Source organism: Mycobacterium kyogaense (assembly GCF_003254575.1).
Taxonomy (GTDB): Bacteria; Actinomycetota; Actinomycetes; order Mycobacteriales; family Mycobacteriaceae; genus Mycobacterium; species Mycobacterium kyogaense.
Map to the genome: position 1 here is coordinate 1 of NZ_QJUA01000037.1, position 56,035 is coordinate 56,035.

Consider the following 56,035-nt stretch of genomic DNA (forward strand, 5'->3'; position numbering starts at 1 on the left):
CCGTCGCTACGACACGCGCGCCAGTCCCGGCATCCGAGACCAGCACTGACCGAGGAAGCGGCGGCCGCAACGACGGTTGAGGCCGCCGCTTCACCCTGCCCACTTGACAAACCACTCCCCATATCAGTGTTCCGGGTCGTGATCAGCGGCATGTCACAGCCGTGGCTTCTCACTGGCAAGCGGAAAATTGGTGCGCAGACCCCTGCGCCCAGACCGGTAACTTCGGCGGGGAGACCGGTGGGCCTGCGGGAGAGGCAGGCCCCACCGGTCTATCCCTGAACGATCGAATCCCCTTGCACCCTAACGCTCACCGGCTCGAGCGGCTTCTTGGCCGGACCGTCGACGACGGCGCCGTCGAGGCTGAACTTGCTGCCGTGGCATGGGCAGTCGATGGTGCCGTCGGCGATCTTGTTGACCAGGCATCCCGAATGTGTGCACACCGCCGAGAAGGCTTTGAAGTCGCCTGCGGTCGGCTGCGTGACCACCGTCTTGCCGACGATCACGCCGGAGCCCACCGGGACGTCGGCGGTCTTCGTCAGCGCCTCGCCGGTGCCTGCCGACCCGGACGACGCCGCCGATTCGGACGATGACGATGCGCCGGACTCCGTGGAGGACCCGGACGAACACGCCGCCAGCGCGACCGCGGCCACCCCCACTCCGGCGCCCGTGAGGACCGCTTTGCGCGTCACTTCAGCATTGATGTCCATTGCCAACCCTTTCGTTGCACGACTGTCAGCCCGGCAGCACCGGCAGTGCCCCCGCTGTCATGAGCGGACGAACTTCGCCCCAGGTGGGATCGCCTTCGGCGCCCGAACCGGACAGCTGCAGCACGCCGCGCTGGTCGGCGACGTAGACCACCGACGGGTTGGCGGCCACTGTGGTGACGGGCATCAGCAGGTTGCGGCTGGGGCCGTCGGAGTTCACCCCGTCGAGGTTGACGTAGGACACGGGGTGTTGCGGGTCGGTGCGGCTGACCACGATGTCGTCGCCGGTGCGCCAGCCGAGTGACACCACGGTGTCGCCGAGGCCGTAGCCGAGCCGGCGCGGATAGGTCAGCGCGTATCCGCCGCCGGGGGTCTGCTCGACGCTGGCGAGGATCACGTGCCGGTCGATCACCATCGCCGCGCGGGTGCCGTCCCGGGAGAGCTGCAATTCGGTGATGACGCCGGGGAATCGGCCGGACACCAGCGTGGCGTCGACGGGGATGCGGGCGGGTTGACCGGAGGCGTCCTGGAAGACGCGGACGACGTTGATGCCGTCGACGACGACCCAGACCGCGTCGTCGAGGGCCCAGCTGGGGCGGGTCAGGTTGCGCCCGTCCATCGCCTGACTTGCGTTGCCGCCCAACGGCCCGACCCACAGCGACGACGCCATGTCCGGTGCGCCGGGGCGCAGCGTGACGATCGAGGCGACTTCCTGCCCGCCGCGGGACAGCGACGCCGCGGTCTGACCGGGCAGAGACCCGAAGGAGCCGGGCACCCGCGGGGCCCGCTGGCCGTCGAGCGACACCAGCGAACCGCCGATGAGAGCGTGCAGGCCGGCCGCCGCACCGTCGGCGGCGCCGGGGTCGGTGGCCGCGACGTCGCCGGTGTCCCACCCTTCGGCGAATCGGTCGTCGAGCGCTGCGCCGTCGGCGTTGATCACGTACGGCCCGTTGACCCCGGCCCGCGACAGCGTCCAGATGATTTGCGCCGCAAGCAGTTGCCTGCTGTGCGGGTCGGTGGTGGAGAGGCTGTCGAGATCGATGCGTGCACCGCCGTAGCCGCGTCCGACGCCTGTCTTGCCGCCGTCGGCGCGGGTCACCGGTCCACGCAGCCGCAGTGGCGCGCCGAGCAGATTGCGGACCGTCTTGTCCATCTCCGGCCGCGGTCCCGCGATCAGCTTGCTCACCAATTCCGTTGCCAGCTGGTCGGAATCGGAGACCGCGACGTAGCGCGGGTCGGGTACCACGGTCTTGCCGGTCGGATCGGCGAAGTACAGGGTGCTGCGCTTGTAGGTCGCCTGGAATTGCTGCCAGTCCAGGAAAACGCCGTTGGGGAGCCGGTCGATGCGCCAGCCGCCGGGGGTCTTGACCAGTTCGATCGGGCCGGGGTCGGGCAGGGCACCTTCACCGGTCTCGAACACGCCCATGTCGGACAGCGAACCCAGGATGTCGGCACGCATGTTGACCGAAACCCGCTCCGGCGTTCGGGTTTCGACGAACACGACGTTGTCGATCAGGAGCGCGCTACCGGCGTCGTCCCATCCGCTGGACGCCGATTCGGTGAGGAACTGCCGCGCCGCGAGGTGCCGGCTGGCGGGATCGGCGGTGGCCTTGAGGAATTCGCGCAGCAGCACGTCGGGGTCCATGCCGGGCGTGGGCTTGGGCAGGCTCGGCGGGGCGGGTCGGTCGACGGTGCCGATCGCCTGGGGTGACGACGAACTCGGCACCCCCGCACAGCCGGCGAGCACCAAAATGAGTACGGACAGGAGCGCCGCGAGCCCGCGCGTCACACGCTCTCCCCTGCGGGTTCGCGTCGGCGGGTCGGCACTCCCGCCGGTTCCCCGATCGGCTTGACGGGCAACGGACTGCTGGTGACTTTGTGCCCGCGCACCAGCGGCAGCGTGAGCCGGAAGCACGCACCCTTGCCGGGCTCTCCCCACGCCTCCAGCCGCCCCTGGTGCAGGCGCGCGTCCTCGATGCTGATCGCCAGACCGAGGCCGGTGCCGCCGGATCGGCGCACCCGCGACGGGTCGGCCCGCCAGAACCGGCTGAACACCAGCTTCTCCTCGCCGGGTCGCAGACCGACGCCGTAGTCGCGAACCGTGACCGCGACTGTGTCGGCGTCGGCGGCCATCCGGATGCGTACGGGCTTGCGTTCGGCGTGGTCGATGGCGTTGGCGATCAGGTTGCGCAGGATGCGCTCGACGCGGCGCGGATCGACTTCGGCGATGATCTCGTCGCCGGGCAGGTCGACCATCATGTCGACGGACGCCTCCTCGGACAGATGCCCGACGTTGTCGAGCGCGCTGCGAACGATCGAGCGCAGGTCGACCGCTTCGACGGCGAGTTCGGCGACACCGGCGTCGTGGCGGGAGATCTCGAGCAGATCGTTGAGCAGCGATTCGAACCGGTCCAGCTCGTTGACCATCAGCTCGGTGGAGCGGCGCAGCGCGGGGTCCAGCTCTTCAGCGTGGTCGTGGATGAGGTCGGCGGCCATCCGCACGGTCGTCAGCGGGGTGCGCAGCTCGTGGCTGACGTCAGAGGTGAAGCGTCGCTGCAGGTTTCCGAACTCTTCGAGCTGGGTGATTTGCCGCTGCAGACTCTCGGCCATGTCGTTGAACGACACGGCCAGTCGTGCCATGTCGTCTTCGCCGCGCACCGGCATGCGTTCACTCAGGTGGCCTTCGGCGAACCGCTCGGCGATCCGCGACGCCGAGCGCACCGGCAGCACGATCTGGCGGGCCACCAGCAGCGCGATCGCGGCGAGCAGGCCCAGCAGGACCACACCGCCGGTGGCCATGGTGCCGCGCACCAGGGCGATGGTGGATTGCTCGTTTCTCAGCGGAAAGATCAGGTAGAGCTCGAGATTGGTGACCGCAGAGGTCGACGACGACGTCGGACTGCCGATCACCAGGGCCGGGCCGGAGAAGCCGTCGGTGCGCACAGTGGAGTACTGATAGCTGACCTGGCCGGCTTTGACGAAGTCGCGCAACGAGTTCGGGATCTGGTCGATGGGCCCGGCGGCCGTCGCTGCGCGTGGGCCGTCGCCCGGGACGATCAGCACGGCGTCGAAGGCGCCGGCCAATCCTGCTCCGGCGTCGGCCTTGCGGTCGATCAGAGTGTTGCGGGCCAGCTGCAGGCTGCTGTCGAGCGACCGGGTTTCCTCGCCGCCGACGATGCCGCTGACGGTGGTGCGCGCGCGCTCGATCTCCTCGGTCGCCGCACCGACCTTGACTTCGAGGATGCGGTCGGTGATCTGGCTGGTGAGCACGAACCCGAGGACCATTATGACGGTCAGCGACAGCCCCAGCGTCAGCGTGACGACACGCAACTGCAGGGAGCGGCGCCACGCCGAGCTGACAGCCCGGCCCAGCACGCCCAGCCCGCGGATCAGCGGGGCTGACCGCCGGTGGATGCGCCGCCTCGAACCGAAGATCATGGGCGGCGCATCACGGCCGGGGTATCACGTCGCCTCAACCAGGCGGACCGTCCGATCACGGAGGTCCGGCCTTGTATCCCACTCCTCGAACGGTCAGCACCACCTGCGGGTTCTCCGGGTCCTTCTCGACCTTGGCCCGCAGCCGCTGCACATGCACGTTCACCAAACGGGTGTCGGCGGGGTGGCGATAACCCCACACCTGTTCGAGCAGCACATCACGAGTAAACACCTGGCGAGGTTTGCGTGCCAGCGCCACCAACAGGTCGAACTCCAGCGGGGTCAGGGAGATCTGCTCGCCCTGCCGGGTGACCTTGTGCGCAGGCACGTCGATGTCGACGTCGGCGATCGAGAGCATCTCCGCCGGCTCGTCCTCGTTGCGCCGCAGCCGGGCGCGCACGCGGGCCACCAGCTCCTTGGGCTTGAACGGCTTCATCACGTAGTCGTCGGCGCCGGATTCGAGCCCGAGCACCACGTCGACGGTGTCGGTCTTGGCGGTCAGCATCACGATCGGCACGCCGGAGTCGGCGCGCAGCACCCGGCAGACGTCGATGCCGTTCATGCCGGGCAGCATCAGGTCGAGCAGCACCAGATCGGGCCGGAGCTCCCGGACGGCGGTGAGCGCCTGGGTGCCGTCCCCGATGACGGCGGTGTCGAAACCCTCGCCGCGCAGCACGATGGTGAGCATCTCAGCCAGCGAAGGGTCGTCGTCGACGACCAGGATCCTTTGCCTCATGGTGTCCATGGTGTCACCACAACGCGATAAACCCCGGTTACCACACGGGCGTTTCGCGCCTCAACCGGGCCGAAGGTCAGGCGCAGGCGGCGATGACGTCTCGCTGCTGGCTGATCGACTGCAGAACCTCGTAGCCGATCTGGCGTGCGCTGGCCATCACGGGGTTGCGTTCCAGTCCCGTCGCGGCCGGGTCGCCCTGCACGACGCGTCCCAGCGACGGACTTCCGGACAGTGCCGCCAGGGCCGCGGCGGCCTCGTCGTCGGCGTGGGGGCCTGCGGCGAGCGCGAGAACCAGCTGCTTGCGGGAAAACTCGGCGCCGTCAGCATCTTTGACGACGGGGTTGGTCCACCAGTGCTCGAACGGGATGCGTGAGCCGCGGTCGATGTGTTCGCCGTCGCGGGTGCGGATCGGCGCGGGCGGATACATTCCGAGCTTCGGCACGAACTCGCCGCAGCGCTGCGATCCGGTGCGGATCTTCATCAGCGTCAGGCACGCCGCGGACGACGCGGTCTTGGGGTTGACCACACCGGCGGTGTCGACCCACGTCATCAGCGGCCGCACACCCCACTCGTCGATCAGGGCGCGTGACGAGGCGGTGCCGTGGACCAGGCGGCCGATGTGGCGGGCCACTTCGCGGCCTTCGAGCATGCGTCCCTGGTCGAAGCGTTCTCCCGCGGTCTTGAGCTCGGTCACGAGTTCGTCGATCCGCGCCATCATGTCGGCCTGAATTCGAGTGCGAACGACCATTGATCCCCCTTGACGTGTGCCGCTGTGCGGCTCCCCGATCGGAGCGTACGTCGGACGCGGGGTTTCGTCTCGCTAACCGGGTTCGCCGAGCAACCCCTCGGCGAGCGCCGCGGCGTCGACGTCGGGTGGCACCACGGCCCAGGGGCCACCCCAGGAGGCCGCGGCGAGTTCGGCGTAGACGGCGCTCGTGCGTCGCTGTAGCCCGTCGTCGCGTTCGTAGGCGTCGCGGGTGCGGTCGGCGTCAGCGGCTTCCCGGCTGGCCGCGCGGGCGGCGGCCAGTTCGGTCGGCACGTCGAGCAGGACCTGCACGTGCGGCGTCGGCAGCTGCAGCCGGCCGTACTCCAGGTCGTGCACCCAGGCGACCATGTCACCGTCGGCTCCCTGGTGCAGCCGCGCTGCGCTGTAGGCGGCGTTGGAGGCGACGTAACGGTCGAGGATCACCACGGAGTGTGTGGAGGTGAGCTCGTCGATCCGCGCGCGTGCGCCGGCCCGGTCCATCGCGAACAGCACGGCCATCGCGTAGACGGAGTCGGCGAGGTCGCCGTGGCGGCCGTGCAGCGCTTCGGCGGCCAGGTCGGCGGGCACCGACTCTCCGTAGCGGGGGAACGCCAGGTTCGTCACCGAGTGGCCGTTAGCTTCGAACGCTGCCCGCAACCCGTTGGTCAGGGTCCGTTTCCCCGCGCCGTCGACACCTTCTATGACGATGAGCACGGGGTGAGCGTAATCCAGTGCGGCACCGGGACCCGAGGTGATAGGTATGCACGATGCGGGGTCAGAGCAATGTCGCAACGGTAGCTGGATGCGCCGTGGCAGCGGGGGTCGGCGCGGCAGCGCTGCTGGGGTTGGGCTGCGGTGTGGCAGCCGCCGACGACGGCGGGACCACTGCCACGACCAGCCACAGCCAGGTGCGGGCGGCCAGGGCGGAGAAGGCCGACAGGACCGACTCCCCGCGGCTGCGCACCCGGCTGGCCGAGCGCACGCGCGAGCGCGCCTCGGGCACCGACGCGGGCACCGACACGAGAACGGAGCGGAAACGTCTCTTCGCGCCGTTGACGCGGGTCGCCGTCGAGCCGACGGACAGCGACGAGCCGACGGCCCCCGCCCTGACCGCGCCGCTGCTGCCGTTGAGCAGCGCCACCCGGCGTGAGCGCATCCGCGACATCACCGATGGGCCGCAGACCGTCGTCACCGGTCCCCCGTCGCTGCAGGATCGGTTCATCCTGCGGACGCTGCAGAAGCTGCGCGCCGAGGATTCCCCCATCTTCGTCGGGGACGGCGGCAGTGTGACCTACACCAGTCCGCCCAAGTGGGTGAGCGGTGGCGTCGCGGTCACCGAAAGTACCTACAGCGGCATGAAAGTCGTGACGATCACCCCGAAGCGCAAGCCCACGGACGAGTACGTGCTGGCGCTGCACGGCGGCGGGTTCGTCGCCGAGGCGAACATCATCAACTGGGCCGACTACACGGCGATGGCCCGTCAGACGGGCGCGACGGTGGTGGTGCCGATCTATCCGCTGGCCCCGCCGATAGGCAACGCCACTGTCGAGGGTCTGGTGCCGCCGATGGCGGACTACGTGTCGCTGATGATCGCCGAGCACGGCGCCGAGAACGTGTCTCTGTATGGCGATTCCGCGGGCGGCACGTACGCGATGCTGGTGGCCCAGGAGCTGGTGCGCCGCTGCCGGGCCGACGCGGCCTGCGATCCCGACGAGGATCAGCCGTCCCGGATGGTGCTGATCTCCCCGGTGCTGCATCTGACGCTGTCCGGGCCGATCGTCGATGACATCAACGATCCGATCATCCCGCCCCGGACGGCACCGGCACCCGGCGGCGGTCTGAATCCTGATGACCCGCACTTCAATCCGATCATGGTCGACGATCTGACCGGGTTGCCGCCGACGGCGATCTACGTCGGAACCGTGGAACGGCCCTACCCCGGTGACTTGATGTTCCGCGACAAGCTGCTGGCGCAGGACCCTGATGCGAACTTCACGGTGGTGATCGGCGACGGTCAGATGCACGATTGGGCGCTCGGCGGAATCTTCGTCAATTCCCAGTCCCGCAAGTGGCGTTCGACGATCTACCAGCAGCTGGGCCTGATCTGACGACAGCGACGACGGTGGCGTTCACGCAGCGGACACTTCGGCGTCGCCTTGCGCTGCTAGGCCTTGATGTCATGCGCTGTCTTGCCGTGGTGATCGCGGGGTTGATGCTGGCCGGCTTCGTCGGGTCCGCGCCGAGCGCTTCGGCGGCGGCCGACTTCGATCTGCAAGCGCACCGCGGCGGCCGCGGGGAAACCACCGAGGAGTCGCTGCGCGCATTCGCCAAGGCGCTCGAACTCGGCGTGAGCACGCTGGAGCTCGACATCGTGCTGTCCCGCGACGGTCAGCCGATGGTCTGGCACGACCCCATGATCCAGGCCGACAAATGCTCCGACACCGCCCCGGCTTTTCCGGGCGATCCGCAGTTCCCCTACGTCGGGAAGGCGGTGTGGCAGCTGACGGCCGCCCAGCTCCACACGCTGGACTGCGGGAAATTGCTGCCCGCTTTCCCGCAGGCCGAGGTGGTCAGGGGCAACAGAATCGCGACACTGCCCGAGGTGTTCGCGCTCGCCGACCGCTACCGGGCCGGTGTCCGCTACAACATCGAGACCAAGATCGAGGCGGACAAGCCGGAGATGTCGGCCCCGCCGGGCCAGTTCGTCGACGTCATCCTCGCGGCGGTGCGCGCTGCGGGTAAGCAGGATCTGGTCGAGATCCAGAGCTTCGACTGGCGCACCCTGCCGCTGGTTCGCGCCGCCGCGCCGTCGATTCCACGGATCGCGCTGTGGGATGAGACGACGTTCGTGCCTGGTTCGCCATGGCTGGACGGCATCGACCCGGCGGCCGTCAGCGACCCGATCGTCGCGGCGACGATGGTGGGCGCCGATGTGTTGTCCCCGGGTTACTCGGTGCCCTACGGCCAGGTCCCCGGCGATCCGGGTTTCGCTCTGGTCGCCGACGCCGAATTCGTTTCGCGCGCACATGGACTCGGGCTGAAGGTCATCCCGTGGACGATCAACGACCCCGACGCGATGCGCGCCCAGATCGCCGCGGGTGCGGACGGGATCATCACCGATTACCCGACGCGGCTGCGATCTGTGATGGCGGAACTGGGCATGCCGCTGCCGCCGGCCTACCGTCCGACATGACCGGCGCCGGCGACATCCCCGACACCGGCGTCCCGGCAGCGTTGGCCGCCGAGATGTCCATTGCCGAGCAGTACGAGTGGCACCAGCGATATCTGCGGCGACATCCGGTGTCGCGCCGGAACTTCCTGCGTGGATCGGCCGCACTGGCGGCTGTCGGCGCCGCCGGGATGTCACCGTTCGGCCGACGCGCCTACGCCCAGGACGCGCCCCTGGCAGTCGCGAACCGGCGCGTCGGTTACGGTTCCGACGCCTCGACTCAGCTGCGGCTGGCCGCGCAGCTGTCGCGCAGCCCTGCCGGTACGAAAGTGTTCGTCGACCACGGCCCGACGCCCTCTCTGGGGGCGACGCTGGAGGCCGAGGTCCGCAATCTGGTGACGCAGATCCCCGACAGCAGCGGCGGCGTGCTGGCCGCCGAGCAGTTCTACGTGCACGCCCCCGTCGACGGGCTCGCCGCTCACAGTCGACACTTCTACCGGTGGCGCACCGAGGACGGCTTCGTCACCGACATCCGTTCCACCAGCACCGCCATGCCGAACGCACGGAATGCATTGTCGCCGTTCCGGTTCACGATGATGGGCGATCAGGGCACCGACACCACACCGCTTCTCCCACCCGGCCTGGCTCGGGGCGACTATGACGACAGCTACTACAAACCCGACAACGATCCGACCGTGTCTCACACCGAGAACGTCCTGAATCAGATCGGTGCGGCGCGGCCGCAGTTCCACGTCCTCGCCGGTGACATCGCCTACGCGGATCCCTCGGGGATGGGTGAGCCGCCGACGTTCGTACCGTCGGGCGGCACGCTTCCGTCGGGTTTCGACAAATTCAATCCCTACGTGTGGGACGTGTATCTGAACTCGATCGAACGCAGCGCGTCGACCACGCGGTGGATGTTCGCCACCGGCAACCACGACATGGAGGCCGCCTACCCGGTGCACGGTTACGGCGGCCACCTGGCGCGCCTGGATTTTCCCGGCAACGGCCCCGCGGCCTGCCCCTCGGTCTATTCGTTCGTCTACGGCAACGTGGCGGTCCTGTCGCTGGACGCCAACGACGTCTCCTACGAGATCACCGCCAACACCGGCTATTCCGGTGGGTCTCAAACCGACTGGGTCGCTTCGACGTTGGCCGATCATCGGGCCAATCCGAACATCGACTTCATCGTGTGTTTCTTCCACCACTGCGCGTATTCGACGGTGCAGGCGCACGCCAGTGACGGCGGTGTGCGCGATGCGTGGGCAGAGTTGTTCGACCGCTACCGCGTGGATCTGGTGCTGCAGGCCCACAATCACGCCTTCGAACGGTCCGATCCCATCCGGGGCGGTGCACCGACGAAGGTGGCCGGCGACCACGCCATTGTCTATCCCGACACCGACGGCACGGTGTACTACACGGTCGGAGCGGCGGGGCGCCCGCGCTACACGTTCCAGCCCGGCGAGCAGGAGAGCTACCGCGGCCACGAGGTCCCCGACACCGTCGTCCCCAACAGTTACGTGTGGACCTCCGGCGGTGTCCAGCAGCGGGAAGCCGGGCGTGGTCACGGGTCAGATTCTTGAACTATGCGTTCATCCGTGTGGATGTGCGGCCCGGAGTGTTCGTCAGCGAGATGGATGTCGTGGCGGTGGACGAATACGGCCGGGAATTCGACACTGTGACGTTCCGACGCCCGGTGCCGCAGTCCCGCTGACACCTAGCCGAGGTCGAAGGACTGCAGCACCACGGTGTCGCGCGGCGGGTCGAGGAAGACGCGTGTGCTCGTGCGTCCCGGCGAGAATGCCGTGTTCAGCTCCGCGCCGGTGCGGAACGGTCCGGGCGGAACCTCCGGCTCCAGCACCTTCTGCACCGCGGGGCGATGTGTGGTCGGCTCCGAAACATGCTGACGCAGTATGTTATTCATCGTCGGAGGGGTGACACGCACGACAGCGTCGGTCCAGACCGCGGTACCGCCGTTGCCCCAGCGGATCCACGATGCCGAGACCGGAGTGCCGAGCGCGGGAAACGCGCGCGCGAGTTCGCCGACGTCGTGACGCACGTCGGGCACCGGCCGAGAGGGCGTGGTGTCGGGCGCTTCCTGCGGCGCGCTCTGGCATCCGGCCGACAGCAGGAGCACCGCAACAGAAAGGGCGCGCACAACGACACTGAATGTCGTTGTGCGCGCCCGATCCGTCATGTCAGTAGCGGTAGTGCTCCGGCTTGTACGGGCCGTCGACGTCGACGCCGATGTACTCGGCCTGCTCCTTGGTGAGCTTGGTCAGCGAGCCGCCGAGTGCCTCGACGTGGATCTTGGCGACCTTCTCGTCGAGGTGCTTGGCGAGGCGGTAGACCTCGTTGTCGTACTCGTCGTTCTTGGTCCACAGCTCGATCTGCGCGATGACCTGGTTCGAGAAGCTGTTGCTCATCACGAACGACGGGTGGCCGGTCGCGTTGCCAAGGTTCAGCAAGCGTCCCTCGCTCAGCACGATGATCGAGTGACCGTCGGGGAAGATGAACTCGTCGACCTGCGGCTTGATGTTGATGCGACGGATGTCCTTATCGCGCTCCAGGCGCGCCATCTCGATCTCGTCGTCGAAGTGGCCGATGTTGCCGAGGATGGCCTGGTGCTTCATCGAGCGCATGTGCTCCAGGGTGATGATGCCCTGGTTGCCGGTGGCGGTGATGACGATGTCGGCCCAGCCGATGGCCTCTTCGACGGTCTTGACCTCGAAGCCGTCCATCAGCGCCTGCAGCGCGTTGATCGGGTCGATCTCGGTGACCGCCACGCGGGCACCCTGCGCCTTGAGCGCCTCGGCGCAGCCCTTGCCGACGTCGCCGTAGCCACACACCAGCGCGGCCTTGCCGCCGATGAGGACGTCGGTGCCGCGGTTGATGCCGTCGATCAGCGAGTGCCGGGTGCCGTACTTGTTGTCGAACTTGCTCTTGGTGACCGAGTCGTTGACGTTGATGGCCGGGAACGCCAGCTCACCGGCAGCGGCGAACTGGTACAGGCGCAGCACGCCGGTGGTGGTCTCCTCGGTGACGCCCTGAACCGACTCGGCGACCTTGGTCCACTTGGTGTTGTCGGCCTCGAGCGACCGGCGCAGCAGGTTCAGGAACACCTTGTACTCGTCGGAGTGCTCGTCGTCCTCGGGCGGCACGACGCCGGCCTTCTCGAACTGCGCGCCGCGCAGCACCAGCATGGTGGCGTCACCGCCGTCGTCGAGGATCATGTTGGCGGGATCGCCCGGCCACGTCAGCATCTGCTCGGCGGCCCACCAGTACTCCTCGAGCGTCTCGCCCTTCCACGCGAACACGGGGACGCCCTTGGGTTCCTCGACGGTGCCGTGCGGTCCGACGACGACGGCCGCGGCGGCGTGGTCCTGGGTGGAGAAGATGTTGCACGAGGCCCAGCGCACCTCGGCGCCGAGGGAGACCAGCGTCTCGATCAGCACGGCAGTCTGGACGGTCATGTGCAGCGAGCCGGACACCCGGGCGCCCTTGAGCGGGGCCACGTCGGCGTATTCGCGGCGCAGCGCCATCAGGCCGGGCATCTCGTGCTCGGCGAGACGGATCTCCTTGCGGCCGAATTCGGCCAGCGAGAGGTCGGCGACCTTGTAGTCGATGCCGTTGCGGACATCTGCGGTCAGTTCTGGTGCAGTCATGTAGAGCCCCTTTTTGATTCGTCTTCTGCCTCGAGAGCGCACAGTGGTGCGCCGGCGACACACTCGGCCTGCGGGCTCGCGGGACAGGCGCTCAATCCGAGCAAGCGGATGCACACTGCCAGCCGAGAGGTATCCACAACACCCTAGCTGTCGGCGCCGGGCGTCTTCAATTCGCCCTTTGTGACGTCCTTTGTGACGTTGTGTTTGGTCTCGATTCGCGGGAGGGTACACCGCTGCGCCGGTCGGTGTTCGCGGGAAGGGGGTGGCCAGTGGACGAACGCACGGTCGCGGTGGGTCGGCGGTCTCTGGTCGCGCTTGCTGCGCTGAACTTCTTCCTGGCCGACGCGCGGGATGGACTCGGCCCGTTTCTGGACGCGTTCCTCGCCACGCGGGGGTGGTCGCCGTTCGCGTTGGGCGCGATAGCGACGGTCGGCGGCTTGATCGGGTTGGCGGTGACACCGCTGTTTGGGGCGCTGGTCGACGGGACCCGATACAAGCGGTCGCTGGTCGCCGTGCCGGTGGTGGTGGTGACCGCGGTGGGTCTGGCCACGCTGGTGGCACCGACGCCGGCGATCGTCTGGATCGGGCAGGTGGGCACCGCCGTGGTGGGCGCGGTGATCGGACCGGCCCTGATGGGGCTGACCCTCGGCCTGATCGGGCCGCGGCTGTTCGGCCGGCAGGTCGCCCGCAACGAGTTCTGGAACCACGCAGGCAACGTGGTCTCACTGGCTGCGGTGTTCATCGCGGTGTCGCTCTATGGCGAACACGCGATCATCACGTTGATGATCGTCACCGCGATCGGCGCGGTGGTGGCCGCGATGGCCATCGATCCGACCCGCATCGATCACGACGCGGCGCGCGGGCTCGACGAAGCCGGGGACAGCGCGAAGCCGTCGGGATTGCGGGTGCTGGTCAAGACGCCGGGTCTGCTGGTGCTCGCCCTGGTGCTGTTGATGTTCCACTTCGGCAATGCGCCGATGAGCAGGCTGGTGGCGCAGCAGTTCGCGATCGAGCTCGGCACGCCCTTTCGCACGACCGCGATCATCACCGGGGTGTCGCAGCTGGCGATGATCGCCGTCGCAGTGCTCGCGCCGCTGATGATCCGGCGGTTCGGGCTGGCGACCGTGCTGCTGGTGGCACTGTGCGCGCTGCCGGTGCGCGGTCTGATTGCCGGCACCAATTCGGGCTTCTGGACCATCTTTCCGGTGCAGGCGCTCGACGGGGTGGGGGCGGGTCTCATCGGCATCGCGACGCCGATCGCGGTCGAGCGGCTGCTGGCCGGGTCGGGTCGGTTCAACGTCGGCTTCGCCGCGGTGATGACGATGCAGGGCGTCGGCGCGTCGTTGAGCAACGTCGTGGCGGGGTCGGTGGTCAGTGGCTACGGCTACCAGGCGTCGCACCTGCTCAGCGCCGCCATCGCGGTCGTCGCGGTCGCGATCTTCCTGCGGTTCCGCCGCTCCATCGCGCCCGAGCGCTCGGACACGACGGACGCCGCGTCCGCTACCGCGGCTCGATGACGCCGTAGCGCTCGGCGAACGGCGTCATCAACCGGGCCAGGTCGCGTGCCACGTCGTGGTCGGCTTCGGGGGGCATCGAGATGTAGCTCATCGCGAGCCGGACGATCGCGCGGGCCAGCACGCCCGCGTCCTCCTCGCTGCAGCGCACCCAGCTGGTCATGAACAGTTCGGTCAGCCGCGTCGAACAGTGGGTGATGATCGGCGCGCTGTCGGTCGTGATGATCTGCAGCAGATCGGGTTTCGAGGTTCCGGTCAGCAGCGAGATCACCAGCGGATCGGCGGCCGACTCGATGAAGAAGTCGCGAAATCCCTGCAGGAACGCGGCGTACACGTCACCGACGTTGGCGCCGATCGCGTTCTGGATCTGGCCGACGAGCCGGTCGGAGAGCCGCAGCGCATAGCCCTGGGCGAGCCCCTGGCGGGAGCCGAACTCGTTGTAGATCGTCTGGCGGCTGATCCCGGCGGCTTTCGCGACGTCGGACAGGGTGATCGAGGACCAGTCGCGGGTGAGCAGCAGGTCACGCATGCCATCGAGGATGGAGTCGCGCAGCAGTACGCGCGACGCCTCGGCGTAGCTGATGCGCTTGTCGTGGGGACCACTCACACGCGCGACAATATCGCTCGCCCCGGTCCCGCGAGCGCGCGTGTCTGCACGCCCGTGGCCGGTGTGTCGCGCGCCGGAGCGCACGCTCACCGGCCACGAGGGTGCGTTCACGGCCGCGACACCTCCACCATGTCGAAGTCCGACTTGGCCGCGCCGCAGTCCGGGCAGCTCCAGTCGTCGGGGATGTCGTCCCATCGGGTGCCCGGGGCGATGCCGTCCTCGGGCCAGCCCTTGGCCTCGTCGTACTCGAAGCCGCACTGCACACACACGTAGAGCTTGTAGTCCGTCATTGCGTCACTCCCATCGGTTCGAAATCGATCTTCTCGCGCACCGCGCAGTCAGGGCAGGCCCAGTCCTCGGGGATGTCGTCCCACGCGGTACCGGCCGGAAAGCCCTCTCGTGGAGCACCTTTGGTTTCGTCGTAGACGTAGTCGCAGCCGGGGCACCTGAAGGAAGCCATCAGGCGCTCTCCTTCACCCCGTACCGGGCACGCATCCGCGGATGGATGTTGGCGCGGCTGATGTCACCGTCGTAGTGCTCGATCACGCGATGATCCATCACTTTGCGCCACAGCGGCGGGAAGTAGGTGAGCGCGATCATCGACGCATACCCGCTCGGCAGGTTCGGCGCGTCGGCCATGCTGCGCAGCGTCTGGTAGCGCCGCGTCGGATTGGCGTGATGGTCGCTGTGACGCTGCAGGTGGTAGAGGAAGAGGTTGGTCACGATGTGGTCGGAGTTCCAGCTGTGCACCGGCGCGCAGCGCTCGTAGCGGCCGTTCGAGTTCTTCTGCCGCAGCAGCCCGTAATGCTCGAGGTAGTTGACGGTCTCGAGCAGCGTGAAGCCGAACACCGCCGAGATCACGATGAACGGGATCAGCCCGACGCCGAACACGGCGATCAGGATGCCGTAGAACACCACCGACATCGCCCACGCGTTGAGCACGTCGTTGGACCAGTGCCACTTCGACTTGCCGGCCCGCTCGAGGCGCTTGGCCTCCAGCTCCCACGCCGAGCGGAGGCTGCCGAAGGTGCTGCGCGGCAGGAACTCCCAGAACGTCTCTCCGAGGCGGGCCGACGCGGGATCTTCAGGGGTCGCGACGCGGACGTGGTGGCCGCGGTTGTGCTCGATGTAGAAGTGGCCGTAGCAGGTCTGCGCCAGCGTGATCTTCGACAGCCACCGCTCCAGCGAGTCTTTCTTGTGCCCCATCTCGTGGGCGGTGTTGATGCCGACGCCACCGAGCACGCCCACCGACAGCGCCAGTCCGATCTTGGCCGGCCAGCTCAGCCCGCCGTCGAAGCCGAGCCAGCTCAGGTCCGACGCGGTGAACAGGTAGGCGCCCAGCAGCACGCTGGCGTACTGGAACGGGATGTAGATGTAGGTGCAGTAGCGGTAGTACTTGTCGTTCTCGAGCCGCTCCATCACCTCGTCGGGCGGGTTCTGCCCGTCGGGCCCGAACTTGAGGTCGAGGGCGGGCAGCAGGATGTACAGCAGGATCGGGCCGATCCACAGCGGTACCTGCGCCGCGCCGTGCCATCCCCAGTGGTTCAACGCCCAGACCAGCGGCAGCATGACGAACAGCGCCGTCGGCGCGATCAATCCCATCAGCCACAGGTAGCGCTTCTTGTCGCGCCACTCCCCCAGATCCGGGCTTTGTGAGCTTCCGTGCAATTCCTGTGTGGTCACCCGAGTGCCTCCTCGCTGTGAGTGCGATCACCAATCGGGATTGACTATAGGAGCATTTTTGTCGCCTGTCTAGACAGCAACGTATGTTTTGTAAAGCAGGACGGGCGCATAGGAAAGCAAGCGCGCGCGTCGACATACCGACGCGCGCGCTCGCGGAAGAAGGAAAGGACTAGCCCCGACGGGCGACCAGCGAGTGCCGGCGGCCGTAGAGGAAGTAGACGACCACGCCGAGTGCCATCCAGATCAGGAAGCGGATCCACGTCAGCCCGGTCAGGTTCAGCATCAACCACACACACGCGATGATCGACAGCACAGGCAGCACGGGCACCCACGGAGTCGTGAAGCCGCGCTTGAGGTCGGGCCGCGTCCGTCGCAGCACCAGCACCCCGGCCGACACCAGCACGAACGCGAACAGCGTGCCGATGTTGACCATTTCCTCGAGCTTGCCGATCGGGAACACGGTCGCGGTGATCGCGACGACGACGCCGACGATCAGCGTGATCCGCACCGGGGTGCCGTGCTTTCCGGTCTTGGCCAGGCTGCGGGGCATCAGGCCGTCGCGCGACATCGCGAAGAGCACTCGGGTCTGCCCGAGCACCAGCACGATGACCACGGTCGTGAGCCCGGCCAGCGCCCCGATCGAGATGACCTTGGCCGCCCAGTCCACGCCGTTCAACGCGAACGCGGTCGCCAGGTTCTGCGTCTCGGCCTCCCGCAGTTCCTTGTAGCTGACCATGCCCGAGACCACCACGGTGACGGCGACGTAGAGCACGGTGACGATGCCGAGGGAGGCCAGGATGCCGCGCGGCACGTCGCGCTGCGGGTTCGCGGTTTCTTCGGCGGTGGTTGCGACGATGTCGAATCCGATGAACGCGAAGAACACGATCGAGGCGCCCGCGAGCACCCCGTAGAGCCCGTAGTGGCTGCCTTCGGCGCCGGTCAGCAGCGAGAACAGGGACTGCTCAGTGCCCGAACCGCCTCCACCCGCTTCGGCGGGCGGCACGAACGGCGTGAAGTTCTGCGTCTTGATGTAGAACGCCCCGACGATGACGACCAGCAGCACGACGGCGACCTTGACCGCGGTGATGGCGAGGCTGACGCCGGCCGACAGCTTGGTTCCGTACGCCAGGATCGCGGTGACGAACGCGATGATGATCAACGCGCCCCAGTCCACGTCGAATCCGCCGATGGTGGCGACGCCCCCGCCGAAGCCGAACACCGTGCCCAGGTAGCTCGACCAACCCTTGGCGACGACGGCGGCCGCCACGGCGAACTCGAGGATCAGGTCCCAGCCGATGATCCACGCGACGAACTCGCCGAACGTCGCATACGAGAACGTGTAGGCGCTGCCTGCCACCGGCACCGTCGAGGCGAATTCGGCGTAGCACAGCGCCGCGAGCCCGCACGCGATCGCGGCGATGACGAACGACACCGAGATGGCGGGGCCGGTCAGGTTGGCCGCGGTGGATGCGGTGATCGTGAAGATGCCGGCGCCGATGACCACCGAGACACCGAAGACGGTGAGATCCCACCAGGTCAGGTCCTTGCGGAGCCGGGTGTCGGGCTCGTCGGTGTCGGCAATCGACTGTTCCACCGACTTGGTGCGCCGCTTGTTCGTCGCCCGCGCCGCCGACTCCTGCGTCATCAACGTCCTCGTTTCGTCATCGCTTCTGCGGGAATGTACCCATAACCCCTCATAAAATGACCCTCAATGGCTCCTCTCATGACACGAACCCATGCGATCGTCATCGGCGCCAGCCTTGGCGGGCTGTGCGCGGCCAAGGTGCTCTCCGAGAGGTTCGAGCGCGTCACCCTCTTCGAGCGCGATGACCTGCCGGACGGCCCGGCCAACCGGGCCGCGGTTCCGCAGGGCCGCCATGTGCATCTGCTCATGGCGCGCGGCGCCAAGGAATTCGAGTCGCTGTTTCCCGGCCTGCTCGAGGACATGGTGGCCGCGGGTGTGCCGATCCTGGAGAACCGGCCCGACTGCATCCACTTCGGCGCGGCCGGTCACGTGCTGGGCACCCAGCACACGCTGCAGGACGAGTTCACCGCCTACGTGCCGAGCCGGCCGCATCTCGAGTGGCAGATCCGCCGCCGGGTGCTGGAGCTGCCGAACGTCACGTTGGTCAACGACAGCGTCGACCAGCCCGTGTTCGACGGGCAGCGAGTCACCGGGGTGACGGTGGGCGGGACGACGGTCGACGCCGACCTCGTCATCGACGCCACCGGACGCGGCACCCGGTTACCGGTGTGGTTGGAGCAGTGGGGGTTCGAGCGCCCGTCTGAGGACACCGTCGAGGTGGGCATCGGTTACGCCACCCATCAGGTGCGAATCCCCGACGGTCTGTTCGCCGAGAAGGTCGTGGTGGCGGGCGCGTCGCGGGAGCAGCCGGTGGGCCTGGGCATGCTGTATTACGAGGACGGCAACTGGGGGCTGACGACGTTCGGCATCGCGAAAGTGCCGCCGCCACAAGACTTCGCCGGCATGTGCGCGCTCGCCGACGAGATCTTGCCCCCGCACGTCGCCGCGGCGCTGCGCCTGGGTGAGCCGATCGGCGAGGTCGCGTTCCACAAGTATCCGACCAGCCGGTGGCGCCGCTACGACAAACTCGATCGCTTCCCCGAGGGCATTCTGCCGTTCGGCGATGCGGTGGCGAGCTTCAATCCGACGTTCGGGCAGGGCATGACGATGACGTCGCTACAGGCGGGGCATCTGCGGCGGGCATTGGACGACCCGGGCGAGAGTCTGGCGGCGACATTCACCAAGGCGACGAAGAAGACGACGTGGCCGGTGTGGACGATGAACGCGGTCGGTGACCTGGTGCTGCACCGGGCGGAGGGCCCGATGCCGTGGTGGTATCGGCCGGTCGGATCGTTGTTCGACCAGTTCCTCGGCGCGGCCGAAACCGATCCTGTTCTCGCAGAATGGTTTCTGCGCCGGTTCAGCCTGCTCGACAATCTCTACATGGTGCCGTCGGCGAAGCTGGTGGGCCGCACGGTGCGCCACAACATGCGGTTGTGGGCAGCGGAGAAGAAGGTTAGAGGCCGACGGTCACGCGAAACAGTCGCGTCGGCTCCTGCGACATCAGCCTGATCGGGCCGTCGTCGGCCGCCACCCACGCCGCGGCGCCGCGGTGCAGCGTCACCGCCGACGACTTGGCGTGCACGGTCGCGCAGCCCTGAGTGCACAGCAGGATCTGCGGTCCGTCGTGGCGGGTGGGCGCGTCGATCTCGTGGCCGAGTTGCTCACCGTCGACGGCGAGCACCGACACCGCGAATTCCGGTGCGGGCGTGGGGTAGACGAGCTCGGCTCCGTCGCGGACGGGCTCGGGTGAGACGATGATGTCGACGGCCGGGGTGAAATCGAGGACTCGCAACAGCTCGGGGACGTCGACGTGCTTGGGCGTCAGACCGCCGCGAAGGACGTTGTCGGAGTTGGCCATCACCTCGACGCCGACGCCCTGCATGTAGGCGTGCAGGTTGCCGGCAGGGAGGTAGATCGCCTCGCCGGGCTGCAGTGTGAGCCGGTTCAGCAGCATCGACGCCAGCACCCCGGCGTCACCCGGGTAGCGCTCACCGAGTTCCAGCACGGTTTTGGCTTCGCGCGCGAATTCCTGCTCGCCCGACCGCAAGTAGTTGATCGCACCGTCGAGCACGGCGGGCACGAGCACGTCGAGGTCGGGTTGCGGAAAGGTGATCCACGTCGTGAACAGCGCGCGCAACCCGTCGGCGTCGGATTGGCCCGACAGCAGGTTGATGAACGGGTCGAGTTCGGCGACGCCGAGCGCACGCATCAACGTCACCGAGCGGGCGGCCGGGGCGAAGCCGGCCAAGGCCTCGAACGGGCTGAGCGCGACGATGATCTCGGGTTTGTGGCTGCGGTCGCGGTAGTTGCGCGTCGGCGCGTTGACGGGGATGCCCATCCGCTCCTCGCGGGAGAAGCCCTCGATCGCCTGCTCGGTGCTGGGGTGCGCCTGCAGCGACAGCGGCTCGTCGGCGGCGAGCACCTTGACCAGGAAGGGCAGCGAGTCACCGAACCGGCCTCGAACCACCTGTCCCAGTTCACCTTCGGGATCGGCGCGCAGCGCGTCGAGCAGCGAGCGGTCGCCGTCGTCGGTCTGCAGATGGGCCGGATCGCCCGGGTGTGCACCGAACCACAGCTCGGCCTCGGGATATGGAGTGGGGCTCGGCGCCCCGGTGAAATCGGCTATCGCGGTCCGCGAACCCCATGCGTAGGTCCGCACCGCACCCCTGAGCAGATGCACTCGCCTCAACCTCGAATCAGACGCTGGTAGACGGCCGCCATCTCGAGGCGGACGGCCATCAGCGCCAGTTGTTTCTCGGGTCGGTTGGCACCGGGCATCTCTGTTGAGCCCGATACCACCTCTCCCGCTCCCCCGAGTTCCGGCACGTCGTTCGCATTGACCACGGAGACGTCGTCGAAACCGCGTAGCCGCGCCGAGATGGCGGGCCGGTCTTCGTCCGAGGTCAGCACGATGGTGCGCCCGCGATTGGGCAGCGGCCCGTCGAGTTCCTCGTCGTGGAAGATGGACACCTCGCCTGAGCCGCGCCCCCAGCCCGAGCCCAACGCCACCAGCACGTCGGCCAGGCCCACTGCGGCCACCGTCTGCTGAGCCACCCGCAACATCACGGTGCAGGCGTGCCGGGCGAGTGTCAGCGTGGCGGGGCTGTCCCCGGCGAACACGACGTCCCGGTCGAGCATCCGTTGGGTGAGTTCTTTGGCGGGATTGGTGAAAATCTCACGCGCAGCGCTGTTTCGGAACGCTTCGGCGTCGAGGTCGTCGGCCAGTGCGGCGAGGTTGACGCGGACACCGGGGGCCACCACCTCGAGCGCAGCCAGGCCGGCGGCGAGGTATCGGGCGAGCGTGAAGTCGTCGGGCACGGGCAGCCGCGGCGGCAGCGCCACCGACCGTCCGGCGGTCGCGTCGCGCAGGGGTCCCTCGTAGGGGGCGACGACGATCACGCGGGCCCCGCGACGGACTCCCATCGCGGCCGCGGTCACCAGTGCGGAGTCACCGGGGTCGTCGCCGGCGACGATCAGGACGTCGAGCGCACCGATCCAGGGCGGCGCCTCGGTGGCGAGCACGATCGGTGCGGGCAGGGAGCCGCCGAGCACGGCGGCCAGCATCGACCCGGCAACCGAAGCGGTCCCCCGGCTGGCCACCCAGACCACGGTGCGGGGCGGTGCATCGGAACGTACGGAGTCGAGATCACCTTCGGACAGCGCCGAGGCGGTGGCCCGCACCTGTGCACCGGCCATCGACGCGGCGCGCAGCAGCCCGTGCCGATCCGCGGCCAGCAGGCCTTCGGTGTCATCGAGGTCGACCACCGCGGTGGCGCTCACGTGAGCTCCCCTGCTCCTTTGGTGATCAGCGCACCGATCTCGTCGACCAGCGCAGCCACCTCCTCGGGGGTACGGGCCTCGGCGTTGAGCCGCAGCAGCGGCTCGGTGTTCGACATGCGCAGGTTGAACCACCGGCCGTCGCCGAGGTCGACGGTCACGCCGTCGAGGTGATCCATGGCGTGCACCCGGGAACCGAAGGCCGCGAGGACGGCGTCGACGACGGCGGGGGCGTCGGTGACGGTGTAGTTGATCTCGCCGGAGGCTTCGTAGCGCTCGTAGTCGGCCATGATCTCCGAGAGCGGGCGGTCCTGTTCTCCGAGCGCGGCGAGCACGTGCAGCGCGGCGAGCATGCCGGAGTCGGCGCCCCAGAAGTCGCGGAAGTAGTAGTGCGCCGAATGCTCGCCGCCGAAGATCGCGCCGGTCTCGGCCATCAGCGCCTTGATGTAAGAGTGTCCGACGCGGGAGCGCACCGGTGTGCCGCCGCGTTCGGTGATGAGTTCGGGCACGGCGCGGGAGGTGATGAGGTTGTGGATCACCGTGGCGCCGATCTCGCGGGTCAGTTCGCGGCCGGCGACCAGCGCGGTGACCGCCGACGGGGACACGGCCTGGCCGCGTTCGTCGACGACGAAGCAGCGGTCGGCGTCACCGTCGAACGCGAGGCCGATGTCGGCACCGGTCTCGAGCACGAAGCTCTGCAGGTCGACGAGGTTGGCCGGGTCCAGCGGGTTCGCCTCGTGGTTGGGGAAGGTGCCGTCGAGTTCGAAGTACAGCGGCGACAGCGTGATCGACGAGATGGGGCCCAACACGCCGGGGGTGGTGTGGCCGGCCATGCCGTTGCCGGCATCGACGGCGACTTTGAGCGGGCGCAGCGCGCTGACGTCGACCAGTGAGCGCAGGAAGTCGCCGTAGTCGGCGAGCACGTCGCGATCGGATGCGGTGCCGCGCGGCCCGTCGTGTTCGGGGACGCCGGCGATCACCTCGTCGCTGATCGTGGTGAGCCCGGTGTCCTTGCCGACGGGTTTGGCGCCAGCCCGGCACAGCTTGATGCCGTTGTAGGCGGCCGGGTTATGGCTGGCGGTGAACATCGCGCCCGGGCAGTCCATCAGGCCGGAGGCGAAGTACAGCTGGTCGGTCGAGGCCAGGCCGATGCGGACCACGTCGAGGCCCTGGTCCATGACACCTTCGGCGAACGCGGCGGAGAGCACTGGCGAACTCTCGCGCATGTCGTGACCGATGACGACCTGCGTCGCGCGGTCGCGCACGAGCCGGGCGAACGCGGCGCCCACCTCGGCGACGAACTGTTCGTCGATCTGCTCACCGACGAGTCCGCGCACGTCGTAGGCCTTGATGACGCGCTGTACCGCCTCGGCGGGCCGGGACATGGGGGCTCCTCACGCTGACGTGCTGACCGGTGGTGCCAGCCTAGCCGTCGGGAGCCGCACACACGGCTGCCACCGGTCAGGTTCGCGATTCAGTCCGGCGGGTCAGGCAGCACTCGCAGATGCCCGCGCCGCCGTCCGTTGGACTCGGGCCGGCGCACCGGCGGCGCCATCAACGCGCCGCCCTGGGTGCCCGTGACGGGGTCGGTGAAGGCGCTGAATCCAGCTACCGGTCCGGCCGGCGCTTCCCTGCCTTCGCGCACGGCGTCCGCGAGTGCCACCAGGTCGTCGTCATCGGGGTGCGACGGCAGCGGGCCGGCGTGGCGAACCAGCTCCCACCCGCGGGGGGCGGTGATCCGCCCGGCGTGCATGACGCACAGGTCCCAGGAGTGCGGCTCGGAGACGGTGGCCAGCGGGCCGACGACGGCGGTCGAGTCCGAGTAGACGAACGTGAGCGTCGCGACCGCGTAGTGCGGGCAGCCTGGACGGCAGCAGCGACGGGGAACATTCACGAACGGAAGGTTATCGCTTGTGTTGGTCCGCGCCGAGGCGGACACGCGAGCCGTGGGGGGCCCGAAGCCCAACCGTTACGATCTTTTTCGTGACCGGGCACAACCACCGAGGGTCCCGGCGTGGCCGCGGGATGCGTGGACCGCTGCTGCCGCCCACCGTTCCGGGCTGGCGCAGCCGCGCTGAGCGTTTCGACATGGCGGTGCTCGAGGCGTACGAGCCGATCGAGCGGCGATGGCAGGAGCGGGTGGCGTCGTTGGACGTCGCGGTCGACGAGATCCCCCGATTGGCTCCGAAGGATCCGGACAGTGTGCAGTGGCCGCCCGAGGTGGTGGCCGACGGGCCGATTGCGCTGGCGCGGCTGATACCTGCCGGGGTGGATGTTCGCGGCAACTCGACGAGAGCGCGAATTGTGTTGTTCCGCAAGCCGATCGAGCGACGGGCGAAGGACACCGTCGAGCTGACCGACCTTCTGCATGAGCTTCTGGTGGCGCAGGTGGCCACCTATCTGGGCGTCGAGCCGTCCGTCATCGATCCGACGATGGACGACGACTAGCCGGCTAGATGATGCCGCGCTTGATGCGCCGGCGCTCCCGCTCGGACAGTCCACCCCAGATGCCGAAGCGCTCATCGTTGGCCAACGCGTACTCGAGGCAGGCGTTCTTGACTTCGCAGCCGAGGCAGATGCGCTTGGCTTCGCGGGTCGAGCCGCCCTTCTCCGGGAAGAAGGCCTCGGGGTCGGTCTGCGCGCACAGGGCGCGTTCTTGCCACTGGTCCTCGTCGGTTGCCAGCTCGTCGTCGATCGGGTCGGGCACCACGCTCAGTTGCGGGCGTCCCCCGATGCTTGCTGCCGTCGGATCGGTCTGGATGTGCGGTGCACTTCCCACCGAGCCGAGGAAGCTGCTGTCGAAATGTACCGAGTTGCCGAAATCGGCCTGTTCAAAAGCCATTTTCCCCTCCTCCACAGGTCTCGTAGATCCGTTTAGGCCAGCCCCACATTTTCTCTATGTGGCCATCCAATTCGAACAAGTGATCGAATCTCGGTCTGCGACACCGGAACCGGCCGGAGAACCGCGAATGACACTGCTGTGATTACACACGCGTTAGCTGTCGCGGTCAAGCGCTGGAACAGGAATTCATACCATTCCGTGACTCATTTACGGCGCGTCGTTCTGTGGCGTGTCTGTCACGTTCCGGCTTCGCGCACCTCCGGGCGGCGGGCCGCACTCGCGTGCGCCTAGTCTCGGTCGGTGTGAAGGTCACTGTTCTCGTCGGCGGCGTGGGTGGCGCGCGCTTCCTCCTGGGTGTCCAACATCTATTGGGCTTGGGGCAGTTCGGCACTCACGATACCGATGAGCATGATGTGACGGCTGTGGTCAATGTGGGCGACGACGCATGGATGTTCGGCGTGCGCATCTGCCCCGATCTCGACACTTGCATGTACACCCTCGGCGGCGGCATCGACCCCGAGCGAGGCTGGGGTCACCGCAACGAAACCTGGCACGCCAAGGAGGAACTCGCCGCCTACGGCGTGCAACCCGATTGGTTCGGCCTGGGCGACCGCGATCTGGCCACCCACCTGGTGCGCACGCAGATGCTGCGGGCCGGCTACCCCCTCTCCCAGGTCACCGAGGCGCTGTGCGCGCGGTGGAACCCCGGCGTCCGCCTGCTACCGGCCAGCGACGATCGCAGTGAAACCCACGTGGTCATCACCGATCCGGCGGACGGTGAGAAGAAGGCCGTCCACTTCCAGGAGTGGTGGGTGCGGTATCGCGCCCAGGTGCCCACCGAGAGCTTCGCGTTCGTCGGCGCCGACAACGCCACCGCGGCACCGGGTGTCACCGAGGCGATCGAGGGTGCCGACGTCGTGTTGATCGCGCCGTCGAACCCCGTGGTCAGCATCGGCTCCATCCTGAAGATCGGCGGCATCCGGGCCGCACTGCGCGCCACGTCGGCGCCGGTGATGGGGTACAGCCCCATCGTGGCGGGAAAGCCGTTGCGCGGCATGGCCGATGCGTGCCTGTCGGTGATCGGCGTCGACAGCACCTCCGAGGCGGTCGGAGCGCTCTACGGCGCACGCTCGGGGACGGGCATCCTGGACGGCTGGCTGGTGCACACCGGTGACGACGCGGTGATCGACGGGGTCGCGGTGCGCTCGGCTCCCCTGCTCATGAGCGAGCCCGCGGTCACCGCGGAGATGGTGCGCGCGGGTCTGGACCTGGCCGGGGTTGCGCTGTGAGAGACCACGGCACGTCGGCGCGCCTGGAAGTGCTACCGGTACCGGGGCTTCCGGAGTTCCGACCCGGTGACGACCTGGGCGCCGCGATCGCCGACGCCGCGCCGTGGTTGCGTGACGACGACGTGGTGGTGGTCACCAGCAAGGTGCTGTCCAAGTGCGAGGGCCGCATGGTCGACGCGCCGGCCGATCCCGAGCTGCGAGACACGCTGCGCCGCAAGCTGATCGACGGCGAGGCGGTGCGAGTCCTGGCGCGCAAGGGTCGCACGCTGATCACCGAGAACGCGCTGGGGCTGGTGCAGGCCGCCGCCGGCGTCGACGGGTCGAACGTCGACTCCCACGAACTCGCGCTGCTTCCCGTCGATCCCGACGGCAGCGCGGCGGCGCTACGCGCTGCGGTGCACGAACGGCTCGGCGTCCGCGTCGGCATCGTCGTCACCGACACGATGGGCAGGGCGTGGCGCACGGGTCAGACCGACGTCGCGATCGGCGCTGCCGGGCTCGAGGTGTTGCACGGCTATGCGGGCGAACACGATCAGCACGGCAACGAGTTGATCGTCACCGAGATCGCGGTCGCCGACGAGATCGCCGCTGCCGCCGACTTGGTGAAAGGGAAGCTGACCGCGGTGCCGGTGGCGGTGGTGCGCGGGCTGACGGTGCGCGACGACGGGTCGAACGCGCGGAACCTGGTGCGCGCCGGTGAGGAAGACCTGTTCTGGCTCGGCACCGAGGAGGCCATTGCGCTCGGGCGTACGCAGGCACAGCTGCTGCGACGCTCGGTGCGGGGTTTCAGTGCCGAGCCGGTACCGCCGGAGCTGATCGAGGCTGCTGTCGGGGAGGCGCTCACCGCACCGGCGCCGCACCACACCCGACCGGTCCGCTTCGTGTGGGTGCGCGATACGGCGGTGCGCACCCGGTTGCTCGACGCGATGAAAGATGCGTGGCGCGCGGATCTGCTGGGTGACGGCCGAGATCCCGACGCGGTGGAACGGCGGGTGGCGCGAGGCCAGATCCTCTATGACGCACCGGAATTGGTGATCCCGTTCATGGTGCCCGACGGCGCGCACAGCTATCCCGACGAGCACCGCACCAAGGCCGAGCACACGATGTTCACCGTGGCTGTCGGCGCAGCGGTGCAGGGTCTGCTGGTGGGGCTCGCGGTGCGCGGGGTGGGCAGCTGCTGGATCGGGTCGACGATCTTCGCGGCCGACCTGGTGCGCGCCGAGCTGGATCTGCCCGGCGAGTGGGAGCCGTTGGGCGCCATCGCGATCGGCTATGCCGCCGACGGGCCGGCGCAGCCGCGGCCGCCGGTGCCCACCGACGGTCTGCTGGTGGAGCGGTGAGCCTTCACCAGTCGGCTGTCGACACCCTGACGCGTTGGGAGCCCGCGGATCCGGCGCAGGAGTCGATGCGGCACGCGGTGCTGGCATTCCTCGACGCGAATCCGAAGGCGTGTCTGCGGGAGTCGGTGCCCGGTCACATCACGGGCTCGGCGTTGGTACTCAATCACGAAGGCACGCATGCGCTGCTGACGCTGCATCCGCGGTTCGGCCGCTGGCTGCAACTCGGGGGGCACTGCGAGCCCGACGATCCCACGCTGGTCGCTGCGGCGCTGCGGGAGGCGACAGAAGAGTCGGGCATCGACGGGTTGACCATCGACGAGTTGCCGACGGCGATCCACGTGCATCCGGTGACGTGTTCGCTGGGTGTGCCGACGCGACACCTCGACGTGCAGTTCGTCGTGCGCGCGCCGCAGGGAGCGCAGGCCGAGATCAGCGAGGAATCGGTGGATCTGCGGTGGTGGCCGTTGGACGACTTGCCGGGCGGCAGCGATTTCGGCCTGCGCCACCTGGCCGCCCTCGCGAAAGTGCACCTCTCCTCCTCCGCGGAATAGCATTCCGGGCTGCAGATTCGACTTATCCACAGCCATGGCTTCTCGTGCGCTGAGGAACCCGGCGCCGGCCGCATGCTCTTTGCATGGGGGACGTCATCGTTGGCTCGCAGGCCGTGCTCGCGGGCACCATCACCCGCGCGACGTTGCGGTGGAATTATCGCGCGATCTTTCCCGACGTCTACCTGCCGAAGGACGTCGAGCCCACCCTGGCCCACCGCGCCGAGGGTGCGTGGTTGTGGTCTCGTCGGCGAGGCGTGATCACCGGTCGGGCTGCAGCCGCAGCGCATGGCGCGAAATGGATCGATGACGGCACTCCCGTTGAGGTGCTCTGGGCCAACAATCGCTGCCCGACTGGAATCGTCACCCGACGAGAGCGCATCGCGCCCGACGAGATCGTGTGGATCGACGGCATACCGGTCGCCACTCCCGCCCGTGCGGGCCTTGATCTCGGCCGGTATCTGCCACGCAACATCGCCGTGGCGCACCTCGATGCCCTCGCCGCGTCGACCGGGGTGACAGCTGAGGAGATTCTCGACCTCACGCATCGATACAAGGGCAGGCACGGCGTTCGCCGCTGCCGCGAGGCAGTCGGACTGATGGACGCCGGCGCGCAGTCACCACAGGAAACGCGACTGCGACTTCTGCTGATCGACAGGGGCTTTCCACGACCAGAAACGCAGATCCCGGTGGTCGACGGGAACGGCTACACATTTGCCTACCTCGACATGGGATGGGAGCAGCTCGGAATCGCCGTGGAGTACGACGGCGATCATCACCGAACCGACATCGATCAATACCGATGGGATGCGCGGCGCCTCCGCAGAATCGCCGACGCGAACTGGATGGTCATTCGGGTCATGGCAGGCGATCGCAACGACGAGGTCATCGGCTGGGTGAAGCAGGCGTGGGCCCGACGCCAGAGAGAAGCCATGGCTGCGAAAAGGCCTGCATAGCAGCCAGGAATGCTATTCCGCGGCCGCGGCACCCAGAAGCTAGATGTCTGTCGAGAAGCGGATGCCGCCGTCGGGAATCGTGATCCCCGGCCACACCCGGGCGCCGCGCAGCAGTTCGCAGCGGGCACCGACGTCGGCGCCATCGCCGATCACGCCGTCGCGGATCAGTGCCCGAGGCCCGATGTGCGCGCCGAAGCCGATGATCGATCGCTCGATCACCGCGCCCGCTCCGACTTTCGCGCCGTCGAAGATCACCGCACCGTCAAGCCGTGCCCCGCCGGCGATCTCGGCCCCGCGCCCGATCACGGTGCCACCGATCAACAGCGCTCCCGGCGCCACCGACGCCCCGTCGTGCACCAGCTTCTCGCCACGCTGATGTGTCAGGGCGGGTGACGGTGCGATGCCGCGCACCAGATCCGCTGAGCCGCGGACGAAATCCTCCGGCGTGCCCATGTCCCGCCAGTAGGTGGAATCCACGTAGCCACAGACCTTGCGGCCCTCAGCGAGCAGAAGCGGGAACACTTCACGTTCCACCGACAGCGCGCGGCCGGTCGGGATCTGCTCGATGATCGACCGCTTGAACACATAGCAGCCGGCGTTGATCTGATCGGTCGGCGGGTCTTGCGTCTTCTCCAGGAAGGCAGTCACCGTGCCGTCGGATTCAGTTGGCACGCAACCGAATGCGCGGGGGTCACCGACGCGCACCAGGTGCAGCGTCACGTCGGCCTGGTTCTCCGCGTGCGAATCGAGCAGCGCACGCAGGTCGCAGCCGGACAGCACGTCGCCGTTGAAGACGACGGCCGTGTCGTGGCGCAGCTTGGACGCGACGTTGGCGATGCCGCCGCCGGTGCCCAGAGGTTCGTCTTCGACGACGTAGTCGATCTGCAGCCCGAGCTTGGAGCCGTCACCGAACTCGGCTTCGAATACGCCCGCTTTGTAAGAGGTTCCGAGGACCACGTGCTCGATGCCGGCATCGGCGATCCGCGAGAGAAGGTGGGTCAGGAACGGCAGCCCTGCGGTCGGGAGCATCGGCTTGGGCGCCGAGAGGGTCAGTGGGCGTAGGCGTGTGCCCATGCCGCCGACGAGAACGACCGCATCGACATCGGCTGGATTCACCATCACCCCTGCCCCCTTCGGGCTTTCAACGAACTCCGCACCACCAGCCGGGATCGCGCCCCCAACGCCGTCCGGAACGCCCACCGTAGCGGAGCGTGCCGCCGCTTCGGGTAACGATCCGCGAGAAAAGTGTAAGTGCTCGCGTGGTGGGCAGCGAGGTTGCGGGCGGGATCGCGACCGGTGGAGTGCCCTTTGGCGTGCAGCACCTCCGCCGAGGGCACGTAGACGTTCTGCCAGCCGGCGCGGCCGAGCCGATCGCCGAGGTCGACGTCCTCCATGTACATGAAGTAGCGCTCGTCGAAGCCTGCGATCTCCGCGTAGGCGGCGCTGCGCATCAACAGGCAGGACCCCGACAGCCAGCCGACTGCGCGTTCGCTGGGGTCTTCCCGCTCTTGGCGGTAGACGGCGGTCCACGGGTTGGATGGCCAGATCGGTCCGACGACGGCGTGCATGCCGCCCCGGATGATCGACGGCAGGTGCCGCGCCGAGGGGTAGACGGATCCGTCGGGGTCGCGGATCAGCGGGCCCAGCGCCCCGGCTCGGGGCCAGCGGTCGGCGGCTTCGAGCAGGAGGTCGATACTGCCGGGCCCCCACTGCACGTCGGGATTCGCGACGACGAACATGTCTGTGGTGCTGGACAATCCGTATTCGGCGACGGCCTTGTTGATCGCCGAGCCGTAGCCGACGTTCGCCCCGGTGCGCAGCAGGCGGGCGTTGGGGTAGCGCTGCACAGCCTCCTCGACAGTGCCGTCGTCGGATCCGTTGTCGGCCATGATCACCGTGACCGGCCGCTCGGTGGCGTGGGCCAGCGATGCCAGGAACCGGTCCAGATGCGGCCCCGGCGAATACGTCACCGTGACGACGTACAGCTCGTCGCTCACCTAGCGTCCACCCATCTCATCGCGTTGAGGGTAACGGGCGCAGTGCTGTGGTGAGCGCCTCGCGCCACCCTCGTAGGGGTGTGAGTCCGGCGCGCGCGGATCCGGCCGACGACAGAGCGGAGTAGGACGGCCGGGGCGCGGGGCGCGGGTGACGGTCGCTGTCGACGGGTCGGACGCGTGACGGGTCGGCGCCCAGCGCCGCGAAGACCGCCTGGGCCTGGTCGAACCGGCTGCCTTCGCCGGCGTTGGCGGCGTGCAGGAGCGGCCCGCGGACCCCGCCGTCGGCGATGTCCAGCAGCGCGGCGCACAGATCGCCCACGTAGGTCGGGGAGCCGATCTGGTCGGCGACGACGTCGATGTGCTCCGTTCCGGCCGCGGCGCGGCGCATCGCGGCGACGAAGTCGGTGCCGTCGGCGCCTTCGTAGACCCAGGAGGTGCGCACCACGTATGCGGTGGGCAGCGCGGCCAGCACCGCCTGCTCGCCGGCCAGCTTGGTGCGCCCGTACACCGACAGCGGCCCGGTGGCGTCATCGATGTCGTAGGGGCGCCGCGCGCCGGACGCGCCGAAGACGTAGTCGGTGGAGATGTGGATCAGCGATGCCCCGGCGCGGGCGCAGGCCGCGGCGACGTTGCCGGCACCGGTGGCGTTGACGGCGTGGGCCCGGTCCGGGTCGTCCTCGGCGAGGTCGACCTGGGTGAAGGCGGCGCAGTTGACGACGACGTCGCCGGCGCGGAGTTCACCCGGGTCAGGCCCGGTGATGTCCCACTCCCGGGACGTGAAGGTGCGGACTTCGCGGCCCTGAGAGGCGGCCTGACCTGCCAGGAAGCGCCCGACCATGCCGCCGGCGCCGGTGATTACGATTCGGTCAGCCATAGCTAGCGAGTGTGGCACGCCGAGGTCGGCTCCCCCGTCTCCCGCCTGGCCGCCAGTAGCCTGGGCGGATGCCTGCAGCTCAGATGACCCGTGTCATCTCCGTCATCGTGACGTTGGTGATCGTCGTCGGCACCGGCGTCGCATGGGGCAAGATCCGGTCTTTCGAGTCGGGCATCAACCACGTCAGCCCCGATGCGCTCGGCCAGGGTGGCCAGGACGGGGCTATCGACATCCTGCTGGTCGGTATGGACAGCCGCACGGATGCGCACGGCAATCCGCTCAGCGCCGAGGAGTTGGCCACGCTGCGCGCCGGTGACGACGTCTCCACCAACACCGACACCATCATCTTGATCCGCATCCCGAACAACGGACGGTCGGCGACGGCGATCTCGATTCCCCGCGACTCCTACGTCGAGGCGCCAGGCATCGGGAAGATGAAGATCAACGGCGTCTACGGCTCGGTGCATCTGGAGAAGATGAAGCAGCTCGTCGAGCAGGAGGGCGAGGACCCCGCGGTCGCCGAGAAGGAGGCCACCGAGGCGGGCCGCGAGGAGCTGATCAAGACGGTCGCGAACCTCACCGGCGTGACGGTCGACCATTACGCCGAAGTGGGGCTGCTGGGCTTCGCGCTGATCACCGACGCCTTGGGCGGGGTGGATGTCTGCCTCAAAAATGCTGTCTACGAACCTCTTTCGGGCGCGGACTTCCCCGCGGGCTGGCAGAAGCTGAGCGGCCCCCAGGCGCTGAGCTTCGTGCGGCAGCGCCACGACCTGCCGCGCGGGGATCTGGACCGTGTCACCCGCCAGCAGGCGTTCATGGCATCGCTGGCGCACGCGGTGATCTCGAGCAAGACGCTGTCGAGCCCGGCCACGCTGAACCGGCTCGAGGACGCGGTGCAGCGTTCGGTGGTGATCTCCGACGGCTGGAGCATCATGGATTTCGCCGATCAGCTGAGCAAGCTCTCGGGCGGCAACATCGCGTTCGCGACGATTCCGATCGTCGAAGAGGCCGGCTGGAGTGACGACGGGATGCAGTCGGTGGTGCGGGTGAATCCCCCGGAGGTCAAGGCGTGGGTGGACAGCCTGCTGCATGACCAGGAAGAGGGAAAGACCGAGCAGCTGGCCTACAGCAATGACAAGACCACGGTCGACGTGGTCAACGACAGCGATGTCAATGGCTTGGCCGCTGCGGTCTCGACGGTGTTGACGGGTAAGGGCTTCGCCGCGGGCAACGTCGGTAACAACGAGGGCACCAAGGTCACCAACAGCCAGGTGCAGGCCGCTTCCCAGGACGACCAGGGCGCGCAGGAGGTGGCCAAGGAGCTGGGTGGGCTGCCGATCGTCGAGGACGCGTCAGTCCCCCAGGACGCGGTGCGGGTGGTGCTGTCGGCCGACTACACGGGCCCTGGCTCGGGTCTGGACGGCACGGATGTGACGCTGTCCGCGCCGGTGACCAACGCGTCGGGCGGTGGCGAAGCGCTGCCGGCAGCGTCTCCGATCATCACGGCGGGGTCGAACGACCCGCAGTGCGTCAACTGATGGCGCTCAACCTCTCGTCGGCGATTCTCGATCCGCTGCTGGCCCGCAATCCGGCGGGACCGCGCATCACCTACTACGACGATGCGACCGGCGAGCGCATCGAGTGCTCGACGGTGACGTTGGCGAACTGGGCGGCCAAGACCGCCAATCTGTTGCGCGACGAGATGGGGGCCGGCCCGGGCAGCCGGGTGGCGGTGTTGCTGCCCGCGCATTGGCAGACGGCGGCGGTGCTGCTCGGGATCTGGTGGATCGGGGCCGAGGCGGTCGTCGGTGACGACAGCGCGGATCTCGCTCTGTGCGCCGAGGGCCGGCTCGATGAGGCGGACGCCGCGGTCAGCGGCGGCGAGGTCGCGGTACTGTCACTGGATCCGTTCGGTCGGCCCGCGGCGAATCTGCCTGTGGGAGTGACGGATTACGCGACGGCCGTGCGCGTGCACGGCGATCAGATCGTCGCCGAACGCAACCCTGGTCCAGCCTTGGATGGCCGTTCGGGTGACGACGTGCTCGCCGCAGCGCTCGCAGCTGCCGACGCGCAGGGCTTGGGCGCCGACGATCGCGTGTTGTCGAGCGCGCCCTGGGACACCGCCGACGACGTGGTTGCCCACCTGCTTGCGCCGTATGCGGTGGGGGCGTCGCTGGTGTACGTCGCGCACCCCGATGCCACCGCACTCGATCGCCGCCGGGCAACGGAGAAAGTCACGCGCGGCTGACGCTGCTGTAGTTTTTGCGTCACGAACCCGCCGTTCTGGCGAAGTCGGGCGCCAGGCTTATGACTGATACTGATCAGGCCGACATAATTGACACAATGGTTACCGTGACCTTAATGTTTCCGTAACCACACGCTGTTCACAGGTTGATCGCGCACACTGATCGACGACAGACAGCCGCAGACCTGGCAAAGGACGGCGCAGATGGACACGACCATCACCGCACTTGCAGTCCTCTTCGCGCTCACGCTCTGGCACCTCCACAACCGCCGGCACGCCGGCTGGCTGGCCAGCTCAGAAGGCCGATTCTTCGTGTTCTGCGGCTATGCGCTGGTCGCCATAGCCGCGTACTGGCTCGAAACGGCGCCCACCGCTAGCACCTGGGAGTGGGCGTTCGGGAACCTGTGGGGTCTCGCCGCGATGGTCGCGTTCGTGCTGGGCTTCGGGCATCTCAACCGCGCCACCGCCGAGCACGCCTGGGCCGCGCAGCAGGTCGAAGCCATCGAGCATTCGGACGCTGCAGCGAAGTAGTTCGGTACGCCGAGCGAAACGGCGTGTCCTCTAGGGTCGTCGTGTGCCTTCTGCTCTGAATTCCGATGTCCTGCGCTCTGCACTCGACGGCACCGTGTGGCGCCGCGTCGACGTCGTGGAGGAGACAGGGTCGACAAATGCCGATCTGGTCGCCCGCGCTGCCGACGGTGACGACATCGCCGGGGCGGTGCTCCTGGCCGAACACCAGTCCGAGGGCCGCGGCCGGCACGGGCGCCGGTGGTCTGCTCCCCCGCGCACTCAGATCTCGGTGTCCGTCGGCGTCGACACGACGGGTGTCGCGCCTGAGCGTTGGGGTTGGCTGCCGCTCCTGACGGGTCTTTCCGTCGCGCAGACGGTGCAGTCTCTCGGCGTCGATGCGACGGTGAAGTGGCCCAATGACGTTCTCGTCGGCAGCGGAAAGCTGGCCGGCATCCTCGCCGAGGTCGCGGCTCCCGTCGTCGTTGTGGGCGTCGGGCTCAACGTCGGCTTCGACGCGAGCGACCTACCCGACCCGAATGCCTTGTCGCTGACGATGCTCGGCCACGCCGTGGACCGCACCGAACTCGCGGCCGCGCTTCTGCGCACTCTCAGTGAGCGGGTCGAGCAGTGGCGCGCGGCAGATGCCACGCTGGCGGCCGACTATCGCGCGATCAGCTCGACGATCGGTACGCGGGTGCGTGCCCTGCTGCCCGGGGGCGACGAGATCACTGGTGTCGCAACCGCTGTGGACGACGGCGGGCGGCTGGTCATCGACAGCGACGGAACGCCGGTGACAGTGTCGGCGGGCGATATCACCCATCTGCGCCCGGCCCACTAGCAGCGGCTCCGCGAGAGTGCCTCAGCGGTTGTTCCCGACGATTCGGGACTACCGTGAGTGCACTCCCGCGGCTACCGAATCACTTCAGCAGTGCCCGGCTCATCACGACGCGCTGAATCTGGTTGGTGCCCTCGTAGATCTGCGTGATCTTGGCGTCGCGCATCATGCGCTCGACCGGGAAGTCGACGGTGTAGCCGGCCCCGCCGAACAGCTGCACGGCATCGGTGGTGACTTCCATCGCGACGTCAGAGGCCAGGCACTTCGACGCCGCGGAGATGAACCCGAGGTTGCCTTCGCCACGCTCGGCCCGGGCGGCTGCGCTGTACACCATCAGCCGGGCTGCCTCGACCTTCATGGCCATGTCGGCGAGCATGAACTGGACGGCCTGGAAGTCCGAGATGCTCTTGCCGAACTGCTTGCGGTCCTTGGTGTATTCGATCGCCGCATCGAGTGCGCCCTGGGCGATACCGACGGCTTGCGCACCGATGGTCGGGCGCGTGTGGTCCAGCGTCGCGAGTGCGGTCTTGAAGCCGGTGCCCGGCTCGCCGATGATCCGGTCGCCGGGGATACGGCAGTTCTCGAAGTACAACTCGGTGGTCGGCGAGCCCTTGATGCCGAGCTTGCGCTCCTTGGGCCCGATCGAGAAGCCCTCGTCGTCGATGTGGACCATGAACGCCGAGATGCCGTTGGCACCCTTGTCGGGGTCGGTGACGGCCATGACGGTGTACCAGGCGGACTTACCGCCGTTGGTGATCCAGCACTTGGCGCCGTTGAGAATCCAGTCGTCGCCGTCGGCCTTGGCGCGGGTCCGCATGGCGGCCGCATCGCTGCCCGCTTCCCGCTCGGACAGCGCGTAGGAGGCCATCGCCTCGCCGGAGGCGAGTGAAGGCAGCACCTTCTTCTTCAGCTCGTCGGATCCCCGCAGGATCAGACCCATCGTGCCGAGCTTGTTGACGGCCGGGATCAGCGAGGCCGATGCGTCGACGCGCGCCACCTCTTCGATGACGATGCACGCGGCCACCGAGTCAGCGCCCTGCCCGTCGTATTCCTCGGGCACGTGCACGGCGTTGAAGCCGTTGGCCACCAGCGCGTCGAGCGCTTCTTGAGGGAACCGAGCGTTTTCGTCGACGTCCGCCGCGTACGGCGCGATCTCTTTCTCCGCCAGTGCGCGGATCGCCTGGCGCAGCTCTTGGTGCTCCTCCGGCAACTGGAAAAGATCGAACGAGGGATTTCCGCCCCAACCAGCCATCATCATCTCCTTGCTACTCGCCGGTAACTTTACCGTGCTCGCGCCTCGGCGCGAAGTCCGCATGCCCGCGCTCTCAGCCGAACCTCAGCACTAGACGTGGTTAATTCACAAGTTGCCTGGCTACTCTCCGCAACATGCAGGTCTACATCGATGGTTCGGCATTCCGGCGTACCGCCCACTGCGAGTGCGGCTGGAACGGTTCCCGCCATGTTCTGCGCGCCTCCGCGGTCGTTGACGCGGGCATGCACGCGGCCCAGACGGGCCACATCCAGGTTGCCGCGCCCGTACAGAGCGCCGAGCCTGTCGTCGTACTCCGCGCGTCCTGATCCGACCCCACCTGCGGCTCGTGTGACGAAAGTCACACCGCCATTTATCCCGCTCAAAATCAGGCTCTACGAGCATGCCCGTTCGAGTTTGCTAAGCAAAACAATGCTTCACGAACTGACGGCAACGTCAGCAAACCCCTGAAACGCTTCCGCGGAGAGTCCAGCACCCACTTTTCTCGTCCCTCCCCCCGTTGGGCGAAGATCCGCCGAATAGCCGTGCCTGCAGGCTTGCGCTCAGGTCCTGGTGCTGCTTCACCAGGGCGAGACGCCGAGCGCATGACGTCTCAAGTGGCCCGACTACTCCCCCAGTAGCTTTCGCCGCAGCGCCTCGTCCTTTTCCAGCACCATCTGCTCGAGCCCGGCCTGGAACGCCGACATCCGCTGCTGCAGGGCGGGATCGGACGCACCGAGGATGCGAACGGCCAGCAGGCCGGCGTTACGCGCGCCACCGATCGAGACCGTCGCGACCGGCACACCGGCGGGCATCTGCACGATCGACAGCAGCGAGTCCATGCCGTCGAGTCGGGCCAGCGGTACGGGCACCCCGATCACCGGCAGCGGCGTCGCCGAGGCGACCATGCCCGGCAGGTGCGCCGCGCCGCCGGCCCCGGCGATGATCACCTCGAGGCCGCGCCCGGCGGCTTCCTGGGCGTAGGTCAGCATCCGCGCGGGCGTGCGGTGCGCGGAGACCACGCCGACCTCGAACGGCACCTCGAATTCCGCGAGCGCGTCGGCCGCGTCCGACATCACCGGCCAGTCGCTGTCGCTGCCCATGATCAAGCCCACCCGAGGTGTCATGCGTGAGGGTCCCATCCGTCGGTCCATTCGGCGTGCGAGAGCCAGTGTGCCGCCCGCTCTGCGCGCTCGCGCAGGGACTCCCAGTCGTCGCCGACGATGTTGACGTGCCCGATCTTGCGGCCGGGTCGCTCTTCCTTGCCGTAGAGGTGCACTTTGGCGTCGGGCATCCGCGCGCACAGGTGGTGCACGCGTTCGTCCATCGACATCTCCGGCAGCTCGGGTGCCCCGATCACGTTGCCCATCACGGTGTACGGAGTCAGGGGCGAGGTGTCGCCGAGCGGGTAGTCCAGCACCGCCCGGATGTGCTGCTCGAACTGGGACGTGCGGGCACCGTCCATGGTCCAGTGCCCGGAGTTGTGCGGACGCATCGCGAGCTCGTTGACCAGCAGCGAACCGTTCTCAGTTTCGAACAACTCGACGGCCATCACCCCGACCACCCCGAGCTCGGATGCCAGGCCCAACGCCAATTCCGTTGCCGCAGTGCCCAAGTCGCCAAGGGACGGAGCCGGTGCGATCACCGTGACGCAGATCCCGTCTTCCTGCACGGTCTCCACCACCGGCCACGCCGCGCCCTGCCCGAATGGGGAGCGAGCCACCAGGGCCGCCAGCTCGCGGCGCATCGCAACCTTCTCCTCGACCATCACCGGCACGCCGTCGGCGAGGTAGCGGCCGACGATCTCGCGGGCCTCGTCGGGCGAGTCGGCCATGATGACGCCGCGGCCGTCGTAGCCGCCGCGCACGGTCTTGATGACCACGGGTCCGCCGACCTCGATGGCGAAGGCTTCGGCTTGGCCGGTGTCGGTAACTTCGGAGAACCGCGGCACGGGCGCGCCGAGCGCGGCCAGCCGGCGCCGCATCACGAGCTTGTCCTGGGCGTGCACCAGCGCCTCGGGCGGCGGGTAGACGGCCACGCCGTCGGCGACGAGTTTCTCCAGCAGCTCGGTGGGCACGTGCTCGTGGTCGAAGGTGAGCGCGGTCGCGCCGTCGGCGACGCGGCGCAGTGCGTCGTAGTCGGTGTGGTGGCCGAGGACGACGTCGGGTGTCACCTGCGCGGCGGACTCGTCGGCGCGGACCGCGAGCACGCGCAGGGTCTGACCGAGGGCGATAGCCGCCTGATGCGTCATTCGGGCGAGCTGGCCGCCGCCGACCATGGCGACGACGGGACGAGAAGTTGCGGTTCGTGGCACGGCGTCTATCGTGTCATGACGTGGGCCACAGGGTTGACCTGCGGTTACTCGGCGCTTGGGTGTTTGACGGGAAGGTTACGTAGACTCGCACCTTGTGTCCTTTGCCGATGCGACGATCAAGCGTCTCCCTGGGCCGCTCCGTCCCTACGCCGAGCGGCACCACGAGCTGATCAAGTTCGCCATCGTCGGTGCGACGACGTTCGTCATCGACTCCGCGATCTTCTTCACGCTCAAGTTGACCGTTCTGGAGCCCAAGCCGGTGACGGCGAAGATCATCGCCGGCATCGTCGCGGTGATCGCCTCCTACATCCTCAATCGGGAGTGGAGCTTCCGCGACCGCGGTGGCCGCGAAAAGCACCACGAGGCTCTGCTGTTCTTCGGGGTCAGCGGTGTGGGTGTGGTGCTGAGCATGGCTCCGCTGTGGTTCTCGAGCTACGTGCTGATGCTGCGTGTGCCGATGGTCTCGCTGTTCACCGAGAACATCGCGGACTTCGTGTCGGCTTACATCATCGGCAACCTGCTGCAGATGGCCTTCCGCTTCTGGGCGTTCCGCCGGTTCGTCTTCCCCGACGAGTTCGGGCGGAATCCGGAGAAGGCCCTGGAGTCGACGCTGACCGGCGGCGGGATCGCCGAGTCGCTCGAGGACGAGTACGAGCTGCGGCACCCCTGCACGAACGCCGCGAAGCGGTCGTCGAAGGCCCCTTAGCGGCGCAGCCCCTGCTCGTGGTAGCTCAGCTCGGTGTTGACCTGCCACGGATCGACGTTCTCCCCGAAGCTCTTGCCGACGCTGCGGATCGCGCTGAGCATCGCGTGGTCCTGGTTGTCGTAGTGGTGCATGCCGTTGCGTCCGATCGGGTGCAGCGACGGGTAGTGCTCGCGTAGGTAGTCGCGGATGCGTACGACGCTGCGGTCGCGGATCGGGTCGTGGATCGGGTAGGCGAATTTCATCCGGGAGATCATGACTTTCTCGACCTCCGGTTTGGCGAAGCCGAGCTGTTGCAGATCGTTTTCCACGATGGCGCTGAGGCTGTGCGCGTCGGCCAGCCACAGATCCTGGTCGGGCAGCAGGAAGTACTCGAATCCGAGGAACGTGCCGTTCCAGCCTTTGGGGACGAGGTGTTGAGACCACCGACGATAGTTCTGGATTCGGCCGGCGTGAAAGTTCGCCCCGGGGGTGTACACCCAGTTGTAGGGGATGTCGTAGTTCTTGCTCAATGCGACCGCGACGGTGATCAGGGAGCGGTGCCGCAGGTTGTCGGCGACGGATTGGATGTACTTCGGCGGGGCGGGACGCAGCGCGTTGACGAGTGTTCGCAACGGCATGCTGGCGAACACCGCATCGCCGGTGTGGACGTCGCCGCGCTCGGTCGTCAGCGTCCACGTGCCGTTCTTGTAGTTGGCGCGGGTCACCATCGCGTTGCACTCGATGGTCGCCCCGGCGGCACGGAGCTTGTCCGCCGCGGCATCCCACACCTGCCCGGGCCCGTGGCGGGGGTAGCGGAAGACATCCTGGTCGGCGAGACTCGCGTCGGAGGACAACCGCCAACCGATCGGTTTGATCCGCTGGTTGGCCCAATCACTGGCGATGTTCTCGGGGTCGGCGAGCCAGGTCTTGCGCACGTAGCCGTCGAAGAACAGCTCATACCAGCGACGGCCGAACTCCGTGCGGCCCCACTCCTTGAAATTGGACTGCCGCGGCTCGATGCGGGTCTGGCGCCGCAGCCGCGCCCAGGCATAGCTCCCGGCGCCGTAGACGCCGTCCCGGAGACCGAGTTGGCGGACCAGATCTCGCCCCATCAGCGGGTAACGGACGAAGCGATTGTGCACCAGCATGGCCGAACTGCGGGGCACCACCAGCCACTGATCTTCCGGTAGCAGGGAACGCCAGATCTCGGAGACTTCCTCGCTGCGGGTGAAGAAGCGATGGCCGCCGGGGTCCACCCGAAAGTCGCCGTCGCCTTCGGTGCGGGCCAGACCACCGACGCCGCTGGAGGATTCGAGGATCGTGGGTGTGACACCCCGTCTGATGAGTTCCAGTCCGGCAGACAGACCTGCCGGCCCGGCGCCGATGATCAGCGGTCGTCTCGTCATGGTCAGCGCCCCCGCAGTTGCGGGACGCCGCGGTAGCGGGCGATGAGCTCGTCGATGTCGTCCATCGTGAGGTCGTTGAGCGGTGTGGTGAGGAAGTACAGCTGCGCGTATTGGCTTTGCAGCGGCAGGAATCCGCTGAGCAGCGGTTCGGCCGTGGTGCGGATGACGAGGTCGACCTCGTCGATCTCGAGGGCCGAGGCGATGTCGCTTCCGGTCTGCTCGGCACGCTGCTGGGCGTCGCGCAGTTCGTCGTAGGCGTCGTAGGCGGCGAGCATGTTGATGCGGAACTCGGTGCCGTTCATGGCGACTTCGAGGTCGTGGGCGGCCGCAACGTAATTGTCCGGCAATGCTTTTCGATCTCCGTGCAGTCGCAGGCTGCATGTCTTGGCGTCGAACGCGGCGGGGATCAGGGTGGTCAGGAACTGCAGCGACGCCTCGTATACCGCATCGCGTTCTTCGTCGGTGCGTCCGAGGTTGGCCCGGCTGAGGTTGTAGACGGTGACGGTGCGGACGCCGTGGCCCCGCAGGTTCTGCAGGATGTCGACGACTTTGTGCGCACCCCGCCGATACGCATCGGCCAGCGTGGTGTCGTGAGCCGTGGCCCACCGGCGCAACCCATCAGGTATCAGCCCGACGTGGTTCGGCTCGTGCTCCACACCTCCCCCAACCCCTAGAATCTCCCCCCAGCAAAGGGTAATACGGAACGCTGCGTCGCGAAACCGAACGGCGGAAATCTTATTCGGCGCTCTTGAGTACGGCTAGCACAGTCAGCGCCAGGATCTTGATGTCCAACAGGATCGACCAGTTCTCGATGTAGAAGTTGTCGAACTCGGCGCGGTCGGCGATCGAGGTCTGGCCGCGGAGCCCGTGCACCTGTGCCCAGCCGGTCATGCCGGCTTTGACGCGGTGCCGATCACCGTAGCGGCGGATCTGCATCTCGAAGAGTTCGACGAATTCGGGGCGTTCGGGACGCGGGCCCACCAAACTCATCTCGCCCTTGACCACGTTGAGCAGTTGCGGCAGTTCGTCCATCGAGGTCTTGCGCATGATCTTGCCGATCCAGGTGCGTCGGTCCTCGCCTTCGACACCTCCGGGCGCCGCCCCGTCCTTGACGGTGAACGCCGCGGCCTGCGGATCGGGGGGCCGCATGCTGCGGAACTTCAGGCACTGGAACACCTTGCCGTCACGACCGATTCGGTCCTGCCCGAAGAAGATCGGGCCCGGCGAACTCAACCGCACCAGCAGCATGAGCGTCAGGAACAGCGGCGAGATCAGCACGAGACCGATTGCGGCACAGGACCGGTCGATGGCGTGTTTGAGCGCGAACTGGAACCCGGTCGGGTCGGCGTGCGAAAGCGTCATCAGCGGGATGCCGCCCATGTGCTCGATGGTCGCGCCGACGCCGACGACGTCCATCATTCGGGGCACCACTCGCACCGTCATGCCGAGGTGGTGCGCGCGCTGCGCCAGTGTCGCGAGCTTCTCGTCGGACACCGCGGAGTGCGCGATGATCAATTTCTCCGCCCTGGTCTGCACGACGGCGCGTTCGAGGTTGTCGGTGGTGCCCAGGTACGGAATGCCCTCAGCCTCGATGTTGGCCGGTCTTGTGTCGTCGATGATGCCGACCGGGCGCAATCCGTAGTCCGGCACCTGGGTCATCCGGGTGATGATCTGGTGGGCGATCGGCCCGGCGCCGACAACGATCGCGGGCTTGCCGAAGCGGAACCTGCGGCGCAGGTAGCGCTGCGCCAGGGATCGACTGAAGCGAACCCCTGGAACCAGGACGGCGGCGTACATCCAGATGTGAACCATGATGTCGCTGGGGCGGATGTACTCGGGAACAACGGTGCCCGGCGTGAACGCCGGAACGGCGTACATGATGATCGCCAGTGCCAGCAGGGCAGCGACGGCGACCGAGGTCTCGACAGGTTCGAACTCGTCGAGGAATCGATCGCCCAGTTTGCGCTTGTACAGCGATCGACCGGCCATCAATACGACCAGGAACGGGATGAACAGCCACGTATAGGGCAGGACGCCCAGCGCGTCGTTGCGGTCGAGCGTCCAGTGCCCGAACATCACCGACCAGAACCCGGCCCACACATCCAGGGACACGGTCAGCGCAACGTAGCCGCCTTCATTGCGCAGATAGTCAGTGACGCGCTGGCGCAGGGACGCCTTGGGAAGCGTGAGCGGCGGAGCGGCGGCGCGCAGATGCGGGGTAGTCGCGCGCGAACTCGGCGCGTCTACCGATCGCTTCGTATCCAACTGCATGAGTGGGCCCCCCGGAAACACTTCTCAGGGCCCAACTCTAGGTGTGCCGAGTGTTGCTCGCAGTCAAAATGCCATTAGCGAGTGGCAATTTGCCGGACGCCCACGGTGTGCGCCGGCAGCCGGGATAGCTGACCTGCGCCGACTATCGGGCTTGGCTGTTGCCCGGCCCAAAGATCCGCTCGGCGGCAATCCCGGCCAGATCGCTGAGCACCTGGACGTGCCCGGTGCCCCACAACCGCGGCTTGTCGTCGTAGACGCACAGCGTGCCGATGGAATTGCCGTCATGGTCGGTCAGCGGGATGCCGAGGTAGGCCACCACGGTGCCGTCTTGGACCGCGGGGTGGTGCTGGAACACCGGGTCGAGGCGGGCGTCTTCGAGCACGAGTGCTTCACCGTTAGCCACCGCGTACTGGCAGAGCGAGCGGTCGAGTGGCGTCTGTCTTTCCTCGGGCTTACTGAGATCCTTGCCGGAGGCACTTTTGAAGAATTGCCGGTCGACGTCGACCAACGACACCAAGGCGTGCGGTGCATCCAGCGCGTCTGCCGCCGCGCGGGTGATGCGGTCGTACAGCTCCTCCGGCGGTGAGTCCAACAGTCCGGTGGCGTACAGGGCGCGCAGCCGGTCGGGGTCTGCGATCACGGTGGACACGCTGGGCATGTCGGTGCCGGCGAACACCCCGGAGGCGGACAGATGCTCCATCAGGCTGGCGACGGCCACACTCTCGGCGAGACGGCGGTCGGCGACCATCTTCGAAGCCACCGCGCGAGCGACGTAGGTGTTCACGTCTTCGCCGGCATCGCGCGCACACTGCTCGAGCTCTCGGTTGAGCCACTCGTCAAAACGCTTCAAAGAGCCGGTCACGATACAACGGTATCTGACATCTGCGTCAGTGGTTGTCGAAGCACCTGAACGGATCGGTGACGCTAGCCTTGGGCGGGTGCCGGCCCGACATCGTGATGCGCGCACCCCGACCGTCGCGCTCGTGATCGGCGGGACGGCGGGAGCGCTCCTGCGGTATGCGGTGGCGGCCGCATGGCCGCAGCCAAAGCAGCTGTGGGTCTCGACGACGGTGACGGCAGCGGTGGCGTTCGCGGTGGCCGGCTTCATCGTCGCGAGCGGGGCGATGTCGACGGTGCGCGCGGCACTGTTCGGATTGTGCGCCAGCGCAGCGAGTCTGAGCGCGTGGTCGGCGTTGACCATCAGCCAGCCGCCGACGCTGTCGATCGCGTTCTTGATCGGTGTGCCTGCAGCCGCGCTGGCCGGCCTGTTGTGCGGGCTGCTGGCCGCACGGGTGGCGGCGCGATGACGTGGGTGCTGGTCGCGCTCGGCGGCGCGGCGGGGTCGACGATCGGGGTGCTTCTCCTACGGCGGCCGTCGTCCGCGCTGTTGGTGACGGCGACGGCCGTGGTGTGCGGTCTCGCGGGAATGATGTCAGCACAGCATGTTTCGTCACGGGTGACGGCCGTGGTGGAGTACGGGGTGTTGGGTTCTGCGGCGAGCATGGTGGCGTTCGCGCTGGCAGCCCCGATGTGGGTGGGTGGGGACGTGCCGGTGCGCAGCACGGTGTCGGCCGCCAAGAAGGTGGGGATGTACTGCGCGGTGGGGGTGACGTTCGCGCTGCTGGGTTACCTCGCGGTGCGAGGTGGGACGACGCTGTATCGGAAGCTCACGTAGCCGAATCGCAGGAGCCCTGGATTTCAGCTTTGACGAAGCCGCCGTACTGATACAGGAATGTGTACTGCCACTGCGCGACCGAGAATCGGTAGGTGCGGGGCACGTCGCGCATGATCACGGTGCGGTTGGGCGACGCGAAGCACACGTCGAAGATCCGCCGGGCGCGGGGCAGGTGGTAGCGCCAGCTGATCACGATCACCGAACGCCAGCCGCGCTGCTCAGCGAGTGCGCGGGTCATCAGCGCCTCACCGCGGGTGGTGCTCGGGACGGGCGGCCGGCAGATGACCTCGATGTCGGCCTGGCGCCGGCAGAAACGCTTCATCACCGGGTCGCGGGGTCCGTAGGGATCGGACATCAGCACGGTGGGCGCATAGCCCTGCTGGGCCAACTTCAGCCCGTAGGCCTCACGGCCGTCGTGCTCGCCGCCGAGGACGACGATGGCGTCGACCTTGGCGAGCGGGTCGGGACGGGCGTGGGCGAAGAACAGGGTGCCGGTGGCGCCGTTGAGGAAGAGCACGGCGATCAGGGCGTAGACAGCGGCGGGTAGCGGCCCGGCTCGCACGCCGGAGCGTCGCCTCTCCCCCATGCGGTGAACGGTATTGCAGAGACGGGTGGCGCGCAGCGCCTCAGCTCGGGGACTCCTCGGTGCCGAGCGTGTCGAACACCTCGTGGTAGAGCAGGGAATGCACACGTTCGACCTGCGGAATGTCCTGGAACTCCAACGGATCCTGAGAAGCGGATTCGATGATCAGCGTGCCGGTGCGCAGGATGCGGTCCAGCAGGCCGTGCCGGAACTCGACGCTGTTGATCCGGGCGAGTGGGATGTCGATGCCGGAGCGGGTGATCAGGCCGTGGCGGTACATGACGCGACGGTCGGTGATGACGAAATGGGTGGTCCACCAGTTGAGGAAGGGCCACACCGAGAGCCAGCCGATGAGGATGAGCCAGACGGCGGCGATGACGAGGAAGACGATTCTTGTGGCGGATGGCTCCCAGGTGAGGGAATTGACGTAGCCGGCAATGAACGCGGCAATGGCACTCGCCAGGATGAGGACGAGCGCCGGCACGAGGAGACGTCCCCAGTGCGGGTGGCGGTGCAGGACGACCTGTTCGTCTCTGGCCAGCACGTTCTCTGGATAGCCCACGGGAGGACTGTACTCAGTTGAGTCGGTCAGCGCGGGTCAATCCGGTGCCGCGCGAGCCCTGCGACACGCTACTCAGGAAATTCTCAGTATTTGCCCGCAGCAACTACCCTGCGGCGTATGTTGACCCTAATGCTTACGGAAATATGTCGTTGCGGGCACGAAGGTTCGGCTCATGAACACTATCGCGCCGGGACGGATTGTTCACTCTGCGAATGTCCGCGATACCAATTGCGCGCCAATGGAAGTCGCTCCTGGCTGGACAACCTGTTGGCACGTTGGTTTGACCGCTGATGTGGAGCCACATCGACGCTCAGTTGAATCGCGCTACCGGTCGAGCCTACTTCGCGCGCTGCGAGACAGCCGGCGTTGCTGGCCAGCCGGCAATCAGTAGGCGCCGGAATGGCCGAGCATTGCCTTGACGGTCTTGAACGCGATGATCAAGTCGGAAATCATCGACCAGTTCTCGACGTAGAAGAGGTCGAGACGAACCGAGTCCTCCCAGGAGAGGTCAGATCGGCCGCTGACCTGCCAGAGGCCGGTGATGCCGGGCCGAACGAGCAGCCGCTTCCTGGCGTGATCGTCGTAGGACTTGACCTCTTTGGCCAACGGGGGCCGAGGGCCAACAACGCTCATGTCGCGTTTGAGCACATTGATGAACTGTGGGAGCTCATCGATGGAGTACTTCCGCAAGATCCGACCTACGCGCGTGACGCGCGGATCGTCGCGAATTTTGAAGAGCACGCCGCCTTCGCTCTCATTCATCGCGGCGAGCTTGTCGACCATCTTGTCTGCGTCGACGACCATGGTGCGGAACTTGATCATCTCGAAGGGACGCCCATCGAGACCGACACGCTCCTGGCGGTAGAAGACCGGCCCCTTGCTGGTGAGCTTCACGGCCAGCCCGACTGCGAATAGAACCGGCAGCCCGAACAGAAGCACCGAGCCCGAGAACAGAAGATCGAACAGTCGCTTCTGGAATCGTTTGGCGCCGTGGTACTGCGGCTTTTCCACGTGGATGAGCGGCAGGCCGGCGACGGGCCGCATCTGCAGGCGCGGGCCGGCGATGTCCACGACACCGGGAGCAACGAGCAGATCGATGTCGAGCTTCTCGAGCTCCCAGGACAGGTCGCGGATGCCGCGGCCGTTGAGGCGTTCGGTTGCCGTAACCGCGACCGCGTGACTATGTGTCGCGGTCACCGCGCCCACCACATTGGTCTCATCGCCGAAGGTTGGCACGGCGCCAACCCCCGGGACGTCGATCTGCGTGCGCGGCAGTGGTCCTGGGATGCAGGCGCCGACGACCTCGTATTCGGAGCGTGAATCGCGGTGGAGCGATGTCGTCAGGTCGCGCACTGCCGGCGCGCTCCCGACTACGAGGACGCGAGTGATGCATCGGCCGTACTTCTGCCGAACCCTCACAACAAACTGGCGCGCCACCCACCGGAAGAGCGTGAGAACCAGCATGCCCACCGGCAGCGCGATCATGAGATAACCGCGGGCAATCTCCAGCTTGAACAGCATCGAGATGATCGCAACCGCGCCGAAGACTGCGAGAGTGGCCAACAGCACTCGGCGGTATTCCTCAGCGCCGGAACCGATGATCCGTGTCGAGCGCGAGTGGTTGATGGTCAGGGCTGCCAGCCACGCCGCCGCGATCACGCCCGAAACCAACGCGTAGTCAACATTCTTGAAGGTCGACGTCGACACACCACCAGTCAGCGCGCCGAACCTCAACCATTGAGCCAAACCAACCGCAGCCAGAACAGCCACAACGTCGACGAAAACGAGCCGGCGCGCATACCCCCGCTGCCACGCCGGAACCTTCGTCGGTATCGGAACAATGTTTGCTGCGACCTCTACTTGGTCGTTAGCAACCGTCACGCTTCCCCCCGCATATCGTCCCCCTTGTGCTGGAACTTTAGCCGAACCGTGATTGACTTCTCAACACGAACAGCGAGTTCGCTCAGCAACGTAACATCAGCAGGCCGCTGACGAGGGATTATTGACGTCGGGGGCTAATTTGCGGGGCCCGTATTGATTGAACTCAGGCGTTTGAAGTTCGTGTTCATGCGCTCGGCGTGGGGCTCGTGCCCGTCGAAACCACCGGTCCTACGGCTCGTCGAACCGCTTCAGCTCGTCGAGACTGAACCGTCGCAGGCCCGCTAAGACGAACGCTCGCACAGGTCGACGATGCCCGGGACCAACTCGGCAATCTGACCCCCCACCCTCGAGAAGACGTCCATGTCACGGCCAATGGGATCCGCAACATCCCAGAGATCGCCACGTCGCACCCGCGGACGCAGCCGAGAAAAATCGTCGAGCGCGCTCGCTCCACCCTGGGTGATGAGCCATGCGACCTCGGACATCGAGAAGGTTCGCCTCAACAACGCTGGGTTCCGCTCTAAGACAGCATCGCGGTGAGCTGCAGTCATCGTGAGAATCAGATCGGCGCTGGAGGCGATTCGTGGCGTCAATTGGCGGGCTGCAAAACTCGATGCGTCGCCTCCCAATCCCTCTAGCACCAGAGCCGCTGTGGGATGCATCGGACTCCCGATGACCGCCTGAATCCCGGCGCTCGACGCCTGGAGTCCCTCGAAGCCGCGCTGCCGGGCGTACGCGGAAGCGAGGCGCTCAGCGGTTGGTGACCTACAGATGTTGCCGGTACAGACGAACAGGATATTCAGCACGTTCCCCTTCTCGCTGAATCTGGCTCTGCCCGCATCGCCGACAGAATCGACTGGATCAAGCTTATTTGACACAGCCGCGTGGCTGGCGAAATCGTTCACGACCGCAGCCGTTGCGCGCAGTCTCCTACACCCTTACCAAGTGGTCAAAATCAGCCACGCAGACGGGGTCTCGCCTTTAACACGCGGCCCAGGAAATAGCTCCGCTTCCATACTGCTAAAAATGCGTAGCGCGCGAAACAGTAGAGGCTGAATCCCAGCGGAAGATGCTCAACCTCCCGATACAAGCGCCAGACGCCCTGGGCAGCCCTGAGCTTATTACTCGAGAGTGAATTCTGCGCGTGCCTGTACTGGCACAGCACCTCGTCCATTCCGTAATTTTTGTGGCCTGCTTTCAATATCTGCAGCCACGTCGCGGCATCTTGCCTTCGTTTGAGAGGAGGCATGCGCAGCAATTTTTTGTCTACCTGGTGAGTATCCACCATTATCCCGACAGTCTGTAGCAAGTTTGTCGTCAAAAAACCGACGTAGTCGGTTTCCGGCAACATTCGAACGACCTTGTTGAGACTCGCGCCGCTTCCATCAATCACCTCGTAGGAGGTACAGGAAAATCCGCAACCCCTGGTCATCATGAAGTCGACTTGCCGCTGAAGTTTGTCCGGGAACCAAATGTCGTCAGCGTCGAGGTAGGCGATGTATTGGCCGCAAGAGTTTTCCAGGGCTCTGGTGCGGGCGGGACCTGCACCAGAATTCGCTTCCTGCCGGAACAGACGGATGCGAGAGTCGTCAGCTGCGATGCGCTGAACGACATCGTATGTGCTGTCAACCGAACAGTCATCGACGACTAGCAGCTCCCAGTCGGTGAAAGTTTGCGCCTGCAGCGACGCGATTGTTTCCGCGACGTACCTCTCGCTGTTGTAGGTAGGGGTGATTACCGACACCGTTGGACTCAAAGGGGACGCCTCCTGCCGCTAATAGCGTTATTGCGCTTGTGGTCTTGCGTTCTCATCGTGCCGAGCCGCACTCCGTCTGAGATTATGTTCTCGTGAACTCATAAATCTGAAAGGCATTTCGGAGTGCGACGCCAGGCATCGATCTCGGAGAATGCCGATCATTCTTGCGCGGTTTTGTCAACGTGCGCCAGTTACGGGGCCGAGCGCGGGCTGAACATGCAGATCCCAAGAGAATCTTTCAAGCGCTGATTTTTTAGCGGCGGAACCCACATTCGCGCGCTCAGCGTCGTCTTCGACATACTCTTTGATTGCGGCAAGAATTGCGGCTTCGTCGAGCCCATCGACCAGACGGCCATCGATCCCGTCAGTTATCAGTTCGGCTGGACCACCAGCTTGGCCCACAACCGACGCGCAGCCAAAGGACATGGCGTCAGCGATCGAGATACCGAAACCCTCGAAATCATTCCCCTCACCTAGGTGGGTGTGAGGGTGAAGGAATATATCGGTGGCCTCGTAGAGACGGGGCACCTCGTCATCGTCGACGTACCCCAGGAACTCGACCGAGTCATTGAGACCCAGTGCGGCCGCCTCCTCCTCGAGCGCAGCGCGGTCACTTCCATCCCCGACGATCCGTAACCGCATGGGACGGAGTTCTTGATCACGCAATACCGCAAACGCTCGGAGAGATGCCCCGATGTTCTTTCGGGGCACCAGACGACTAAGGCTGAGGAGTTCAAGGCGCTCAGGACGCAGGGGCCGCGGTTCAGCCTCGGCCGCTTCCTGCGGGAAAGTCAGCCCGTTGTAGCGCACAAGCCAATTCCCAAGTGGACGTTGCTTGCCGAGCGCGTCGCGAGTCACCGCCAAGGTTGCCGAAGATACGGCGAACAGCAGCCACGCATGCTTGAGCACGTTTCGCATGACAGGGGTGAGTAACCGCGAAGTATTCAGCACCTCCCGCCCGTGAACAGTCACCACTAGCGGAATCTGCCGCATTAACAGACGGGCGACAATCCCCATTTTCCATGTGGTCGCGTGCACGAAGCTGAACTCCTCGCCACGGTTGACACGGATGACAGCCATCATGAACTTTGCGAATGCGACGAGCTGCGAACCAGAACCCACGTTGAGCACGCGGAGCGTCGTGAACTCCACGTCGTCACTCCACCCGGGATCGCTTTGCGACTGCGTGACCACTACGACGTCGAGACCGTGCCTCGCGTAGGCGCGCGCAACCTGGTGCGAATACTGGGCTATACCGCCAGCCAAAGGCGGAAATCGCTTCGCGAGCAACAACACCTTCCGGGATGGGGCCGGCTGATTTTGTTCGCTTGGTGTCACCGACCGATCTTTGCATGACGGACGGATTTCGTCAGACTGCGCTGGGGGTCGTCATCGGAATGAGAGATCTGACAAACATCAGCGTTCCTGCCGCCTTCAGAAATACTCTGGGCGCGGCACAATTCCCTGTGCGCCGAAAGTCTGCGAACTTCATGCCACTCCACCGCGGGTAGCCGAAAAGGGGTGCAGTCGAGGGTCGTCGGGTGTTCCGGGCCGACGAGATCAGCTTCTCCAATGCAAGCAAAACCCCTACACGGAGACCTGCCCAGAATTCTGCAGCGTGCTAGCGTCGGCGCGTGCGCCATCGCGTGTTCATCAGCATTACGGGGCAAGAGAATAACTTCGGTGACTTCTTCATACGGCGCGCATCGCTGGGCTGGACGGAATCGGCAAACAGTCGCAGCGTGTTCGCGGCGCACCACGACGACAGCTGGGTAGAGGCCGCAGGAGTCAGGGCCGATGACATCGTCACCCGGGGCGGTGCGCTGCACCGCTTGGCGTGGCTGCTTAGCTCCGTGGTCTCGCGGCGGCGCCCGGTTCTCGTTACCGACCCTGGTGAGGTGTGGCTGGTGCGCTCTCGCTTCTTCCAGCACCTCTTCCAGCTGCTCATCGCGGCGGCGATCGTCTTGCGCCGCGGGCACGTCATTATCCCGCCACACGCCGTTGCTCAGCAGCGCGCGGCAGGGGTTTGGCCGCCGACACTGTGGTTGCACCGTGCTTTGGCGAAACTAGCTGACGTGTGTCTGTGGCGCGAGGCGCACAGCCTCGAGATGATCGGCGAAGGGGACTTATCGCCGGATATAGCTTTTTCGGAGCAACCGCGACCAGGCAACGAAGTTCGGCGCCTCTGCCTGGTATCCCTACGTGGAGACCGTGAGCTTCCGTCAGAAGAATGGTTGAAGGGTCTCTCTGCTGCCGTCACCGAAGCCGGTTTGGACACCGTTGTTTTCGCTCAAGTTGACCGCGACGCGAATCTGGCGGCTGCAGTGGCTGAATCACTCGGGGCGACCTATAACTCTGGATCGTTCTGGAATCCTGATTCGGAGGCAGACCTTCGAGCTCTGTCTGATCAAGCGGCAGTTGTCATCTCGGATCGACTACACGTACTGGCGCTCGGAGCGCTCTCGGGCGCGGTACCGCTCGAAGTCGTGGCAGACCCAGAAGCCAAGGTGCGCGCGCACTTCTCGGCTATTGGCATTCACGATATGTCGCTCGACAGTCGGGGCCGCAATAGCGAGGAGATCGCGCGGTGGATATCGGGCCGCCTCGATCGACGTTCCTCGGTCGAAGATGCGGTCGCAAATGCGCATCGCGCCCTATCCGAATGGCGAGGATCGGTTGAGCGGCTCATTGGCCGCTGATCTCGACCCGCAACTGGAGCGACTGCATGGAAGCGGTTGGTCTGCCGAGGCTTGGGCTTTCCTAAATCACTTGTCGCTCATCGTGTCATAGGGCCAGGCTCGTGAAAGCAAGACCTCCGTACGATCGTCAGCTCGGCGGCGCAATTAGTTTGCGCCGTCGTGCCGACGTGCCGAGGCGATGACGATCCAGAGTTGACCCGCGTACCCGAGCGCCGTGGTCGCGCTCCACCAAATGATAGTCGGGACGAGTTGGCCACTCGCGGCCGCAACTAGCGCGGTCCCGCCGACAATAGCCATGAATCGAAAGAGGTTGAGGCGCAGTAAAGCCGTCTCCGCTCGAAGCACGATAGCTACAGGAACGAGCGGGAGACTGACGATCTGCATCGCGAGCGCGGGCGCGGTGATGGGTAGCAGCACCTCCAATGGCGACCACGCCGCACCCAGCACCGGCACCACCAGATGAGGCGCGATGACGGCAACGGAAAATCCAAGTACGACCGCAACCAACGTCAAGTGTTTAAGGGATGGCCGCAAAGCTTGCAGTGCTCGGCCGCCTGGTTCACGCAAAGCCTCCGCAACGTGTGATTGCGCAACCTGGCTCAGACCGCCGACGATAAGCGAGGCGGGCGATGTGGTGATGCGCTGACTCATCCCCGCGTAGCCAGCGGCTTCGGAGCCAAGAGCCGCGCCAGGCACCACCACGAGGCTCTGCATTATCAGGGTGTCGAGCAGGCTCGTCCCGACAGCCGGAGCCATCCGTCGAATCGGGTACGGGTCCACTGAGTCCCCATTCATTTTCGGCGCCACCTGCTTGTCGCGCCGATCTGAGTCGCGCGCCTTTCTGCTCAGAAGCACAGCCGCAAAGCGGGCCAGCACGATGGCGACGGTTAGCATCACCGCAGAAGGAGCAAACACCGCGACGACGCACTGCAGCACAGCGGCGGCGAGACCCGACACCAGATTCCTCACAGCGAGGGCTCGGAGTCGACCAGCCCGCAAGAATTCGCCTCCGTCAAGCGCTAACCAGCTGTACGCGACGGTCAGAACGCCAGCGCAGCAGGCGATTAGCGCAAGTTGCTGTCGGCCGATGAGCAACAAGATGCCACCTGCGCTCAGAGCCACCAACAGCAGAATCAGCCCCGAGAGATGGGCTCGCGTAACGAGGCGCCGCGCCCCGTGATCATCGGTGACCCCCGGAAGGACGAAGTCCACACGCAGCGTCGCGACAGGCTGGAGCGCGAGTGCTACTGCGAGCGCAATCTGATACTGGCCGAGTTCTCCGACAGGAACCAACCGGCTCAGAACGGGAGTACTCGCCAAGACCGCGAACTGCCCAACGGCCTGCGCGAGCACGATCTGTCGACGCGGTCCGAGCTTTGCCATGAGCAATAATCTCCTTCGCGCTGGACGAATTTCGAGCCAACGAAACTGTGGGGCTGCGTCCGTTCCTGCAGTGTCCTGGGCCGTAGCCTTTTGCTCAGCACTGGTCGAACGGTTGAACCTGTCGGTTCCGAGAGGTGGGGCTCTCGCAACAAATCTGACAATGGGCTCGCGTGTTGGAGGGAGTGAACGAAGTACTGATGAAACAAGACGAAGTCGCTGCCGAGTGCTAGACGCGCCGGAGACGATTCTAAACGCCCAACACAATTTCGCCACCGTCCAGCGGCGGTCGGTTTAGTTCGAAGATGCGGCAAATTCGACGGTCGAGAACCGTAACGCACGAAATTCAATGAATGCCGGCGCCCGACAGCGAGGTGGCAGATCGCTACGGCGTGACCCGACTGGAGATCACGGCGGTGTCGTATGCGCTATGACCCCGGGTTCGAGCGCCACTGGGATCCGTCGTGTCGCCCGCACTTCGACTCCCCGACCGGTTCGGAGTGTTCTAGCCTCCATCTGCGAAAACCTCTGCCCAATCGAACATCAGGGTTCCCGGCACATCGATTGCCAATTAGTACAGCTCGACACCCATCGTCACCGAACGTTTGCGGGGAGCTTGAGGTCGGACGTGAAAGCCGAAGTTGTCGTTTCGCGCTTCTTCGGTTAATGAGTCAGCTTTCTGGGTCGGGAAGCTCATCGATAAGTGTTCGCAAGCCGACGAGGGCGGCGTCCGCAGCGGCGCCGATGACGATTCCCGCAGGGCCTGTCGGAATTCTTGCCACCGCGATGGTGAGCGAGGCGATGTCGAGCAGGCCGAGTGTGAAATCTTTCACGTTGCCATTCGCTATTCCTGGAGCACGCTCCTGCAGATCGCCCAGTGCCTCCAGTGCATCGGCGACTTTGAACATGATCTTCGTCGAATTAGGTAGAAATTCTGCTTCGGCCATCACATTTTGCATCGCGATCCCCAGCGTGGCCAGATTGGCCATCAAAGCAACACTGTCATTTGCGAGCGCATTGTGCACCGCCCCAGGGATATCGGCGACGACGTCGACAACGTCTTGGAGGATGGCAAGCGCATTTCCCGGATCGGGATCTCCTGGTAAACCCTGCGTCGCGACCCCGATCCCGGCCACGGTGGCCACACCGGGTGTCCCGCCCATTCCTTGCCTATTCGCCCAGTCGCTCATCATGGCAAGTTCCGCCAGGGTCACGTCACCATCAATCACCGGGGCGCTGGTCGAAGTACCACCGTCGCCACCAGAGCCCGAGACAGCGTCACCGACCAAACCCGTCGACGCGTTACCGCCATTTCCACCCGAGCCTGAGGCATAGCTGCCCGAGGCCCCATCACCACCGTAACCACCCTCGGCTTCGCCGTAGTTGGTCGACGCGTCGCCGCCATTGCCGCCGGCGCCCCCGCCGCTTCCGCCGGAGCCGCCGTTGCCTCCATCTCCTCCGTCGGCGTCCCCGGAGCTCGTCGAGGCACTACCGCCGCGCCCGCCAGCACCACCCATGTCACCGGTGCCGCCGAAGCCGCCGCTACCACCCCGAGCACCCCCTACCAGCGTTGACGCGAACCCACCGTAACCACCGGCGCCGCCGGTATGTGCGCTGTTGCCGCCGAAACCGCCGTTGCCTGCGATGGCTTGCCCGGATTCGAAGGTGAGAGCATCGCCGCCGCTTCCGCCTACACCTCCGGCGTTCTCACCGTAGCTGCCCATGCCACCGTTGCCTGCGTACGCGTTACCGGTGTTGCTCGTGGCGCGCCCACCGTTGCCACCGTCGCCGCCACTGCCGCCTGTACCAACGCCGCCGTTGCCTCCGTCGCCGGCGAACGCGTAGCCGCCTCGGCTCGATGCATCTCCGCCGTGACCGCCGGTGCCGCCTGAGCCCAGGCTTCCATTGCCCCGCGTCCCTTCACGGCCGTCGGCGCCAAAAGCGGTACCGGAGCCGTCTGTGATCGCGCTGCCGCCGTTGCCACCGTTACCGCCGCCGTTCCCGGTGCCGCCCAGTCCCCCGGCTGCTCCCGAAATGGTCTGAGTAGAGGCCAGGTTGCGCACGACGGCGTCACCGCCCGCGCCTCCCGACCCGCCGTAATAGGTGGCATTTCCCCCGTAGCCACCGGCTCCGGCCAGCACCTGCCCGAGCCCGTCTGTATATGCGCCGCCGCCGTTGCCGCCGTCCCCGCCGAATTGGAAACCGTTGCCACCGCGGCCGCCGTTCCCAGCCAGGGCTGAAGCGCCAGAGTCGCCGTTCAGAGTCGCCGCGTTGCCTCCACGGCCCCCGTTTCCGCCATAGCCGTTGGAGCTGCTGACGCCGTTCGCGCCGGCACCGCCCTCGGCCTGACCCGTACCGAAGGTTGTGGCGTTTCCGCCGTCCCCCCCATCGCCACCGTCGATCCCGGCGCCACCAGTTCTTCCGGCAGCTCCGTAGGCGTTGCCGGAGCCGAAAGTTGTTGCGCTGCCGCCGTTACCGCCACGCCCCCCACCGCTCCCGCCGGCCCCTCCAGTTG

General features: G+C 66.7%; 54 protein-coding genes and 1 pseudogene. 19 read left to right on the forward strand and 36 right to left on the reverse strand.

All coding sequences use genetic code 11. The features are described from left to right. Nucleotides 1-269: 269 nt before the first annotated feature. The 6 genes from DMB80_RS21400 to DMB80_RS21425 form a co-directional block, all read right to left on the reverse strand. A complete protein-coding gene (locus DMB80_RS21400) occupies nucleotides 270-707 on the reverse strand; it encodes a QcrA and Rieske domain-containing protein (RefSeq protein WP_111511707.1) in 438 nt (145 codons plus the stop codon). Nucleotides 708-732: 25 nt separating this feature from the next. Next, a complete protein-coding gene (gene lpqB / locus DMB80_RS21405; protein WP_240431324.1) occupies nucleotides 733-2,469 on the reverse strand; it encodes an MtrAB system accessory lipoprotein LpqB in 1,737 nt (578 codons plus the stop codon). Nucleotides 2,470-2,489: 20 nt separating this feature from the next. After that, complete coding sequence (gene mtrB, locus DMB80_RS21410) at nucleotides 2,490-4,142, reverse strand: MtrAB system histidine kinase MtrB (protein WP_111511709.1); 1,653 nt, start codon at nucleotides 4,140-4,142, stop codon at nucleotides 2,490-2,492. A gap of 55 nt (nucleotides 4,143-4,197) precedes the next feature. After that, on the reverse strand, nucleotides 4,198-4,884 hold the full coding sequence (mtrA, locus tag DMB80_RS21415) for a two-component system response regulator MtrA (protein ID WP_040540373.1): 687 nt from the start codon (nucleotides 4,882-4,884) through the stop codon (nucleotides 4,198-4,200). A 67-nt stretch (nucleotides 4,885-4,951) separates the two neighbouring features. Next, entirely contained in the window at nucleotides 4,952-5,623 is a 672-nt protein-coding gene (locus DMB80_RS21420; protein ID WP_111511710.1) for a hypothetical protein, read from the reverse strand. 72 nt (nucleotides 5,624-5,695) lie between these two features. Continuing rightward, nucleotides 5,696-6,334: a dTMP kinase gene (locus tag DMB80_RS21425; RefSeq protein WP_111511711.1), complete on the reverse strand. Its 639-nt coding sequence runs from the start codon at nucleotides 6,332-6,334 to the stop codon at nucleotides 5,696-5,698. A gap of 95 nt (nucleotides 6,335-6,429) precedes the next feature. On the opposite strand from DMB80_RS21425, the gene DMB80_RS21430 reads away from it, so the two are divergent. From DMB80_RS21430 to DMB80_RS21440, 3 genes and pseudogenes are all read left to right on the forward strand, one after another. Then, nucleotides 6,430-7,728, forward strand: coding sequence for an alpha/beta hydrolase fold domain-containing protein (locus DMB80_RS21430; RefSeq protein WP_240431321.1), 1,299 nt, complete (start codon nucleotides 6,430-6,432; stop codon nucleotides 7,726-7,728). 71 nt (nucleotides 7,729-7,799) lie between these two features. Next, nucleotides 7,800-8,813, forward strand: a complete 1,014-nt coding sequence (locus DMB80_RS21435; RefSeq protein ID WP_111511713.1) for a glycerophosphodiester phosphodiesterase — start codon at nucleotides 7,800-7,802, stop codon at nucleotides 8,811-8,813. Further along, nucleotides 8,810-10,503: pseudogene (locus DMB80_RS21440) on the forward strand (metallophosphoesterase). Before DMB80_RS21435 ends, DMB80_RS21440 begins: the two are co-directional and overlap by 4 nt. Nucleotides 10,504-10,506: 3 nt before the next feature. Here DMB80_RS21440 and DMB80_RS21445 read toward each other — a convergent pair. Together DMB80_RS21445 and ahcY are read right to left on the reverse strand one after the other, a co-directional pair. Beyond that, complete coding sequence (locus DMB80_RS21445) at nucleotides 10,507-10,986, reverse strand: hypothetical protein (protein ID WP_111511714.1); 480 nt, start codon at nucleotides 10,984-10,986, stop codon at nucleotides 10,507-10,509. 1 nt (nucleotide 10,987) lies between these two features. Continuing rightward, nucleotides 10,988-12,454, reverse strand: a complete 1,467-nt coding sequence (ahcY, locus tag DMB80_RS21450; RefSeq protein ID WP_111511715.1) for an adenosylhomocysteinase — start codon at nucleotides 12,452-12,454, stop codon at nucleotides 10,988-10,990. Nucleotides 12,455-12,723: 269 nt separating this feature from the next. On the opposite strand from ahcY, the gene DMB80_RS21455 reads away from it, so the two are divergent. Then, nucleotides 12,724-13,971, forward strand: coding sequence for an MFS transporter (locus DMB80_RS21455; protein ID WP_205538826.1), 1,248 nt, complete (start codon nucleotides 12,724-12,726; stop codon nucleotides 13,969-13,971). On the opposite strand, the gene alkX is transcribed toward DMB80_RS21455, so the two are convergent. The 5 genes from alkX to DMB80_RS21480 all read right to left on the reverse strand — a co-directional run bounded on the left by alkX (nucleotide 13,955) and on the right by DMB80_RS21480 (nucleotide 17,903). Then, the gene (alkX, locus tag DMB80_RS21460; protein ID WP_240431325.1) at nucleotides 13,955-14,587 is read right to left on the reverse strand and encodes a TetR family transcriptional regulator AlkX; all 633 of its coding nucleotides are present in this window, start codon (nucleotides 14,585-14,587) and stop codon (nucleotides 13,955-13,957) included. The genes DMB80_RS21455 and alkX overlap by 17 nt on opposite strands. A 95-nt stretch (nucleotides 14,588-14,682) precedes the next feature. After that, complete coding sequence (locus DMB80_RS21465) at nucleotides 14,683-14,865, reverse strand: rubredoxin (protein WP_111511717.1); 183 nt, start codon at nucleotides 14,863-14,865, stop codon at nucleotides 14,683-14,685. Further along, on the reverse strand, nucleotides 14,862-15,035 hold the full coding sequence (locus tag DMB80_RS21470) for a rubredoxin (protein WP_111511718.1): 174 nt from the start codon (nucleotides 15,033-15,035) through the stop codon (nucleotides 14,862-14,864). Before DMB80_RS21470 ends, DMB80_RS21465 begins: the two co-directional genes overlap by 4 nt. Next, on the reverse strand, nucleotides 15,035-16,258 hold the full coding sequence (locus DMB80_RS21475; RefSeq protein WP_205538829.1) for an alkane 1-monooxygenase: 1,224 nt from the start codon (nucleotides 16,256-16,258) through the stop codon (nucleotides 15,035-15,037). Before DMB80_RS21475 ends, DMB80_RS21470 begins: the two co-directional genes overlap by 1 nt. 169 nt (nucleotides 16,259-16,427) lie before the next feature. After that, on the reverse strand, nucleotides 16,428-17,903 hold the full coding sequence (locus tag DMB80_RS21480) for an APC family permease (RefSeq protein ID WP_111511719.1): 1,476 nt from the start codon (nucleotides 17,901-17,903) through the stop codon (nucleotides 16,428-16,430). 78 nt (nucleotides 17,904-17,981) lie between these two features. Between DMB80_RS21480 and DMB80_RS21485 the strand changes: the two genes are divergently transcribed. Continuing rightward, a complete protein-coding gene (locus tag DMB80_RS21485) occupies nucleotides 17,982-19,355 on the forward strand; it encodes an FAD-dependent oxidoreductase (protein ID WP_111511720.1) in 1,374 nt (457 codons plus the stop codon). On the opposite strand, the gene manA is transcribed toward DMB80_RS21485, so the two are convergent. From manA to DMB80_RS21505, 4 genes are all read right to left on the reverse strand, one after another. Further along, nucleotides 19,300-20,526: a mannose-6-phosphate isomerase, class I gene (gene manA / locus DMB80_RS21490; protein WP_111511721.1), complete on the reverse strand. Its 1,227-nt coding sequence runs from the start codon at nucleotides 20,524-20,526 to the stop codon at nucleotides 19,300-19,302. The two genes, DMB80_RS21485 and manA, sit on opposite strands and share 56 nt — an antisense overlap. A gap of 5 nt (nucleotides 20,527-20,531) precedes the next feature. Continuing rightward, entirely contained in the window at nucleotides 20,532-21,626 is a 1,095-nt protein-coding gene (locus tag DMB80_RS21495) for a TobH protein (protein WP_111511722.1), read from the reverse strand. Then, a complete protein-coding gene (locus DMB80_RS21500; RefSeq protein WP_111511723.1) occupies nucleotides 21,623-23,008 on the reverse strand; it encodes a phosphomannomutase/phosphoglucomutase in 1,386 nt (461 codons plus the stop codon). The genes DMB80_RS21495 and DMB80_RS21500 overlap by 4 nt, the downstream gene beginning before the upstream one ends. Before the next feature lie 89 nt (nucleotides 23,009-23,097). Next, nucleotides 23,098-23,517, reverse strand: coding sequence for a DUF3499 domain-containing protein (locus tag DMB80_RS21505; protein ID WP_046364191.1), 420 nt, complete (start codon nucleotides 23,515-23,517; stop codon nucleotides 23,098-23,100). Between the two features lie 131 nt (nucleotides 23,518-23,648). Between DMB80_RS21505 and DMB80_RS21510 the strand changes: the two genes are divergently transcribed. Continuing rightward, nucleotides 23,649-24,071, forward strand: a complete 423-nt coding sequence (locus DMB80_RS21510; protein ID WP_046364172.1) for a metallopeptidase family protein — start codon at nucleotides 23,649-23,651, stop codon at nucleotides 24,069-24,071. Nucleotides 24,072-24,075: 4 nt separating this feature from the next. Here DMB80_RS21510 and DMB80_RS21515 read toward each other — a convergent pair whose 3' ends face one another. Then, nucleotides 24,076-24,339 (reverse strand): WhiB family transcriptional regulator, encoded by a 264-nt coding sequence (locus tag DMB80_RS21515; RefSeq protein WP_236693942.1) that lies wholly within the window; start codon nucleotides 24,337-24,339, stop codon nucleotides 24,076-24,078. A gap of 428 nt (nucleotides 24,340-24,767) precedes the next feature. Here DMB80_RS21515 and cofD point away from each other — a divergent pair, with 428 nt between their 5' ends. From cofD to DMB80_RS21535, 4 genes are all read left to right on the forward strand, one after another. After that, entirely contained in the window at nucleotides 24,768-25,754 is a 987-nt protein-coding gene (cofD, locus tag DMB80_RS21520) for a 2-phospho-L-lactate transferase (RefSeq protein WP_111511724.1), read from the forward strand. Further along, nucleotides 25,751-27,094 (forward strand): coenzyme F420-0:L-glutamate ligase, encoded by a 1,344-nt coding sequence (locus DMB80_RS21525; protein ID WP_111511725.1) that lies wholly within the window; start codon nucleotides 25,751-25,753, stop codon nucleotides 27,092-27,094. Before cofD ends, DMB80_RS21525 begins: the two co-directional genes overlap by 4 nt. Beyond that, a complete protein-coding gene (locus tag DMB80_RS21530; protein WP_111511726.1) occupies nucleotides 27,091-27,645 on the forward strand; it encodes an NUDIX hydrolase in 555 nt (184 codons plus the stop codon). The genes DMB80_RS21525 and DMB80_RS21530 overlap by 4 nt, the downstream gene beginning before the upstream one ends. A gap of 83 nt (nucleotides 27,646-27,728) precedes the next feature. Continuing rightward, nucleotides 27,729-28,598: a hypothetical protein gene (locus DMB80_RS21535; protein WP_111511727.1), complete on the forward strand. Its 870-nt coding sequence runs from the start codon at nucleotides 27,729-27,731 to the stop codon at nucleotides 28,596-28,598. A gap of 39 nt (nucleotides 28,599-28,637) precedes the next feature. Here DMB80_RS21535 and manB read toward each other — a convergent pair whose 3' ends face one another. The 3 genes from manB to rfbD are packed head-to-tail and all read right to left on the reverse strand — an operon-like array spanning nucleotide 28,638 to nucleotide 31,469. Next, nucleotides 28,638-29,717: a mannose-1-phosphate guanylyltransferase gene (gene manB / locus DMB80_RS21540; protein WP_111511728.1), complete on the reverse strand. Its 1,080-nt coding sequence runs from the start codon at nucleotides 29,715-29,717 to the stop codon at nucleotides 28,638-28,640. After that, nucleotides 29,717-30,595, reverse strand: a complete 879-nt coding sequence (locus DMB80_RS21545) for a glycosyltransferase family 2 protein (protein WP_111511729.1) — start codon at nucleotides 30,593-30,595, stop codon at nucleotides 29,717-29,719. The genes manB and DMB80_RS21545 overlap by 1 nt, the downstream gene beginning before the upstream one ends. Before the next feature lie 16 nt (nucleotides 30,596-30,611). Further along, complete coding sequence (gene rfbD / locus DMB80_RS21550; protein ID WP_111511730.1) at nucleotides 30,612-31,469, reverse strand: dTDP-4-dehydrorhamnose reductase; 858 nt, start codon at nucleotides 31,467-31,469, stop codon at nucleotides 30,612-30,614. Between the two features lie 68 nt (nucleotides 31,470-31,537). Between rfbD and DMB80_RS21555 the strand changes: the two genes are divergently transcribed. From DMB80_RS21555 to DMB80_RS21570, 4 genes are all read left to right on the forward strand, one after another. Then, on the forward strand, nucleotides 31,538-33,007 hold the full coding sequence (locus DMB80_RS21555; RefSeq protein WP_111511731.1) for an LCP family protein: 1,470 nt from the start codon (nucleotides 31,538-31,540) through the stop codon (nucleotides 33,005-33,007). Further along, entirely contained in the window at nucleotides 33,007-33,717 is a 711-nt protein-coding gene (locus DMB80_RS21560) for a TIGR03089 family protein (RefSeq protein ID WP_111511732.1), read from the forward strand. Before DMB80_RS21555 ends, DMB80_RS21560 begins: the two co-directional genes overlap by 1 nt. Before the next feature lie 201 nt (nucleotides 33,718-33,918). Then, nucleotides 33,919-34,245 (forward strand): hypothetical protein, encoded by a 327-nt coding sequence (locus DMB80_RS21565; protein WP_111511733.1) that lies wholly within the window; start codon nucleotides 33,919-33,921, stop codon nucleotides 34,243-34,245. A gap of 43 nt (nucleotides 34,246-34,288) precedes the next feature. Further along, nucleotides 34,289-35,062 (forward strand): biotin--[acetyl-CoA-carboxylase] ligase, encoded by a 774-nt coding sequence (locus tag DMB80_RS21570; RefSeq protein ID WP_111511734.1) that lies wholly within the window; start codon nucleotides 34,289-34,291, stop codon nucleotides 35,060-35,062. Nucleotides 35,063-35,141: 79 nt separating this feature from the next. On the opposite strand, the gene DMB80_RS21575 is transcribed toward DMB80_RS21570, so the two are convergent. Then, nucleotides 35,142-36,311, reverse strand: a complete 1,170-nt coding sequence (locus tag DMB80_RS21575; RefSeq protein WP_046364192.1) for an acyl-CoA dehydrogenase — start codon at nucleotides 36,309-36,311, stop codon at nucleotides 35,142-35,144. A gap of 134 nt (nucleotides 36,312-36,445) precedes the next feature. On the opposite strand from DMB80_RS21575, the gene DMB80_RS28200 reads away from it, so the two are divergent. Then, entirely contained in the window at nucleotides 36,446-36,637 is a 192-nt protein-coding gene (locus DMB80_RS28200) for a hypothetical protein (RefSeq protein ID WP_046364185.1), read from the forward strand. Between the two features lie 297 nt (nucleotides 36,638-36,934). On the opposite strand, the gene purE is transcribed toward DMB80_RS28200, so the two are convergent. Both purE and DMB80_RS21585 read right to left on the reverse strand, forming a co-directional pair. Beyond that, on the reverse strand, nucleotides 36,935-37,450 hold the full coding sequence (gene purE, locus DMB80_RS21580) for a 5-(carboxyamino)imidazole ribonucleotide mutase (RefSeq protein ID WP_240431322.1): 516 nt from the start codon (nucleotides 37,448-37,450) through the stop codon (nucleotides 36,935-36,937). Then, entirely contained in the window at nucleotides 37,432-38,631 is a 1,200-nt protein-coding gene (locus DMB80_RS21585) for a 5-(carboxyamino)imidazole ribonucleotide synthase (protein ID WP_111511736.1), read from the reverse strand. The genes purE and DMB80_RS21585 overlap by 19 nt, the downstream gene beginning before the upstream one ends. 85 nt (nucleotides 38,632-38,716) lie before the next feature. Here DMB80_RS21585 and DMB80_RS21590 point away from each other — a divergent pair, with 85 nt between their 5' ends. Then, on the forward strand, nucleotides 38,717-39,328 hold the full coding sequence (locus DMB80_RS21590; RefSeq protein ID WP_111511737.1) for a GtrA family protein: 612 nt from the start codon (nucleotides 38,717-38,719) through the stop codon (nucleotides 39,326-39,328). Here the strand turns inward: DMB80_RS21590 and DMB80_RS21595 are convergent. The 4 genes from DMB80_RS21595 to DMB80_RS21610 form a co-directional block, all read right to left on the reverse strand. Continuing rightward, nucleotides 39,325-40,713, reverse strand: a complete 1,389-nt coding sequence (locus DMB80_RS21595) for an FAD-dependent oxidoreductase (RefSeq protein WP_420812208.1) — start codon at nucleotides 40,711-40,713, stop codon at nucleotides 39,325-39,327. The two genes, DMB80_RS21590 and DMB80_RS21595, sit on opposite strands and share 4 nt — an antisense overlap. A 2-nt stretch (nucleotides 40,714-40,715) precedes the next feature. Further along, complete coding sequence (locus DMB80_RS21600) at nucleotides 40,716-41,369, reverse strand: undecaprenyl diphosphate synthase family protein (protein WP_111511738.1); 654 nt, start codon at nucleotides 41,367-41,369, stop codon at nucleotides 40,716-40,718. Nucleotides 41,370-41,448: 79 nt separating this feature from the next. Continuing rightward, entirely contained in the window at nucleotides 41,449-42,984 is a 1,536-nt protein-coding gene (locus tag DMB80_RS21605; protein ID WP_111511739.1) for a sugar transferase, read from the reverse strand. A gap of 142 nt (nucleotides 42,985-43,126) precedes the next feature. Beyond that, nucleotides 43,127-43,846, reverse strand: a complete 720-nt coding sequence (locus DMB80_RS21610) for a GAF domain-containing protein (protein WP_420812209.1) — start codon at nucleotides 43,844-43,846, stop codon at nucleotides 43,127-43,129. Between the two features lie 76 nt (nucleotides 43,847-43,922). On the opposite strand from DMB80_RS21610, the gene DMB80_RS21615 reads away from it, so the two are divergent. Both DMB80_RS21615 and DMB80_RS21620 read left to right on the forward strand, forming a co-directional pair. After that, nucleotides 43,923-44,291, forward strand: a complete 369-nt coding sequence (locus DMB80_RS21615) for a chromosome condensation protein CrcB (protein WP_111511740.1) — start codon at nucleotides 43,923-43,925, stop codon at nucleotides 44,289-44,291. After that, entirely contained in the window at nucleotides 44,288-44,659 is a 372-nt protein-coding gene (locus DMB80_RS21620) for a hypothetical protein (protein WP_111511754.1), read from the forward strand. Before DMB80_RS21615 ends, DMB80_RS21620 begins: the two co-directional genes overlap by 4 nt. Here DMB80_RS21620 and DMB80_RS21625 read toward each other — a convergent pair. The 6 genes from DMB80_RS21625 to DMB80_RS21650 all read right to left on the reverse strand — a co-directional run bounded on the left by DMB80_RS21625 (nucleotide 44,652) and on the right by DMB80_RS21650 (nucleotide 50,779). Continuing rightward, nucleotides 44,652-45,245: a YdcF family protein gene (locus DMB80_RS21625; protein WP_111511741.1), complete on the reverse strand. Its 594-nt coding sequence runs from the start codon at nucleotides 45,243-45,245 to the stop codon at nucleotides 44,652-44,654. The two genes, DMB80_RS21620 and DMB80_RS21625, sit on opposite strands and share 8 nt — an antisense overlap. Nucleotides 45,246-45,285: 40 nt before the next feature. Further along, nucleotides 45,286-45,804, reverse strand: a complete 519-nt coding sequence (locus DMB80_RS21630) for a PH domain-containing protein (RefSeq protein WP_111511742.1) — start codon at nucleotides 45,802-45,804, stop codon at nucleotides 45,286-45,288. A gap of 384 nt (nucleotides 45,805-46,188) precedes the next feature. Continuing rightward, nucleotides 46,189-47,685, reverse strand: a complete 1,497-nt coding sequence (locus tag DMB80_RS21635; RefSeq protein ID WP_111511743.1) for an exopolysaccharide biosynthesis polyprenyl glycosylphosphotransferase — start codon at nucleotides 47,683-47,685, stop codon at nucleotides 46,189-46,191. Between the two features lie 281 nt (nucleotides 47,686-47,966). Next, on the reverse strand, nucleotides 47,967-48,590 hold the full coding sequence (locus DMB80_RS21640) for an arsenate reductase/protein-tyrosine-phosphatase family protein (RefSeq protein ID WP_338043889.1): 624 nt from the start codon (nucleotides 48,588-48,590) through the stop codon (nucleotides 47,967-47,969). Nucleotides 48,591-48,640: 50 nt separating this feature from the next. After that, nucleotides 48,641-49,429, reverse strand: a complete 789-nt coding sequence (locus DMB80_RS21645) for a glycosyltransferase family 2 protein (RefSeq protein ID WP_205538831.1) — start codon at nucleotides 49,427-49,429, stop codon at nucleotides 48,641-48,643. 189 nt (nucleotides 49,430-49,618) lie between these two features. Then, the gene (locus tag DMB80_RS21650; protein WP_111511745.1) at nucleotides 49,619-50,779 is read right to left on the reverse strand and encodes a glycosyltransferase family 4 protein; all 1,161 of its coding nucleotides are present in this window, start codon (nucleotides 50,777-50,779) and stop codon (nucleotides 49,619-49,621) included. 296 nt (nucleotides 50,780-51,075) lie between these two features. On the opposite strand from DMB80_RS21650, the gene DMB80_RS21655 reads away from it, so the two are divergent. Next, nucleotides 51,076-52,140, forward strand: coding sequence for a polysaccharide pyruvyl transferase family protein (locus tag DMB80_RS21655; RefSeq protein WP_162938652.1), 1,065 nt, complete (start codon nucleotides 51,076-51,078; stop codon nucleotides 52,138-52,140). A gap of 144 nt (nucleotides 52,141-52,284) precedes the next feature. Here the strand turns inward: DMB80_RS21655 and DMB80_RS21660 are convergent, their stop codons facing one another. Then, nucleotides 52,285-53,523, reverse strand: a complete 1,239-nt coding sequence (locus DMB80_RS21660) for an oligosaccharide flippase family protein (RefSeq protein WP_111511747.1) — start codon at nucleotides 53,521-53,523, stop codon at nucleotides 52,285-52,287. Nucleotides 53,524-54,191: 668 nt separating this feature from the next. After that, nucleotides 54,192-56,035, reverse strand: a 1,844-nt coding sequence (locus tag DMB80_RS28205) for a hypothetical protein (RefSeq protein WP_205538833.1), incomplete at its 5' end; no start/stop codon positions are given.

Bases quoted from the DNA above. Each gene is read 5' to 3' on its own strand.
- DMB80_RS21400 (WP_111511707.1), bottom strand. From the start codon at position 707: ATGGACATCAATGCTGAAGTGACGCGCAAAGCGGTCCTCACGGGCGCC.
- mtrB (WP_111511709.1), bottom strand. From the start codon at position 4,142: ATGATCTTCGGTTCGAGGCGGCGCATCCACCGGCGGTCAGCCCCGCTG.
- mtrA (WP_040540373.1), bottom strand. From the start codon at position 4,884: ATGGACACCATGAGGCAAAGGATCCTGGTCGTCGACGACGACCCTTCG.
- DMB80_RS21420 (WP_111511710.1), bottom strand. From the start codon at position 5,623: ATGGTCGTTCGCACTCGAATTCAGGCCGACATGATGGCGCGGATCGAC.
- DMB80_RS21435 (WP_111511713.1), top strand. From the start codon at position 7,800: ATGCGCTGTCTTGCCGTGGTGATCGCGGGGTTGATGCTGGCCGGCTTC.
- DMB80_RS21445 (WP_111511714.1), bottom strand. From the start codon at position 10,986: ATGACGGATCGGGCGCGCACAACGACATTCAGTGTCGTTGTGCGCGCC.
- ahcY (WP_111511715.1), bottom strand. From the start codon at position 12,454: ATGACTGCACCAGAACTGACCGCAGATGTCCGCAACGGCATCGACTAC.
- DMB80_RS21465 (WP_111511717.1), bottom strand. From the start codon at position 14,865: ATGACGGACTACAAGCTCTACGTGTGTGTGCAGTGCGGCTTCGAGTAC.
- DMB80_RS21470 (WP_111511718.1), bottom strand. From the start codon at position 15,035: ATGGCTTCCTTCAGGTGCCCCGGCTGCGACTACGTCTACGACGAAACC.
- DMB80_RS21480 (WP_111511719.1), bottom strand. From the start codon at position 17,903: ATGACGCAGGAGTCGGCGGCGCGGGCGACGAACAAGCGGCGCACCAAG.
- DMB80_RS21485 (WP_111511720.1), top strand. From the start codon at position 17,982: ATGACACGAACCCATGCGATCGTCATCGGCGCCAGCCTTGGCGGGCTG.
- DMB80_RS21500 (WP_111511723.1), bottom strand. From the start codon at position 23,008: ATGTCCCGGCCCGCCGAGGCGGTACAGCGCGTCATCAAGGCCTACGAC.
- DMB80_RS21510 (WP_046364172.1), top strand. From the start codon at position 23,649: ATGCGTGGACCGCTGCTGCCGCCCACCGTTCCGGGCTGGCGCAGCCGC.
- DMB80_RS21535 (WP_111511727.1), top strand. From the start codon at position 27,729: ATGGGGGACGTCATCGTTGGCTCGCAGGCCGTGCTCGCGGGCACCATC.
- manB (WP_111511728.1), bottom strand. From the start codon at position 29,717: ATGGTGAATCCAGCCGATGTCGATGCGGTCGTTCTCGTCGGCGGCATG.
- rfbD (WP_111511730.1), bottom strand. From the start codon at position 31,469: ATGGCTGACCGAATCGTAATCACCGGCGCCGGCGGCATGGTCGGGCGC.
- DMB80_RS21555 (WP_111511731.1), top strand. From the start codon at position 31,538: ATGCCTGCAGCTCAGATGACCCGTGTCATCTCCGTCATCGTGACGTTG.
- DMB80_RS21560 (WP_111511732.1), top strand. From the start codon at position 33,007: ATGGCGCTCAACCTCTCGTCGGCGATTCTCGATCCGCTGCTGGCCCGC.
- DMB80_RS21565 (WP_111511733.1), top strand. From the start codon at position 33,919: ATGGACACGACCATCACCGCACTTGCAGTCCTCTTCGCGCTCACGCTC.
- DMB80_RS21575 (WP_046364192.1), bottom strand. From the start codon at position 36,311: ATGGCTGGTTGGGGCGGAAATCCCTCGTTCGATCTTTTCCAGTTGCCG.
- DMB80_RS28200 (WP_046364185.1), top strand. From the start codon at position 36,446: ATGCAGGTCTACATCGATGGTTCGGCATTCCGGCGTACCGCCCACTGC.
- purE (WP_240431322.1), bottom strand. From the start codon at position 37,450: ATGGGACCCTCACGCATGACACCTCGGGTGGGCTTGATCATGGGCAGC.
- DMB80_RS21595 (WP_420812208.1), bottom strand. From the start codon at position 40,713: ATGACGAGACGACCGCTGATCATCGGCGCCGGGCCGGCAGGTCTGTCT.
- DMB80_RS21605 (WP_111511739.1), bottom strand. From the start codon at position 42,984: ATGCAGTTGGATACGAAGCGATCGGTAGACGCGCCGAGTTCGCGCGCG.
- DMB80_RS21620 (WP_111511754.1), top strand. From the start codon at position 44,288: ATGACGTGGGTGCTGGTCGCGCTCGGCGGCGCGGCGGGGTCGACGATC.
- DMB80_RS21625 (WP_111511741.1), bottom strand. From the start codon at position 45,245: ATGGGGGAGAGGCGACGCTCCGGCGTGCGAGCCGGGCCGCTACCCGCC.
- DMB80_RS21660 (WP_111511747.1), bottom strand. From the start codon at position 53,523: ATGGCAAAGCTCGGACCGCGTCGACAGATCGTGCTCGCGCAGGCCGTT.